This is a genomic window from Helicobacter sp. 11S02596-1 (assembly GCF_002272825.1).
Classification (GTDB): domain Bacteria; phylum Campylobacterota; class Campylobacteria; order Campylobacterales; family Helicobacteraceae; genus Helicobacter_J.
In genome coordinates this window covers 1-57,671 of the sequence record NZ_MLAM01000002.1, presented here as the reverse complement: position 1 = coordinate 57,671, position 57,671 = coordinate 1, and the positions used below count along the sequence as shown (strand labels likewise).

At 42.3% G+C, this 57,671-nt stretch carries 51 protein-coding genes (1 of these 51 running past the window's edge); 32 read left to right on the top strand and 19 right to left on the bottom strand.

Annotation, left to right across the window (positions count from 1 at the left end):
• Positions 1–517 carry the 3' portion of a DUF2972 domain-containing protein gene (locus tag BJI48_RS01655; RefSeq protein WP_095331192.1) on the top strand. Its footprint begins 452 nt before the window's first position, so the window shows 517 of its 969 coding nt (coding positions 453–969); the start codon falls outside the window, past its left edge; the stop codon is at positions 515–517.
• 64 nt (positions 518–581) lie between these two features.
• On the opposite strand, the gene gatB is transcribed toward BJI48_RS01655, so the two are convergent.
• The 6 genes from gatB to moaA all read right to left on the bottom strand — a co-directional run bounded on the left by gatB (position 582) and on the right by moaA (position 9,121).
• Positions 582–2,009, bottom strand: coding sequence for an Asp-tRNA(Asn)/Glu-tRNA(Gln) amidotransferase subunit GatB (gatB, locus tag BJI48_RS01650; RefSeq protein WP_095331190.1), 1,428 nt, complete (start codon positions 2,007–2,009; stop codon positions 582–584).
• Entirely contained in the window at positions 2,006–3,322 is a 1,317-nt protein-coding gene (locus BJI48_RS01645) for a pitrilysin family protein (RefSeq protein ID WP_095331188.1), read from the bottom strand. Before BJI48_RS01645 ends, gatB begins: the two co-directional genes overlap by 4 nt.
• Positions 3,323–4,369, bottom strand: coding sequence for a dehypoxanthine futalosine cyclase (locus tag BJI48_RS01640; RefSeq protein ID WP_095331186.1), 1,047 nt, complete (start codon positions 4,367–4,369; stop codon positions 3,323–3,325). It abuts the gene before it with no gap.
• A gap of 13 nt (positions 4,370–4,382) precedes the next feature.
• Entirely contained in the window at positions 4,383–6,773 is a 2,391-nt protein-coding gene (gene bamA, locus BJI48_RS01635) for an outer membrane protein assembly factor BamA (RefSeq protein WP_257874353.1), read from the bottom strand.
• Positions 6,774–7,004: 231 nt separating this feature from the next.
• Positions 7,005–8,087, bottom strand: coding sequence for an aminofutalosine synthase MqnE (gene mqnE, locus BJI48_RS01625; RefSeq protein WP_095331182.1), 1,083 nt, complete (start codon positions 8,085–8,087; stop codon positions 7,005–7,007).
• 62 nt (positions 8,088–8,149) lie between these two features.
• The gene (gene moaA, locus BJI48_RS01620) at positions 8,150–9,121 is read right to left on the bottom strand and encodes a GTP 3',8-cyclase MoaA (RefSeq protein WP_095331180.1); all 972 of its coding nucleotides are present in this window, start codon (positions 9,119–9,121) and stop codon (positions 8,150–8,152) included.
• Between the two features lie 99 nt (positions 9,122–9,220).
• Between moaA and mobA the strand changes: the two genes are divergently transcribed.
• A complete protein-coding gene (gene mobA / locus BJI48_RS01615) occupies positions 9,221–9,823 on the top strand; it encodes a molybdenum cofactor guanylyltransferase MobA (RefSeq protein WP_095331178.1) in 603 nt (200 codons plus the stop codon).
• Positions 9,816–10,883: a flagellar biosynthesis protein FlhB gene (gene flhB, locus BJI48_RS01610; RefSeq protein ID WP_095331176.1), complete on the top strand. Its 1,068-nt coding sequence runs from the start codon at positions 9,816–9,818 to the stop codon at positions 10,881–10,883. The genes mobA and flhB overlap by 8 nt, the downstream gene beginning before the upstream one ends.
• 32 nt (positions 10,884–10,915) lie before the next feature.
• Here the strand turns inward: flhB and BJI48_RS01605 are convergent, their stop codons facing one another.
• The gene (locus BJI48_RS01605) at positions 10,916–11,845 is read right to left on the bottom strand and encodes an alpha/beta fold hydrolase (protein WP_180763013.1); all 930 of its coding nucleotides are present in this window, start codon (positions 11,843–11,845) and stop codon (positions 10,916–10,918) included.
• Between the two features lie 77 nt (positions 11,846–11,922).
• On the opposite strand from BJI48_RS01605, the gene BJI48_RS01600 reads away from it, so the two are divergent.
• The 3 genes from BJI48_RS01600 to BJI48_RS01590 all read left to right on the top strand — a co-directional run bounded on the left by BJI48_RS01600 (position 11,923) and on the right by BJI48_RS01590 (position 14,893).
• Entirely contained in the window at positions 11,923–12,804 is an 882-nt protein-coding gene (locus BJI48_RS01600; protein ID WP_095331172.1) for a fumarylacetoacetate hydrolase family protein, read from the top strand.
• Positions 12,805–12,945: 141 nt separating this feature from the next.
• On the top strand, positions 12,946–13,092 hold the full coding sequence (locus BJI48_RS01595) for a hypothetical protein (RefSeq protein WP_219350119.1): 147 nt from the start codon (positions 12,946–12,948) through the stop codon (positions 13,090–13,092).
• Positions 13,093–13,153: 61 nt separating this feature from the next.
• Positions 13,154–14,893 (top strand): DUF262 domain-containing protein, encoded by a 1,740-nt coding sequence (locus tag BJI48_RS01590; protein ID WP_095331170.1) that lies wholly within the window; start codon positions 13,154–13,156, stop codon positions 14,891–14,893.
• 336 nt (positions 14,894–15,229) lie between these two features.
• Here the strand turns inward: BJI48_RS01590 and BJI48_RS01585 are convergent, their stop codons facing one another.
• The 3 genes from BJI48_RS01585 to BJI48_RS01575 all read right to left on the bottom strand — a co-directional run bounded on the left by BJI48_RS01585 (position 15,230) and on the right by BJI48_RS01575 (position 20,387).
• Positions 15,230–16,522, bottom strand: a complete 1,293-nt coding sequence (locus BJI48_RS01585; protein ID WP_095331168.1) for an aminotransferase class I/II-fold pyridoxal phosphate-dependent enzyme — start codon at positions 16,520–16,522, stop codon at positions 15,230–15,232.
• Positions 16,523–18,051: 1,529 nt separating this feature from the next.
• Positions 18,052–19,212: a hypothetical protein gene (locus BJI48_RS01580; RefSeq protein WP_095331166.1), complete on the bottom strand. Its 1,161-nt coding sequence runs from the start codon at positions 19,210–19,212 to the stop codon at positions 18,052–18,054.
• A gap of 8 nt (positions 19,213–19,220) precedes the next feature.
• A complete protein-coding gene (locus tag BJI48_RS01575; protein ID WP_095331164.1) occupies positions 19,221–20,387 on the bottom strand; it encodes a class I SAM-dependent methyltransferase in 1,167 nt (388 codons plus the stop codon).
• 165 nt (positions 20,388–20,552) lie between these two features.
• Between BJI48_RS01575 and alaS the strand changes: the two genes are divergently transcribed.
• From alaS to BJI48_RS01555, 4 genes are read left to right on the top strand one after another with little or no spacing between them, the layout of a single operon-like run.
• Positions 20,553–23,135, top strand: a complete 2,583-nt coding sequence (gene alaS, locus BJI48_RS01570) for an alanine--tRNA ligase (RefSeq protein WP_095331162.1) — start codon at positions 20,553–20,555, stop codon at positions 23,133–23,135.
• Positions 23,132–23,683 carry a septum formation inhibitor Maf gene (gene maf / locus BJI48_RS01565; RefSeq protein WP_095331160.1) on the top strand — a complete coding sequence of 184 codons (552 nt, stop codon included), beginning with the start codon at positions 23,132–23,134 and terminating at the stop codon, positions 23,681–23,683. Before alaS ends, maf begins: the two co-directional genes overlap by 4 nt.
• Positions 23,680–23,901 carry a cbb3-type cytochrome oxidase assembly protein CcoS gene (gene ccoS / locus BJI48_RS01560; RefSeq protein WP_095331158.1) on the top strand — a complete coding sequence of 74 codons (222 nt, stop codon included), beginning with the start codon at positions 23,680–23,682 and terminating at the stop codon, positions 23,899–23,901. The genes maf and ccoS overlap by 4 nt, the downstream gene beginning before the upstream one ends.
• Positions 23,885–24,844: an NAD(P)-binding domain-containing protein gene (locus BJI48_RS01555; protein WP_095331156.1), complete on the top strand. Its 960-nt coding sequence runs from the start codon at positions 23,885–23,887 to the stop codon at positions 24,842–24,844. The genes ccoS and BJI48_RS01555 overlap by 17 nt, the downstream gene beginning before the upstream one ends.
• A gap of 357 nt (positions 24,845–25,201) precedes the next feature.
• On the opposite strand, the gene ruvX is transcribed toward BJI48_RS01555, so the two are convergent.
• The 6 genes from ruvX to ilvC are packed head-to-tail and all read right to left on the bottom strand — an operon-like array spanning position 25,202 to position 29,611.
• On the bottom strand, positions 25,202–25,597 hold the full coding sequence (ruvX, locus tag BJI48_RS01550) for a Holliday junction resolvase RuvX (RefSeq protein ID WP_095331521.1): 396 nt from the start codon (positions 25,595–25,597) through the stop codon (positions 25,202–25,204).
• 26 nt (positions 25,598–25,623) lie between these two features.
• The gene (dprA, locus tag BJI48_RS01545) at positions 25,624–26,409 is read right to left on the bottom strand and encodes a DNA-processing protein DprA (protein WP_095331154.1); all 786 of its coding nucleotides are present in this window, start codon (positions 26,407–26,409) and stop codon (positions 25,624–25,626) included.
• Positions 26,399–27,541 carry a divergent polysaccharide deacetylase family protein gene (locus tag BJI48_RS01540; RefSeq protein WP_095331152.1) on the bottom strand — a complete coding sequence of 381 codons (1,143 nt, stop codon included), beginning with the start codon at positions 27,539–27,541 and terminating at the stop codon, positions 26,399–26,401. Before BJI48_RS01540 ends, dprA begins: the two co-directional genes overlap by 11 nt.
• On the bottom strand, positions 27,541–27,774 hold the full coding sequence (minE, locus tag BJI48_RS01535; RefSeq protein WP_095331150.1) for a cell division topological specificity factor MinE: 234 nt from the start codon (positions 27,772–27,774) through the stop codon (positions 27,541–27,543). Before minE ends, BJI48_RS01540 begins: the two co-directional genes overlap by 1 nt.
• Entirely contained in the window at positions 27,771–28,577 is an 807-nt protein-coding gene (gene minD / locus BJI48_RS01530) for a septum site-determining protein MinD (RefSeq protein WP_095331148.1), read from the bottom strand. The genes minE and minD overlap by 4 nt, the downstream gene beginning before the upstream one ends.
• Positions 28,578–28,585: 8 nt before the next feature.
• Entirely contained in the window at positions 28,586–29,611 is a 1,026-nt protein-coding gene (gene ilvC / locus BJI48_RS01525; RefSeq protein ID WP_095331146.1) for a ketol-acid reductoisomerase, read from the bottom strand.
• 459 nt (positions 29,612–30,070) lie between these two features.
• Between ilvC and BJI48_RS01515 the strand changes: the two genes are divergently transcribed.
• The 7 genes from BJI48_RS01515 to flgG all read left to right on the top strand — a co-directional run bounded on the left by BJI48_RS01515 (position 30,071) and on the right by flgG (position 39,442).
• A complete protein-coding gene (locus BJI48_RS01515; RefSeq protein WP_095331142.1) occupies positions 30,071–32,800 on the top strand; it encodes a phosphoenolpyruvate carboxylase in 2,730 nt (909 codons plus the stop codon).
• Between the two features lie 577 nt (positions 32,801–33,377).
• Complete coding sequence (locus BJI48_RS01510) at positions 33,378–33,623, top strand: RNA-binding S4 domain-containing protein (RefSeq protein ID WP_095331140.1); 246 nt, start codon at positions 33,378–33,380, stop codon at positions 33,621–33,623.
• Positions 33,624–33,777: 154 nt separating this feature from the next.
• Positions 33,778–36,561: an isoleucine--tRNA ligase gene (ileS, locus tag BJI48_RS01505; protein ID WP_095331138.1), complete on the top strand. Its 2,784-nt coding sequence runs from the start codon at positions 33,778–33,780 to the stop codon at positions 36,559–36,561.
• Between the two features lie 11 nt (positions 36,562–36,572).
• On the top strand, positions 36,573–36,713 hold the full coding sequence (locus BJI48_RS09390) for a hypothetical protein (RefSeq protein ID WP_180763012.1): 141 nt from the start codon (positions 36,573–36,575) through the stop codon (positions 36,711–36,713).
• 125 nt (positions 36,714–36,838) lie between these two features.
• Positions 36,839–37,828, top strand: coding sequence for an iron ABC transporter permease (locus tag BJI48_RS01500; RefSeq protein ID WP_257874345.1), 990 nt, complete (start codon positions 36,839–36,841; stop codon positions 37,826–37,828).
• Positions 37,825–38,592: an ABC transporter ATP-binding protein gene (locus BJI48_RS01495; RefSeq protein ID WP_180763011.1), complete on the top strand. Its 768-nt coding sequence runs from the start codon at positions 37,825–37,827 to the stop codon at positions 38,590–38,592. Before BJI48_RS01500 ends, BJI48_RS01495 begins: the two co-directional genes overlap by 4 nt.
• A gap of 61 nt (positions 38,593–38,653) precedes the next feature.
• Positions 38,654–39,442 carry a flagellar basal-body rod protein FlgG gene (gene flgG / locus BJI48_RS01490; protein WP_095331134.1) on the top strand — a complete coding sequence of 263 codons (789 nt, stop codon included), beginning with the start codon at positions 38,654–38,656 and terminating at the stop codon, positions 39,440–39,442.
• 576 nt (positions 39,443–40,018) lie between these two features.
• Here flgG and BJI48_RS01485 read toward each other — a convergent pair.
• The 3 genes from BJI48_RS01485 to nusA all read right to left on the bottom strand — a co-directional run bounded on the left by BJI48_RS01485 (position 40,019) and on the right by nusA (position 43,470).
• Positions 40,019–41,569 (bottom strand): TonB-dependent receptor, encoded by a 1,551-nt coding sequence (locus BJI48_RS01485; protein WP_143428752.1) that lies wholly within the window; start codon positions 41,567–41,569, stop codon positions 40,019–40,021.
• Positions 41,484–41,981, bottom strand: a complete 498-nt coding sequence (locus BJI48_RS01480) for a Plug domain-containing protein (RefSeq protein ID WP_095331130.1) — start codon at positions 41,979–41,981, stop codon at positions 41,484–41,486. Before BJI48_RS01480 ends, BJI48_RS01485 begins: the two co-directional genes overlap by 86 nt.
• 349 nt (positions 41,982–42,330) lie before the next feature.
• Positions 42,331–43,470, bottom strand: coding sequence for a transcription termination factor NusA (gene nusA / locus BJI48_RS01475; protein WP_095331128.1), 1,140 nt, complete (start codon positions 43,468–43,470; stop codon positions 42,331–42,333).
• A gap of 239 nt (positions 43,471–43,709) precedes the next feature.
• Between nusA and BJI48_RS01470 the strand changes: the two genes are divergently transcribed.
• From BJI48_RS01470 to BJI48_RS01400, 15 genes are all read left to right on the top strand, one after another.
• Complete coding sequence (locus BJI48_RS01470; protein WP_095331126.1) at positions 43,710–43,952, top strand: HP0268 family nuclease; 243 nt, start codon at positions 43,710–43,712, stop codon at positions 43,950–43,952.
• Positions 43,953–43,963: 11 nt separating this feature from the next.
• Positions 43,964–45,268, top strand: coding sequence for a tRNA (N6-isopentenyl adenosine(37)-C2)-methylthiotransferase MiaB (gene miaB / locus BJI48_RS01465; protein ID WP_095331124.1), 1,305 nt, complete (start codon positions 43,964–43,966; stop codon positions 45,266–45,268).
• Positions 45,265–45,930: a lysophospholipid acyltransferase family protein gene (locus BJI48_RS01460; RefSeq protein WP_095331122.1), complete on the top strand. Its 666-nt coding sequence runs from the start codon at positions 45,265–45,267 to the stop codon at positions 45,928–45,930. Before miaB ends, BJI48_RS01460 begins: the two co-directional genes overlap by 4 nt.
• A gap of 55 nt (positions 45,931–45,985) precedes the next feature.
• On the top strand, positions 45,986–47,011 hold the full coding sequence (locus BJI48_RS01455) for a hypothetical protein (RefSeq protein WP_095331120.1): 1,026 nt from the start codon (positions 45,986–45,988) through the stop codon (positions 47,009–47,011).
• Complete coding sequence (locus tag BJI48_RS01450) at positions 47,008–47,553, top strand: hypothetical protein (RefSeq protein ID WP_095331118.1); 546 nt, start codon at positions 47,008–47,010, stop codon at positions 47,551–47,553. Before BJI48_RS01455 ends, BJI48_RS01450 begins: the two co-directional genes overlap by 4 nt.
• Entirely contained in the window at positions 47,540–48,118 is a 579-nt protein-coding gene (locus tag BJI48_RS01445; RefSeq protein WP_095331116.1) for a hypothetical protein, read from the top strand. Before BJI48_RS01450 ends, BJI48_RS01445 begins: the two co-directional genes overlap by 14 nt.
• Before the next feature lie 205 nt (positions 48,119–48,323).
• Complete coding sequence (locus BJI48_RS01440) at positions 48,324–49,736, top strand: major outer membrane protein (protein WP_095331114.1); 1,413 nt, start codon at positions 48,324–48,326, stop codon at positions 49,734–49,736.
• A gap of 98 nt (positions 49,737–49,834) precedes the next feature.
• A complete protein-coding gene (locus BJI48_RS01435) occupies positions 49,835–51,286 on the top strand; it encodes a hypothetical protein (RefSeq protein WP_095331112.1) in 1,452 nt (483 codons plus the stop codon).
• A gap of 41 nt (positions 51,287–51,327) precedes the next feature.
• On the top strand, positions 51,328–51,723 hold the full coding sequence (locus tag BJI48_RS01430) for a YkgJ family cysteine cluster protein (protein ID WP_095331109.1): 396 nt from the start codon (positions 51,328–51,330) through the stop codon (positions 51,721–51,723).
• The gene (locus BJI48_RS01425; RefSeq protein ID WP_143428751.1) at positions 51,705–52,991 is read left to right on the top strand and encodes an ATP-dependent nuclease subunit B; all 1,287 of its coding nucleotides are present in this window, start codon (positions 51,705–51,707) and stop codon (positions 52,989–52,991) included. The genes BJI48_RS01430 and BJI48_RS01425 overlap by 19 nt, the downstream gene beginning before the upstream one ends.
• Entirely contained in the window at positions 52,988–53,680 is a 693-nt protein-coding gene (locus tag BJI48_RS01420) for an indole-3-glycerol phosphate synthase (protein ID WP_095331106.1), read from the top strand. The genes BJI48_RS01425 and BJI48_RS01420 overlap by 4 nt, the downstream gene beginning before the upstream one ends.
• A 62-nt stretch (positions 53,681–53,742) precedes the next feature.
• Positions 53,743–53,994 carry a YfhL family 4Fe-4S dicluster ferredoxin gene (locus tag BJI48_RS01415; protein ID WP_095331104.1) on the top strand — a complete coding sequence of 84 codons (252 nt, stop codon included), beginning with the start codon at positions 53,743–53,745 and terminating at the stop codon, positions 53,992–53,994.
• A complete protein-coding gene (locus BJI48_RS01410) occupies positions 53,994–55,472 on the top strand; it encodes a Ppx/GppA phosphatase family protein (RefSeq protein WP_095331101.1) in 1,479 nt (492 codons plus the stop codon). The genes BJI48_RS01415 and BJI48_RS01410 overlap by 1 nt, the downstream gene beginning before the upstream one ends.
• A complete protein-coding gene (gene waaC, locus BJI48_RS01405; RefSeq protein ID WP_095331099.1) occupies positions 55,469–56,479 on the top strand; it encodes a lipopolysaccharide heptosyltransferase I in 1,011 nt (336 codons plus the stop codon). Before BJI48_RS01410 ends, waaC begins: the two co-directional genes overlap by 4 nt.
• Positions 56,476–57,396, top strand: a complete 921-nt coding sequence (locus BJI48_RS01400; RefSeq protein ID WP_257874343.1) for a lipid A biosynthesis lauroyl acyltransferase — start codon at positions 56,476–56,478, stop codon at positions 57,394–57,396. The genes waaC and BJI48_RS01400 overlap by 4 nt, the downstream gene beginning before the upstream one ends.
• Positions 57,397–57,671: the final 275 nt, after the last annotated feature.

Genomic DNA, 57,671 nt, shown 5'->3' with positions numbered 1-57,671 from the left:
TAGCCATACCAATATGCCTACAGAAGCCTATGTGCTTATTGCTCCATATGGTAGATTGAAGCGCCTTGAACACGAAGATGATCACGATTTTTTCTTTAGACTGCAAAATAAAGATTTAAGTTCTTGTGTCTTTGTCAAAAGAAAGATATTTTTAGACGATACTATTGTTTTAGAAGAGCTTCAAAATTACCCTTTGCACGTTGCTTGCGTGGGTAAAAATAGAAAAATTTTGTATGAAGAAATAACAAAAAATCCAAAGATTTTCCAAGATATTATCACGAGAGTGAAAAACCACTACCAGATGATGATGCCTATTATCAATCACGCCAAAAATTATACTATCAGCGCAGATTTTCTGATTGATTTTATCCTCAAAGACCCCGAGCTTGCCAAAACGCTCTATGAAAAAATCACGTATCAAGCCAAAACTATCAAAGAGCTTGCGCCACATATTTATGATTTATGGAAATACACACATCAATTTATCAGGCTTTATGAGGACAAATATGGCAAATAGAGACACAAAGGGTGCAAACCAAATGCAAGGCTAAGTTGGATCTATAAATAATGTTTTTTAAGCTTTAGCCTAATTTTTCTTTGAGGAGTTCATTGACTCGGGCGGGATTTGCGCCTTTGGTATTTTTCATCACCTGCCCGACAAAGAAACCAAACAGCTTGTCTTTTCCATTTTTGTATTCACTCACCTTATCTGCATTGGCTTCCAAAACCTCCTCGATAGCTTGCAAAATCGCCCCATCATCATTGACCTGCATAAGCCCCAAAGAAGCTATGAGTAAATCAACATCGCCCCCTTTTTGCTCGATCAAAATATCCAAGATTTCTTTAGCACCTTTCCCGCTAATCTTATCTTCTTGTATGCGTTGCACTAGCGTGCTTAATGTCTGCGGGCTGATACCGCAATTTTGCAGGCTTGCTTCTGCTTTGAGCCTGCCAAGGAGTTCCACGCTTAGCCAGGTAACGCTGAGTTTCGGACTCGCACCCCCAGCAATCATCGCCTCAAAATAAGTCGCCATCTCCAAATCACTTGTCAGCACAACCGCATCGCTTGCTTTGATACCAAGCTCTTCAATATAGCGCTGGCGTTTCTCATCAGGGAGTTCAGCAATCTGTCGCCCCTCTTCTAAAAGCGCACTATCAATAACCACAGGCAAGAGGTCAGGATCGGGGAAATACCGATAATCTGCCGCTTCTTCTTTGCCTCGCATTGAGCGGGTGATACCCCTTTGTGTGTCAAAGAGCCTTGTTTCTTGAACGACCTCTTGGGCGTATTTGTTGTCTTCCCACGCTTGGATCTGGCGCTCCACCTCGTATTCGATGGCTTTTTGGATAAATCGAAAACTATTGAGGTTTTTGATTTCTACCCGTGTATAAAGCGCACTATCGCCTTTTGGTCTAATCGAGACATTCGCATCACATCGGAAACTACCCTCTTGCATATTCGCATCAGAAATGCCGATAAATCGCACGATTGAATGGAGTTTTTTGAGGTAAGCGATGGCTTCATCACTGCTTCGCATATCGGGTTCAGAAACGATTTCAAGTAGCGGGGTGCAGGCACGATTGAGATCGACTTTGGAATAGTCATCTTCGTGGATATTTTTCCCCGCGTCTTCTTCCATATGCGCACGCGTGATCCCGATGGTTTTTGTCTGCCCGCCAACCTCTATATCAAGCGTGCCTTTGCCGACGATAGGGATTTCAAACTGCGAGATTTGATAGGCTTTGGGCAAGTCAGGATAAAAATAGTTTTTTCTTGCAAAGATAGAATTTTGATTGATGGTAGCATTGATGGCTGTGCCAAATTGGATGGCTTTTTTGAGGACTTCTCGATTTAGCACCGGGAGCGCTCCGGGCAAACCCAGACACGTCGGGCATACATTGGTGTTGGGGGATTCTCCAAAACTAGTCGGGCAGGAGCAAAAGATTTTTGTTTGCGTGTTTAGCTGGACGTGCACCTCTAGCCCGATAATGGTCTCAAAACCACTCATTTACCTTTCTCCTCCTTTTTGGTTACGATACTAAAGCTCAAATTTTTGATTTCAGGGTGGGATTTGACATAGCCGTTGAATTCTTTGAGGGTGAGATTTTTGATTTGCTCAAGTTCGATTTTGTCAAAATCCAATGGCAAGCCCAAATAAAAATTATAAAATTTAGCCCCCAAGCGTGCCGAAAGGGTCTCATTGCGGAGTGGCTCAGAGCCTAGTAGAAATTTTTTAGCATTATCAAGCTCGGCTTGCGTAACGCCCTTGTCGATAAAATCTGCCACGACTTTTTTGACCAATTTGATACTTTCGTTTTGGTTTTTGAGCTGGGTTTGGAGATAGCCTGTTGCGTAGCTGGCGATGTTAGCGGTTACGATACGCATATAGGCAGAATATGCCAGCCCTCTTTTTTCTCGGATTTCTTCCATCAAACGTGATCCAAAACCGCTTGATCCGAGTATAAAACCCATCACCTTGGCTTTGTAAGCTTCATCTTTGAGGCTATTGATGGCAAATGGCGCACCAAAATAAATATAGGCTTGCTGGGTATCTTTGAGGATGATTTTTTCTTGCGGTTTAGCATTGGCATTATAATGATGGGTTTTTGCTTTTTGCCCTGTGGGTAGCTTGGATAATATGGGCTTAAGGGTCGCAAGGGTTTTGTCTGTGTCGATGTCCCCGCCCATAACGATAATGAGCCTAGAGAGGGAAAGATTTTCTTTGAGATAGGTTTTGATGTCTTTTAGCTCTATATTTTTGACACTTTGGATCGTCCCTAGTGCTGGGTGTGCTAATGGGGTGTTTTTGAATAATAGACTTGAAAGTGTCGTGCTAGCAATATAATCAAAGTCGGTTTCTTTGTTTAAGAGATTAGATATGGTTTTGGTTTGGATATTTTTTAGGGCGTTTTCGGTGAGATTGGGTGAGCTTAGCAAATCGCCCAACAGGCTAATGGCGTCCTTTTGTTTGTCTTTGAGATAATCAAGCGTAATATTAAGCGTTTCTAGTCCTGAACTCGCACTTAGACCAATGGCTTTTTGCTCGAGCTTTTCAGAAAATTTCGTCGCCCCAAGCTCTTTTGTGCCTTCATTGAGGATGCTTGCCCCCAGGCGAGAAAGCCCAAATTTCTCCCCATCATTCACGCTCCCCCCACCGATGAATACCAGCTGTATCGAACCGATAGGCAAGAGAGAGGATTCTTCATAGATGACAGGGATTTTCACGCCATTGATTTGATAAAACAAAATCGGATCTTTTACTGAATTTGCACTCATATGGACTCCTAAGCATAGCATTAATAGTGTGATTAAATATTTCATTCAATACCTTTTGAGGATTTCATAAGCGGTGTTTCTCTTTGCAGGGTATTCCCCGATGTCTTTGATGAGCTTTATCATCTCATCTTCATTCATCGAATGGCTCGCCCCAGCGGCGGAAACGACATTTTCTTCCATCATCGTGCTACCGAGATCATTTGCCCCAAAGAGCAATGCTAACTGCCCGATGTGCGAGCCTTGTGTTACCCAAGAACTTTGGATATTTTTGACATTATCCAGATACAAACGGCTACAAGCCAAAAGCCTCAAATACCGATTGCTAGAGGCTTTTTTGATGGTAGGGATTTCTTTTTGCAGGGGGGTGTTATCGGGTTGGAAGCTCCATAAGATAAACGCACGAAATCCCCCGGTCTCATCTTGGAGATCACGCACACGTTGCCAATGCTCTACGACGTCCTCATCATTATCCACGCTCCCAAACATCATCGTTGCGGTGCTTTTGATGTCGAGCTTGTGGGCTTCTCTATGGACTTCTATCCATTCATCAGAATCGAGCTTCTTAGGTGCGATAATATCTCGCACCCGATCGCTTAAAATCTCCGCTCCCGCGCCTGGAATCGAGCTAAGCCCGGCATTTTTGAGACGGGTAAGCACCTCGGGGATAGTGAGTTTTGAAAGCTTAGCGATGTAGTTGATCTCAATAGCAGAAAACCCGTGTATGGTAACTTGCGGGTATTTTTGATAGATATGGCTAACCAAATCTTCGTAATAATCGATTTTGAGCTTGGGATGCACACCCCCTTGAAAGAGGATTTGCGTGCCACCGATGGCGATGAGTTCATCGATTTTTTGATCGATTTCTTCAAAGCTCAAAATATAAATACCCTCTTCATTCAAACGCCGTTTGAACGCACAAAATTTACAATCCACCCAGCAAATATTGGTGTAGTTGATATTCCGATCAACGACAAACGTCGTGATTTTGTCGGGATGGAGTTCTTGTTTTTTTTGGTTCGCCATTTCGCCAAGCTCTTTGAGGGAAGCATTTTTCATCAAATCAAGTATTTCATCATTGCTTATGCGTTTCATTTCTCAATCCTATTTAAAACCTCGTGCCCATCGTAAATTCAAAGTTTGATGTATAGTCGCCGGGCTGTTTGTTGAAGACCTTGATAGGGAATACTAGCACAATCGGACCAATGGGAGAAACCCACTCCAGTGCCACGCCCGTAGCCGCTCGCCATTCAAGCCGTTCAATGCCGTGATTAGGCACGCCATAGTTTTTGAAATCCGCCACCCGTTGGCTTTGTCCCTTGTAAGTCAAAAATCCATAATCAAAATAAGCCGATAATCGCATTTTTGCTGCTTCTAAAAGCCCATAGCTTAGCTCAACAGAGTTGGTAAAAAGCCCATCGCCCCCTACCCAAAGTCCAAACTGATCTCTTGGAGAAACCGAACCACTCTGAAAACCGCGAATCGTGGTAACCCCGCCCATATAAAAGGTGCTATTGATAGCCAAAAAGTCTTGGGGATTGTAGCGGAAGATATAGCCCCCTTGGGCTTTGTATCGGGCAATCAAATCAAGCCCGATGAGGCTTTTTAGGTGGTAGTAAGCGGCAAATTTCGCATAAAGCTTGGCATTCCTGACATTCCCGCCTAAGCCGTTGAATTGGGCATAAGCCGAAGCGATAATGCCGTTTTTGGGGAAATAGTAATCATCAGTATTGTCAAAGCTAATACTTGGGGTGATCGAGCTGGCGATGGGGATATGGTAGTCTTTATCCCAAATCCCAGTTACCGGGATTCCGCCCTCTGTGCCTACAATCTGGGTATTGGGTGCATAATACCTTTCATAAAGTGGGGAGGAAAAATTAAATGTCTTGGTGAGATTAATATCATAACCCAGACTCACCCGCAAGGTATTGGTCAAAAGCCTGCCGGCTGTGAAGCCAAAGCCCCCGGATTGCTCGACATATTGGTAATTGACATAATAATTGGCATAGAGATTAGCCGATGTGCTGTAGCGACTATCAAAAATACGGGGATTGCTTAGTGAGATATTGCCTGAAAATTGTTGCCCACTATTGCGGATACCATTATAAGTTTGCCCCGTTCCTGTGGAGATATTCGCATAGATACTCCCGCTTTGCCCTGTGCCAAATAGATTTCTTTCGCTCACTGAGCCATTAAGCATCAAACCCCCATAGCTCCCATACCCAAGCCCAAATTGGAGTTGTCCTGTTCTGCCCTCAGTAACGCTTACAAGCAAATCCATCGAATCGGCACTCACCCGCCTTTCTTCGATTTTGACATTGTCAAAAAACCCTAGCCTGCGGAGGGCATTTTCAGAGTTTGCAACTTTGCTAAGGCTGTATTCATCGCCGGGTGCGAGCAGGATTTCACGGCGGATAATCCGATCGCTCGTGCGGGTGTTGCCCGAGATAATCACATCGTTGATATGGACCTTGTCGCCTACTTGGATATGGTAGATGACCTTGACATTGCCATCAGCTTCGTTTTTGTCAAGGTCGGGTTTGACAACGGCAAACGCATAGCCTTTGTCAGCGATTTGTTGTTTGAGGATTTGGGTGTCTGCACGCAGGTTTTCGATGTTAAAAATTTCATTTTTTTTGACTTTGATGGCTTTTTGGAGTTTTTCGATCGGGACGACTTCATTATCAATGTCGATCTCGACACCTGAGACCTTGTATTGCGTCCCCTCGATGATTTTGTAATAAAGGCTTGCGGTGTAGGTAGAAAAGTTTGCATCCAAAAATGGTGAAGAAATATTGGCATCCAAAAAGCCGTGGCGCATATAGACATCTTGGATTCTTAGGCTATCGTATTCAAGTTCGTTAAGGTGGAGTTTGCCATCATTAAGCCCCCACATCCAGCCCATAAAATCCCGTTGTTTGTTGGCACTTAACGATTCGATGTCTTTTATTTTGAGTTTTTCTCTGCCAGCGTAAGTGGCTTTTTTGATGATGATATTATCCCCACGATTGACATTAAGCGTGATGGCATACGCCCCATCAGAACTCACCGGGGTAATATCAGTCTCTATGACCGTGCCATAATAGCCTTGGTATTCCAAAATCGTTTTGAGGATATCTTTGGCTTTTTCGATTTTTTGCTCATCAAATGTATCGCCTTTTTTGATCCCCATTTGGGTATAAAGCGTTTCTTTTTCTTGCTCGGTCCCATAGCCCTTGATCTCAATGCTGGCTACACGGGGTTTTTCGACAAAGTGAAATGTCAGGACGCCATTATCAAAAGTCGCATACACATCTTTGAAATACCCTTGATTATAGAGGGCTAGAACGGCTTTGTCTATTTTGGCGGGGTCTAGGGGGTCATCAGGCTGGATATCAGCGACTTCGCCAGCTAGCATTGGGGACATATATTGCAACCCATCGTATTTGATAGCGACAATTTTTTCTGCATAAAGGATAGAACACCCCAAAAATAGGAAAAAAATAATGAGTTTTTTGATATGCAACTTCTTGATGCCCCTAGAAATTTTATATTGATAAATTGTATTGATTAAATACTTGGCTACCCGATTATACTTCGATTTGTCTTAAAACAAAATATTTTGTTAAATATTGGGGTGCAAAAGGGTTTGAAAATTTTTATATTCACAATGGGTCGGGTGCTATGGATATAACCAAGATTTTTATTTTTTACCATTCTCATTATTTCGCCATTTTCACCTTTACCATTTTTACCATTCTTGGAGTTCATTATAAAGACTATCTCTTTCGATCGCACGAAATCCCGCATTTTTGATCTGATAGACCATATCATCTTTGCCCATCCCCGATTTGCTTTTCGCACCACCTGCTGATTGGATCGCTTCTGCTTCGATCGTCCCATCCATATCATCGGCACCAAATTCTTGTGCGACAAGGGCGAGATTCATACTTAATGTCGCCCAGTAGGCTTTGATATGCGGGACATTTTGCAAGATGATTCGGGCAATACTGATGGTTTTTAGTATCTCTTGCCCGCTGGGGAAATCCTCTACTTTGAGGTAATTGTTTTGTTTTTGGTAGAGCAAGGGGATAAATGCGTTGAACCCGCCATTTTTGGCTTCGACGATCTGGGGGTCTTGCTGGGCGTTTTTGATTCTTAGCATATGGTCGATGCGGTGTTCGCGGTTTTCGATATGCCCAAAAAGCATTGTGCAATTACTCATTTTCCCCAATGAATGCCAATATTGATGGATTTGTATCCATTTTTGTGAGCTGACTTTGCCATTACAGATATGTTTCCTGATTTTTTCATCAAAAATCTCCGCACCCCCGCCCGGCATAGAATCCACGCCGGCTTTTGCCATATCTTCTAGCACCTTTTGATAACCAATGCCAAATTTTCTATCCAGATAATCCACCTCCGCAGCTGTCATTGCTTTGAGATGGATATCAGGGACATTTTTTTTGATGGTGCTAAAAAGCTCGATATACCACTCATAGCTGTAGTTGGGGTTGTGGGCACTGACGATATGGACTTCTTTTGCGCCCCGTTGATAGGAGCTGATGGTTTGGGCGAGGATTTCATCGATAGTCATTTCGTAGGGATTGGGGTTTTTTCTGCTCGCAGAAAACGCACAAAACTTACACACATCCGCACAGATATTGCTTGGATTGATATGGCGGTTCATATTGAAAAAAACCTTGTTGGTGTATTTTTTCTTTCGGATGGTATCTGCGGCTTTGCCTAGTGTGAAAATGTCGTATTCATAGAGTTTTGAAAGTTCGTGCGCACTTAGATTTTCCCCTGTGATGGCTTTGTCTAAGAGATCCATTCTGATTCCTTATGATATTTTTGTAGGTTTTTGGGATTGTATCACAAATATTTAAGCAAAAATTATCCACCGGTAACATAAAACGCCCGTGCAGAAATTTCTTCTGGCATAACTTCTTGATTCCATTGATTTTTTTCGGGCTTGTTGGTAACGGATTCGTGCAGGACTTTTTTCATTTCTTTGGGGTCGCCCTTTAGCATTGCTTTTTTGGAATCGATAGCGTTTTGATAATACAAACACGGGCAAATCATCCCCTCAGCAGTCAGGCGTATGCGGTTGCAACTTTTGCAAAAATCATCATTATGCGGGGCGATGATACCAAAGGCATAGCCGTCTTGGGTTTGATAGAGTTTGGCAGGTCCAAAATTTTCTTTTTCTACGAGCGTGAAAGTATATTTTTGGGCAATAACATTCAAAATATCGGCTTCTTGAAGCCCTTTGAGTTGTGCTTTGGCGTGGGTGTTTTCCATATATTCGATATAGCGGAGCAAAATGCCCTTGCTTTTGGCAAATTCAAGCATAGCGATGATTTCATCATCATTGATACCTTTGAGCGGGACCATATTGAGCTTGATTTTTAAGCCGACATTTTGTGCCTCCTCTATGCCCTCTAAGATCGCACCCAAAGCGTCCTTTTTGGAGATTTTTAGCACCCGATGGGCTTGGAGAGAATCCAAAGAAATATTGATACGCCCCAGCCCAGAGTCCTTGAGCGAGGCGGCGTATTTTTTGAGCAAAAAGGCATTGGTCGTAAGGGCGATTTGGACTTCTGGGGCGTATTGATGGATAGAAGCGATGAACGCACAGAGGTCCTTTCTAAGCAGGGGTTCGCCCCCAGTGATACGGATTTTTTTGATACCTTCATCAATGGCGACTTTTAGGAATGCCAAAACATTTTCCAAAGGGATATAATTTTCATCTTCAAAAAAATCCATTGGTGTTTCAGGCATACAATATTGGCATCGGAAATTGCATTGCTTAGTAACCGATACACGGATGTAATCAATCGTCCTACCAAAAGTGTCTTGTAGCATATTCCCCCTAAATATAAAAAAATATATAACGCATCATATGAGATTTTAAACGTCGCAATCATACAATAAACTTTTAAATCTGATTTTTTAAGGAATAAAGTGAAATTAACATTGCCGTGTGTCTTGCTTGCTGGGGGGAAAAGTAGCAGAATGGGGAGAAACAAGGCGAATCTGATTTTTGGCGATATGACAGGGGAAAAACTGCTTAAAGAAAGTCTTTTAAGCTACCAATACAAAAAAATGTGCCAGATTTTTGAGCGGGTTTTTATCTCTTGTAAGGCAGGGGCTAATTTTGATCTGGAGGCGGATTTTTTGGTTGAAACAAGCGAGCTATTTTCCCCGCTGGTTGGCATAGAAAATGCCTTTTGTGCCTTAGATGTGCCTAAAATCTTTTTCCTCAGTGTCGATACACCATTCCTCAAGGAAAGCACGATTAGGGCGTTGTGTGCTTTGAGCGGGGATTATGATGTCGTTTGTCCGGAGAATAGCGCCCGGGCACATTATTTGATGGGCGTGTGGGACAAGCGTATGGGAGGCAATATCAAAGAAGCCATCAAAAATGCCCATTATCAAGTCGGCTCAGTGGTGAGGGCGTCGCATTTTTTGTGCGTGGAATTTGAAGATGAAAAAGAATTTTGCAATCTCAACACCCCAGAAGACTATCAAGAGGCATTGGCGTATTTGAGGAGAGATAATGGCTGAAGAACAAGAAAAAACCGAAGCCCCATCGACGCACAAAATCCAGAAAGCCCGAGAAGAGGGCAATGTCGCCAAAAGTCCTGAAATTGTCGGCTTTGTGGGGCTTTTGATTGGATTGGTAAGTATTTTTGTTATTTTTCCTTTTTGGTTGCGCCGTTTTGAAGAGATTTACACACAAGCACTCGGGTGGATGCGTTTGGATTTTACGCCTGAAAATATTTTTAATATCTTTTTGGCATTGCTACGTGATAGTTTTGTGATGATTTTGCCTATTTTTTTGGTGCTTGTGATTGCCGGGCTTATCGGCAATATCGCCCAATTTGGATTTTTGCTAAGCACCAAAGCCGTCCAGCCAAAACTTAGCAAAATCAACCCTATCACCGGGATGAAAAACCTCTTTTCGCTCAAAAAACTCCTTGATGGGGCAATGATTACTTTGAAAGTTTTTGTGGCTTTTGGCGTGGGATTTTTGATATTTGCTAGCTTTTTGGGCGAGCTAGAGCATATCGCGCTTTTTAATGTATTTGACCAAATGGTTTGGTTTCGCAATAAAGCATCGATTTTGATTGGGGCGTTGTTATTTTTGTTTTTTTTGATGGCGATGGCAGATTTTATCATCAAAAAACGCCAATATACCAAATCCCTCAGAATGAGCAAACAAGAAGTAAAAGATGAGTATAAGCAACAAGAGGGAAACCCCGAAGTCCGTGCAAAAATCCGCCAAATGATGTTGAAAAATTCGATGAGTAAAATGATGAGCGCAATCCCGAGTGCCAATGTTGTCGTTACCAACCCCACGCATTATGCGATTGCCCTGCGTTTTGGAGACAATGACCCCGCACCTGTCGTGGTTGCCAAAGGTATCGATCATCTTGCTATCCGTATCAAAGGGATTGCGAGGGAACACGATATTGAAATCGTAGAAAATCCCAAGCTTGCCAGAGAGCTTTATAAAGAAGTCGATATTGATGAGCCTATCCCAAGAGTGCTTTTTGAAGCTGTGGCGATCGTATTTGCCCAAGTGGCAAAAATCCAGCAAGAACGGGGTAAAAAGTTTTTGTAAGCACCCCCCCCATCAAAGCCTGCCAATCCCCGCTAAGCTAGCCTATTTTCTTCCAGCCATTTTAGAGCAAGCCCGAGGTATTCGCCCTTTTTGGGTTCGTTAAAAATTTCGTGGCGTGCGCCATCAAAGATCTCAAGCCTCACATTCTCATAGCCTTGCGATTTCAAATGCCTATAAGCCTTTTGCACCCCCTTGCCAAATTCCCCGCAAATATCTTCTGCCCCGCTCATAAATAGCACGGGCAAGTCGGGATTAGCGGGCTTGTGCGGGTAGGGAGAAAATACCTTTTTCATCCCGCTAAAAAGATTTGCAAAGCTATTGGGCGTGAAGCGAAACTGGCATTTCGGATCTTCTAAATACGCTTTGACAGCCTCTTCATCGCTACACGACCAATAATTTTTCAAAGGATCGCCCTTATCTTTGCGGAGGGATTTAAACTTCGCATTAAAAGAAAGCAAATCGCCAGTTTTGGGACTCATATGCACGCCCAGTTTGTCTAAAATCCTAAAAAGCACCACGCCAAATCCCAAAAGGCGGTTGGGCGAGGGCGTCCCTGATAGGATGAGTGCATCGATTTTGTCTCCACCAAGTTGCAGAAACCTCCTCGCTAAAAGCGATCCCATACTATGCCCCAATAACACGACTTTGTAAGCAGGAAACTCTTCGGCAATGATCGCATTTAAAGCAAACATATCTTCCACAGCTTTTTCAAAGCCATTTTCACCCATTTCTCCTAGGACAATCTTGCCCCGCACGCTTTCGCCGTGTCCCCGGTGGTCGTTGATAAAGACGCTATAGCCAGCTTGTGCCAAACTTTTGGCTAGCCATTCATACCTGCCTTTGTGTTCGACCATCCCGTGGGCGATTTGGATAGCAACGCCGTTGGGGGCGCAGGGCAGGTATTTATCATAAGCGATGTGTCCAAAATCGGTTTTGAATTTGAGATTTTTGATGATTTTCATTTTTTTATCCATATTTTTTGCATTTGATTTGCTACACTTAAGTTGAGAAGAAAACGTATTATAGCAAAGGATTTGCGATGAAAATTTTGACATTCCAACAAACTCCAAATGCCCCGAGTGAAGTCGGGATTTTAGATACTACCGCCCAAAAAGTCATCCCTGTAGAGATAGCGGGCATAACGAGTATGCAAGATTTGATAAAATACTGGGACAAACCCCTCAAGCAGAGGTTAGAAGAACTCATAAGCGCACCCAAAAAAAGCTTTGATTTGTGCGATATTAAAAAACTTGCCCCCATCCCACACCCCGCACAAGAGGTGATTTGTCTAGGGGTGAATTATCTTGATCACGCCAAAGAATCAGCGAAATTCAAAAAAGAAGCCTTTGATGGCAAGCGAGATGAAGCGGTGTATTTTGGCAAACGGGTGAATACAGCCACTCCTGATGGCGGTGTGATCCCCTCGCATAGCCATTTGACCCAAAAGCTCGATTATGAAGTCGAGCTGGGTGTGATTATCGCCAAAGATGCCTACGGCGTGAAAAAATGCGATGCGTTTGATTATGTTTTTGGCTATACCATCATCAATGACATTAGCGCAAGAGATATCCAGCTCAAGCACAAACAATGGTATGTTGGCAAGAGTTTGGAGGGGTCTTTGCCGATGGGCCCGTGGATAGTTACAAAAGATGAATTTCCCTGCCCGCCCACACTAGAGATCTCAAGCTATGTCAATGGCGAACTGCGTCAAAAAAGTTCTACGGATTTGATGATTTTTGACATCGCTTATGTGATCGAAGAGCTAAGCGCGGGGATGGTGCTTAAAGCTGGCAGTATCCTCTCGATGGGGACGCCATCGGGCGTGGGGATGGGGTTTGAGCCACCCAAATTTCTCAAAAGTGGCGATGAGGTGGAATGTCGTATCGAGGGGATCGGGAGTTTGAGAAATACTATTTCGTAGATAAAGTTTTTTGATTATTGAAATTTATTATCACAACCGCTTGCTTGTCAAGTATAATTTCGCAAAAATAAAATTGAGGAATCAAAAAAATGGATACCCAAACCTATAATCAAATCGTAAATTTCATATGGGGGATTGCTGATGATTGCCTCCGTGATGTGTATGTGCGAGGCAAATACCGATAGGACCAAGCAACAAATGCTAGAAGCTGACTTCATTGCCTACCTCGATGGATTTTCGCCTAATATCCAAGAGATATTAGATAAATTCAAGTTTATGAAATATTGATAAAAAGTAATTTTCAGCTAAAATTTTCCTGTTAAAAATAAAAAAGACAAAGGCAAATGATATGAAATCCAATGAAAGTAATTTTCGATTTATAGAGCAAGAAGGCTTCATAGAGATTCCATTTTTCCAAAGAGCCTATGTTTGGAAAAAGGAGCAATGGGAGCAGCTTTTTGATGATTTGCTAGAAAGTTTTAATAATCAAAAAACACATTTTTTAGGATCTATTATATTAAAACAAGTATCCACAGATGCCGGTAGAGGGAGCGTGCGAAGCCTAATCGATGGACAGCAAAGACTTACAACATTTTCTATTTTAGTCAAGTCATTATTTGATAAGCTTGATAGTGATGATAGGTCAGATAACGCAAAAACTATATATCAAACACCAACAAAAGAAAAAAATCCAAAAATCAAACATTCAAGGCTCGATAGGGATGATTTTAGCAAAATTTTGAGGGCAGAAAATTGTAAAACTTTTTTAGATAGAGATGAAAAGCTCAAAAAGGAATTAAAAAATAAGAAACTAATTCAATGCTATTGTTATTTTTCAGAACGAATCAATGAGGTAGCTAATTTTAAAGAATTTTTTAGCTATATATTGGACTCCAAGCTTTGGGTTCTTATAAATTTAGAAAACAATGAAGATGAGCAAAAAATCTTTGACTCCATTAACACTTCTGGGCTAAAACTCACAGCAACTGATATTATCAAAAATGCTATTTTTGATAAAGCTATAAAGCTTGATTCAAAATGGGGAGAATGGCTCTATGAAAAATATTGGGAAGAGATTTTTGAAATAGATAATCAAAAGAGAGATTTTTGGGATGAAGAACTTGCAACAGGTCGTCTAAAAAGGACAAGAAGTGAAATATTTTTGCACGCTTTTGCCATTATTTATAAATTTTTTGATTCTGAAGTTTCTTTAGAACATTTAAGTTCTAGATATAAAGAAAAGATAAAAGATTTCAATAAAGACGCATTAGAGAGCTTTTTGGGAGATATTAAAAAATATGCTATTGTGTATTTTAATTTTCCAAAAATTGATCAAAGCACTCCTCTAAATTTTGAAAACTTCGAAACAAGATTGTTTCATATATTGAAAATCACAGACACAAACACAATAATTCCACTAATTCTAAAACTAAAAACAGATCTTTTGGATAACAAAGAAGAGCTAGAAAAATGCTTTTATATTTTAGAGGTTTTTATTATTCATCGCTGGATTTCAAATAAGCCAACAAAGCCTTACAATAAGATTTTTGGTGCCTTAACGCAAAATGATCTTGGAGGTAATTATTATGCATCTTTAAAGGATGCTCTTAAAGAAGAATTACCAAAAGTAAACGAGATAAAAGATTGCTTGATATCTAAATATTCTTATCTCTCCAATAAGCAAGCAAGCCTTATTCTATTCTGGATAGAGCTTTATAGGAGATTCAAAAATAAATCCAAACAAGACACTATTGAGCTGTCTTATATATATTCGTTGGAACATTTAATGCCTCAAAATTGGAAGAAACATTGGGTAGAAGTAGGGGTAAATGATGAACTTGCAGAATCTTTAATCTATCAAATCGGAAATATGACTTTACTTAAGGGTGCACTAAATAGCACGATCAAAGATGTTGCTTGGGAGGTTAAACTTCATGGCGACAAAAGTGCAAAAAATAACATTGAAAAATGTGCTGATTTGCTGATTACTAGGGAATTATTGAATAAAGAAAAGTGGGACAAATATACCATAGAAGAGCGGAGTGAGAATTTGATAAACGAGTTTTTTGAGATATGGGATATTGACTAGCCGTTGGAAAGCTGGCGAGCGGAATCGATTCGTCTGTAAATGAATGTGGTTTGTGTGAGCAGTGAGGAATGTAAAATTCCAAGTAGGTGTGGGAAAACCACTAAAACCGGGCAGATGGAGAAGTCAAACCTCAAGCAAATACATTCAAACTAACGCTTGGACCGGGTAAAATTTTGTGATAAAAAATCTTTGGTTGCCTGAAATCTGGTCAAAAATTTCGAAATTTAATTTTTTATATGAAAAATCATTGGGTTTTTAAAAATTATACTAGGTAGAGTGGGTGCTGGGCTTGCTTGTAAAGCACCCTGTCTCACGCTAAATGCCCGCACTAGGGCTTTAGCTACCCAGTGCAACAGACAAATCCGCAATCAAATCCTCGACATTTTCCAAGCCCACACTCAAGCGGATCGTATTAGCCAAGATACCGGCTTCTTGGAGTTGTGCCTCGCTTAGCTGGGAATGCGTGGTGCTGGCAGGATGGACGATGAGCGATTTGGTATCCCCGATATTGACAACAATGCTAAAAATTTTGGTGCTATCACAGATTTTTTTGGCATTTTCCAAATCGCCTGTGATTTCAAAGCTGATTAGCCCGCTACAGGAGCCATCTTTGAAATATTTTTTAGCCAGATTATGGTAGCGATTGCACGCTAAGCCGGGATAATTCACCGAGGCGACTTTGGGGTGGCTAACAAGAAATTCTGCGATTTTTTGGGCGTTTTGGCTGTGTTCTTGGATACGGATTTTGAGCGTTTCGAGCCCTTGCAAGACCAGCCAGGCATTAAACGGGCTAAGCGCTGCGCCAATATCACGCAACAAGGCGGTGCGAATCCTGAGATTAAAGATCGGCAAGCTAACATCAGCATAAACAAGCCCGTGATAGCTTGGATCGGGCGTGTTGAATTGGGGGTATCGGGGATTGTTTTTTATCAAATCATTCAGCCCCTCTCGATCGATGATAGCCCCCGATATGGTGCTTCCCTGCCCGCTAGCGTATTTGCTGAGGCTATGGACAACCACGTCCGCACCCCATTTGATGGGATTACAGAGGATTGGCGTTGCCACGGTGTTATCGCAAATCGTGATAATGCCGTGTTTTTTGGCGATTTGCGTGATTTCTTCGATCGGGGCGATGGCGATTTGGGGATTGCTCAAGCTCTCAAAAAACACCGCCTTGGTTTTAGAATCGATCAAAGCTTCGAGCGTTTTTGGTTCATCGATTGCAAAAACCCTCGCTTCTATACCGAAGTTTTTGAGCGTGTGAAGAAAGAGGTTGCTTGAACCCCCATAGATTTTGTCTGCCACGATGATATTATCGCCTGTGCCTGCGAGATTTACGATAGCATAAAAAATCGCCGCACTCCCGCTCGCCGTTACGACACCGCTCGCCCCTCCCTCCAAAGCGGCGAGGCGATTTTCGAGCACATCGTTGGTCGGATTGGTGAGGCGTGAGTAGATATTACCGAGTTCTTGGAGGGCAAAGCGATTGCCTGCTTGCTGTGAGTTCTCAAACGCATACGCTGTGGTTTGGTAAATCGGCACGCTCATTGTTTGCTGGGAATCCCGCTGGTAGCCTGCGTGGATCGCTAATGTTTCTTGGTGTAGTGGTTGGTAGGGTTGGTTAGGCATTTTTTATCCTTTGAAATTTATTTTTGATGAGTCATCGGGGAGAACTTTATCAAATATTTTGTAAATACAATATGTGTTTTATAATAAATCGGATAAAAAATAATGTATATGTTACGATAATAAACAAACACATATCGTGTTTGAAAATTTATGATTTGATGTTTGGCTCGAGATTTATCGATGGGCGGGCGTGAGATAAACAATAGGCGGGTTAAAAACTCCGCCAAACCCTGACCCGACCCGGTGCAACACAGGATTAAAAGGCGTGGTGGGCTTTGGTTTGCTGGCAGATGGGATTTCAAACCTTAGAAATTTTACCCGCCCGCCCCAAGTTGATGAGGCAAACGTAGTGCGACCATAACCCTATCCTTTAGGAGCGAAACGAGGCTTTGCCTTGCGGAGCGGTCTTCAGATTCGCTAAGCGAATCGAGTAAAACTTAATGACAAACCTTAGAAATTTATCTCGAACGCACAGCCTTTGGCTGGGTGTGAGATGATTACTTTAGGAACGAAGCAAGATTTCACATCTTGCGTAGTGGTCTTCAGGTTTGTTTTTAAACAAACCGAGTAAAAAATAAAGTAACATAATAATTTATTTTTATAGGATTTTTAAGGGTATGGGGTATAATTATATTTGTCGGTTACTTGCGATAACCGACAAAACCACTATAAAGGACTTTGTTATGAAGCAACATAACAAAAGCCTAAAAGAATTATACATCAAATTACAACTATTTGGTGTCCAAATTACTTTTAGGATCAAACGGGGGTGAAATTCCCTCTCCTTTTTTGTGGTTTATTTGTTTTCATTTATTTTTTACTCGGTTTGTTTAAAAACAAACCTGAAGACCACTACGCAAGATGTGAAATCTTGCTTCGTTCCTAAAGTAATCATCTCACACCCAGCCAAAGGCTGTGTGTTCGAGATAAGTTTCTAAGGCTTGTCAGTTTGGAATTGCTAGCAAAAAAGCCAGCTACGCTTTTTAATCCCGCATTGCATTGGGGGCGTGCAGTGGGTTTCTGACCCACCCACCCGATGGTTGCAAGGGGGCGCGACACTTCGCAGGTAGAACCCCGCCCCCTGCATAAAGAAAAAAATAAAGAATAAAGCAGGTTGGGTTTGATATTGGTTTGTGAATAGAAACCTTAGAAAGCGGGTTGATATTCCTGCGTTAGCAGGATATAACTCGGGTGGGTCAAAATACTTTAGGAATAGAAAGAGGCTTGCCTCTTGGAATGGTCTTTAGATTCACAACGTGAATCGAGTAAAAAATAGATGAGCCGGTCTTCAGGTTTGCATTAGCAAACCAAAACAGCATAGTGGAAACCTATGAAATTTATCTCCAACGCACAAGCGTAGCTTGGGCGTGAGAGGAGGAGCGTTAAGCCAAAGACAACTGCTTGTCTTGAACAAGCTCCGCACGGCGATGCGTTTATGCTCCGATAGGAGCATAGCATACGACAAAAGCGGGTTTCACTCTGCGGAATGGTCTTCAGATTCGATTTATCGAATCGAGTAATCATACATATCAATCCACAAAATGCGCTAAGTATTTTTTATCCCTCTGGAAATGCCATTTAAAATTCGCCATTAAATGATTGTAATCACTTTTGTAGATGGCACGGAATTTAATCTTATCTTTTAAATCGGTTTTTTGGGCTTTGTAGTAGTCTTGTAGGTTGATGTAGTCCTCATCTTTGACGCCCTCACAAGGGATGTCTTTTTTTACCATCCCAAAATGCAGCCAAAAGCACCCCAGACTACGCACGCAAAATACATCGCCATAAGGGATAGTCTCTACGCCGTGATTGATAAAATAATGATAAAAGGTAGTTGCATTGGGGATAAAAATCGCGGTGTCGATACCGCCGTTGTAGGCACTAAAGCCACTGGAATGCTTGGGATTTAACGGGAGGAAATAATTTTTAATTTCCTCTTGCTCAATCTCTTGTAGTGCCCCCCCCCCAATAGAAATTTCACCTACATTGTTTTTGAAATTTTGCCCTAGATTGATCCCGCAAAGCCCGTAAGCACACCGCCCCGCAACGAGTGTCATATATTTGGCAAAAATCCCCAAAGGCAACACCGCTTCCAAAAAATCACTAAAAGGCCTGTGGAGTCGCCCTAAGATCTTATTTAGCAGGCTACGTTTGGGCTTTACATATTTATCAGCACCCAAAATCGCCTCTCTAAGCGCCTTTAGCTTTTCTGTGAAGTAGATTTGGTCCGCATCGATTTTGACATAATACCTATACGAAATCCGCACCAGCCCATAATTGCTATAATGCGCAAAATTATGCACAGAAAAGCTATCGCCATTTTGCTGGTGAGAATCTTTGTCAAAGCAATGAGAAAATGGGTGGGGCACTACTTCGGGGGTATAATAAAACAGCTTGATTTTGTCGGGGTATTTTTTTGCTTTTGCTTGGCAAATCTCATAGGTCGCATCGATACTGGGCTGGGCGGTGATGATGAGCTCATCAAGGGCGTCAATGCAACTCTCAATCGCCAGCCCAATCGTTCGGGCTTCGTTTTTGACACGCAAATGCCCGCTGAGACCAAGCGGGCGAGGGTTATCGAGATTTTTGATCTCATCGGTCAATATGGCAAATTCTGAATCCTCTTCTGTTGTGAAAAATTTTTTGGAAAAATCGAGCTTGGGGTAGGTCAAATCGGCAGAAACTTTCATTTAACTCCTTAGCGATAGATGTATTCTTTTGTTAGCGGTAGGTCGTTATTGACGCTATTGGTGAGGAGTAATTGGAACAAATCCACGCTCCCTACACGAAAAGCCGATGCGCAACTATTGAGATAAAGCCCCCACATACGGACAAAACGCTCGTCGTATTTTACAGAAATCTCATCGATATGGTGGTTAAAATTTTTGAACCATTCATCAAGCGTCTTGGCATAGTGTATCCGCAAGCTCTCTGCTAACAAAAGATGAAAGTCTGACTCGCTCATAATCGAAACCACCTCCCGCAACGAGGGCAGATACCCGCCTGGAAAGATATATTTGTCTATCCACGCATTGGTCTCACCCTCAAAACAGCACATAATCGAATGGAGCAAAAACATCCCTCCGGGCTTTAACACTTCTTTTACCTTTTTGAAATACAGCGGGATATTGGCTTTGCCAACGTGTTCAAACATCCCCACACTCACGACTTTATCAAACTGGTATTCTTTGGGATCTAAATCTTGGTAATTCAATAATCGAATCTCGACCTTGTCTTCAAGTTTTGCTTGAATAACACGTGCTTTTGCGGCTTTATACTGCTCCTCGCTGATGGTAATGCCTAGCACATCCACGCCATAAGTCTGTGCGGCACGGATAGAGAGCCAGCCCCAACCACAGCCAATATCTAAAAGCTTCTCACCGGGCTTGAGATCGAGTTTTTTGAGCGTGTGATCGAGTTTTTGGATTTGGGCTGTATGGAGGGAATCCTCTGGTGTTTTGAAATACGCACACGAATAGCTCCAGGTCTCATCGAGCCAAATGGAATAAAAATCATTTCCCAAATCATAGTGGCTAGAGATATTGGATTTTTCTTTGGCACTGCTTTGAAACGGCTTGGCATTATCGTGCTTATGCAGATCGGCATAATTGGTGTGCAGATAGAGCACCCTTGCGACCTCATCCATCGAGCCTTCAATATCGATAACCCCGTCCATATAGGCTTCTGCGATCGTAAGGGACATATCTTTTTTTAGATCGCTTAGCTTCAAAGGTCGGTTGATTTTGATAATAAATTTTGGCGGGTTAGAGCCGTTTTGGTAACTATCCCCATCCCAAAATTTCACAGCATAATCCCCGATCTTCCATTTTTTGAGTGCTACTTTTAATAATAACTTTGACAACATCTTTGACACCTTTTTGACAAATTTATGCCGATTATATCACTTTGGTTTTACAATATTTTAAACTTGATTGGAATTATGTTGTTTTATCTGGATTCATAAACACATTTTGGATAGAATTTTGCATAAGATAATCCAAAAATAGCGAACTTACAAACTGGGGAAACGATGAGTAGTGATATCCGAACAAAATTTTTAAATTTTTTTAATTCTAAGGGACACCAGATCTATGAAAGTATGCCTTTAGTCCCTGATGACCCCAGTTTGCTTTTTACCAATGCGGGGATGGTGCAGTTTAAAGATATTTTTACGGGCAAAGTTCCCGCCCCTGCGATCAAAAAAGCCACCTCATCCCAGCTATGTATCCGTGCAGGTGGCAAGCACAATGACCTCGAAAATGTTGGCTATACCGCACGCCACCACACGCTTTTTGAGATGTTGGGAAATTTTTCGTTTGGAGAATATTTCAAAAAAGAAGCGATTGGCTATGCGTGGGAGTTTGTAACGCAAGAGTTGGGATTTCCCAAAAGTGCGCTTTATGTGAGTATCCACGAAAAAGACGATGAGGCCTATGAGATTTGGTGCGAACACATCGACCCTAGTAGGATCAAGCGGATGGGCGATAAGGATAATTTCTGGCAGATGGGAGACACGGGACCTTGCGGGCCTTGTAGCGAAATATTTGTCGATCAGGGGGCAGAGTTTTTTCACTCTGAAGAGGATTATTTTGGCGGGGATGGCGATCGATTTTTAGAGATTTGGAATCTTGTTTTTATGCAGTATGAGCGCCATAGCGATGGCTCGCTTTCGCCCCTGCCGAAGCCAAGTATCGATACAGGGATGGGATTAGAGCGCGTATGTGCGCTCTTAGAGGGCAAAAAAAGCAATTTTGATTCATCGATCTTTATGCCCTTGATAGAGGAAGTCTCTAGGCTTGCAAAAACGCCTTATGTTTATGAAAGCGGGGCGAGTTTTCGCGTGATCGCCGATCACGCTAGGGCGGTGAGTTTTTTGCTCGCCCAAGGGGTGAATTTTGACAAAGAGGGTCGGGGCTATGTGCTAAGAAGAATCCTCAGGCGGGCGATTCGGCACGGGTATTTGCTGGGGCTAAACCAGCCATTTTTATACCATATCGTTGCGAAAGTTTGCGAGCAAATGGGCGGGCATTACCCGTATTTGCTAGAAAAACAGGCTATTTTGATGGCGCAATGCCAGGCGGAAGAGGAGAGATTTTTTCAGACCCTAGAAGCGGGGATGGAGATGTTTAAAAAAGAGCTTACAACACTCCAAAAAGGGGCGTGTTTTAGCGGTGAGGTCGCATTCAAGCTTTATGATACTTATGGTTTCCCGCTAGATTTGACCCAAGATATGCTAAAAGATGAGGGCATTGGCATTGATATAGTGGCATTCCAGTCTTGTATGCAGGAGCAAAAAAGCCGTGCAAAAGCCTCGTGGAAAGGGAGTGGCGATGAGGTCAAAAATGGCGATTTTTTAGAGATTTTGAATGAATTTGGAGAAAATCAATTCAATGGCTACGAATACAGCCAGACTACCAGTCGTGTTATTGCCTTGCTGGATCGTTCGTATAAAAAGGTCGCCAGCCTAGCGGGCGAGGGATTTGTCGTTTTTGATGTGACGCCATTGTATCCCGAATCTGGCGGGCCTATCGGCGATAAGGGGGAGTTGTATCGTGCGGGCAAAAAAGTCGCCGATGTGTTGGATACCAAAAAATATTTTGGACTCAATATTTCTTTGATACGCCCATTTGAAACCATCTCGCCAGGCGAGGTTTTGGATGTCATTGTTGATCCTAATCGCTCTGAAGTCATCAAGCACCATAGTGCTACGCACCTTTTGCACGCTGTTTTGAGGAAAGTGCTAGGCGAGCATATCGCCCAAGCAGGCAGTCTTGTGGAAGCCTCGCGCCTGCGATTTGATTTTTCACACCCTAAAGCACTCAGCCAAGAAGAAATCCAAACCATCGAGGCAGAAGTCAATGCGATGATTTGCAAAAATATCCCTGCTACCACCGAGCATCTGAGTATCCAAGAGGCCAAAGCAAAAGGTGCGATGGCACTTTTTGGCGAAAAATACGGCGAAGTCGTGCGGGTGGTGAGCTTTGCTGGTGAGTCTTGCGAGCTTTGCGGGGGCATTCACGTGCAAAATACGGGCTTTATTGGGAGTTTTTATATCACCAAAGAATCGGGCGTGAGTAGCGGGGTGCGTAGGATTGAAGCGGTATGCGGGAATGCTGCGTATGTGTATGGCAAAAATGCCATCAATACGCTAGGGCAAACAAAAGAACTCCTCAAAAATCAAGATATTTCGCTAGGGATTTCAAAACTCAAAACCCAAATCAAAGAACTCAAAGAAGAGCTTGCAAAAACCCAGCCATCTGATGAACTAAGCCCGAGTGCTTGTATCAATGGTGTTGTTATCATTATCGCTCAAACCCGTAGTGCCAACATCAAAGAAATCATCGATAATGCCAAAAATCAAAACGAAAAAATCGCTATCTTGCTTATCTATCAAGGCGGGCAAGAGGGAGAAAAACTCTCCTTAGCTTGCGGGGTCAAAAATGCACCCATCAATGCAAACGAATGGATCAAAGCGGTGGCAAAAATCCTTGAAGGTGGCGGGGGTGGGCGGAGCGATTTTGCCACGGCTGGGGGCAAAAATCCATCCAAAATCCCCGAAGCTCTCGATTTTGCCAAAGATTTTGCCCAAAAAAAGATTGAGGAGAATATTTGATTATCCTTGCTTCTGCTTCGCTAGCACGTGCAAAATTATTGCGGGATTTTGGCGTGGCATTTATCCAAAAACCGCTTGATTTTGATGAAGATAGTATCCAGACAAAAAACCCAAAAAAATTTGTCTATGAAGCCACAGCGGGCAAACTCAAAGCCGCCCTAGAGACATTTGGAGACAAAAGCCCTGTGCTTGTCGCAGATAGTGTCATCAGTGTGCAAGGCGAACTCCAACGCAAGGCGAAAAATACCAACGAAGCAGTAGCATTTCTCAATAAGCAAAATGCCCAAACCATCGAAATCCTCACGTGTATGATGTATCACGCCCCTAAAATTGATTTTATCGACATCTCAGTAACGGCATATGAACTCTATGCGTTTGAGCCAGAAGACTTGCGTGATTATTTGGATTCAAAAGACTGGATGGGAAAAGCAGGTTGTGTGATGGTTGAGGGCTTTCACAAGCGTTATATCAAATCCCAAGTTGGGCTTACAAGCACTGCTATGGGGCTTTCTGTAGAGAAAATTTTACCTTTTTTAGAGATAATATGAGCACCAGCGTTTTGATTGTGATGTTAGTCGTTTCAATTATGATAGGATTTCTTGGGTTGGTCGCTTTTTTGTGGGGGCTTAGGAGCGGGCAGTTTGATGATGAAAAAAAGATGACACAAGGCGTGCTTTTTGATGGTGTCGATGATCTCAACGAAGCCGCTAGAAAAGAAGAAAAACAAAAACATATCCAAAGGAGCAAAGATGAACAAAACCTATGACGTGGCTATTATCGGGGCAGGCCCGGGCGGGATCGCATCGGCTGTTGAAAGCGTGATTAGCGGTATCAAAGACACTATTTTGTTTGAAAAAGGCGAAGAGCATTCCACTACGATTAGGAAATTTTACAAAGATAACAAGCGCGTCGATAAAGACTACAAAGGGCAAAAAGTCGAACTCAATGGGAATATCTTTTTTGATGATGGCACGAAAGAAAGCACGTTGGAATTGTTTGATGAAATCTTGAAAAATCACAATATTCACGCTTGCTTCAAAACAGAAATCGAATCCATCAAAAAAACGCCCGAGGGCTTTGTCCTCACTACGACGGATAATCAGGTCTATCAAGCCAACTATATCGTCGTCTCTATCGGCAAAATGGGGCAACCAAACAAGCCCGCCTACAAAATCCCTATCACATTGCTAAAAAAAGTCGTTTATAACATCAATGATTGCCAAGAGGGCGAAAAAATCCTCGTCGTTGGCGGGGGAAATTCTGCCGTTGAATATGCGTGTTATTTATGCACCATCACCGATACTACGCTCAACTACAGGCGAAGCGAATTTAGTCGGATCAATGAATCCAACGCCCAAAATCTCGCTGAAGTAATGCAAAATGGGCAGCTCAAGACAAAACTGGGTATTGATATTACCGGGCTTGAAGATGTAGAGGGGAAAATCAAGGTGCTTTTTACTGATGGGAATAGCGAGGTTTTTGATAGGGTGGTGTATGCTATCGGTGGTTTAGCGCCTGTGGATTTTTTGAAAAAATGCGGTATTGATTTGGACGCTAACAATATCCCTATCACGACAGACAAGCTTGAAAGCTCGGTGGGGAATTTGTTTGTAGCGGGTGATATTTTGTTCAAATCCGGCGCTTCCATCGCCACGGCACTCAATCACGGACACGAAATCATCAAAGAAATCAAGAATAGAATCGGCTAGGGTTTTGATTATGTTTTACTCGATTCACTAACGTGAATCTGAAGATCACTCACGGGAGCCTAGCCCCGTTTGCTCCTAAAGTAATCATCTCATATTCAAGCTTGCTTGAATATTCGAGATAGATTTCTAAGGTTTTCATTTTGCTTACTCGATTCGGGTTAAAGCCCGAATCTGAAGATCGCTACCACCGATTGAATCGGTGTTTGCTCCTAAAGAATGGGGTTATAGTCAAGCTAACGCAAGGCTATCAACTTGGGGCGGGCGGGCAAATTTTCTAAGGTATTTAAATCTTATCCCCCAACAAACCAAAGCCCGCTACGCCCTGTCATCTCACTCACTAAGGGAGTGGGCAAGTTTTCAGAGGCTTTCGACATATCGTTGCAAGATTTCACACGCTGCTAATGAATCGAGTTTGCCATCTTTTTGGGCTTGTTTTCTGGATTTTCTCCCCATATGGAGCAAATGCTCGAACGCCTCTGCGCTAGAAAAATCTTCATTGACATAGATGATTTCGCCTCCAAATGCAAGCAAGCCAATAAAATGCGTGATCCGCGCATAAGTGTCGCTACAGGTATTTTTATCAGGGATACCTACGATAAGTTTTTCGGCATTTTTGGAATGCAAAAAACTAGTAACCTCTTGGCTGGCTTGATTGCGATTTTTGCGTAATATCGGCTCAAATGGCAAGATGATACCAGAAATATAGCCAGCCAGCCCGATCCTTTTGAGCCCGACATCACAGCCTATTATCACGCCATTTGCATTGCTCACCATTGCCCTCAAACCACCTTCAAACGACCATTTTCACGGGTAATCTTACCATCAAGCTCATATTCTAAAACCAAATCACCATACATCAGATAGGCTTCTTCAAATGTGGGCAATTTTTCACAAAATTTCAAAAACACATCATCGGTTTTTTCTCGCACGCCAAAAACCATCTCGATAAACGCATCGATGTCATAGATCGGGCTTGCCAGCTTATTTTGGAGCAAAAAATTTGTCCCCGTGCTTTCATCGAGGCGTTGGGGCAAAACAAAAATAGGCTTTTGGTATTTTCTGGCAAATTTGGCACTCTGCATCGAGCCACTATGGAGATTTGCCTCAGGGATCACCACCCAATCGCTCAAGGCGATCACGAGCCGATTGCGCTGGATAAAGGAGTAATCTCTGGGGGCGTATTCCTTTTCATACTCACTCAAAATCAGCCCTTTTTGGGCAATTTGTGAGATGATCGGGGCATTTGATGGTGGGTAGATTTTATCAAGGCTTGCCGGAGATACCATAATCGTATAGGGGAGTGCGGCATTTTGGGCGATGATATCCACGCCCAAAGCCCCGCCACTGATGACAACGCCGTGATTTTGTGCGATCTTTTGGGCGAGGAGGGAAGTGAAATTTTTCGTATAGTGGCTCGGGCGTCTTGTGCCTACGATAGCGATTTTATATTTTGCTTCCAAAAGCTGTGTGTTGCCGGCAAAATACAGCGATTTTGGGGCATCGGGAATGGTGCTTAGCGATGGGGGGAGTTGCCCTAGAGGAGAAAAAACAAAATTACTTTGCATAGGATTTTTTCACCTCATCAAAAATCGTATCAATAGTAACCAATTCGACGCCATCAAAAAGCGATTTCTTTGCGATAGCAAGGGCGTGGAATGTTTCTTTGTGCGGGTGGCAAATCGCAATGGCATAGCCTTTTTTCTTTGCTAGGGCAATGGCAATTTTAATTTGATGGAGGATTTTTTTTGTATTGGCGTGATTATCCAAAAAAACCTCCCTCGAAAGCAAGGGTTTTTGCATTTGAGCGTAGATTTCAGGGGCTTTGGTGTCTGCAGTCGTCCGAGAATCTACAAACGTAATGCCGTATTTTTCCAAGATGTCGATGAAATTTTTCATATCCGGATAGCTCGCGCTAAACTTGCTCCCGGTGTGGTTGTTGATAAAAGCGAGCTTGGGAAAATCGTGCTTGATTTGGGCGATATAGTCCTCAATCTCCTCTGGTGTCTGCCCTGTTTTTATCCATCTATGCGGGCTTTGATAAAAATGCAAGGCTTCTAGTGGCAAATGCACCATATAAAATGCTTCATTGGCTGCCATTTTGGGCGTGAGCTTGTTGTCATCATTGTAGGGGAAAAATGATGGCGTGATCTTTAACCCTAGCTGGTGGAGGGATTTGAGTTGCCAAGGGTAAGCCATATCGTCCATAATAATCGCTAGCTTTGGTTTTTGAGCGTTTTTGGGTGCGGGTTTTTTCGGCAGATTTTTTGGCGGTGTGGGGGTGTTTGCGCTCTCAGGGTGGGGTGTTGGGGCAGAAAGCTTTGAGGTATTAGGATAGCTAGCGGGGTGTTGTGTCTTCTTGGGGGATTTTTGTTGTGATGGTGTTTTTTCTAAGGTATCGAGGATAGAGGGCGGGAGGGAAGCATTTTCCCAATCTTGAAAATCCCCCTCTTCTGGGTGGGACGAGAGATTTTGCAGGGATATTTCTTTGGCATTGATGATAATAACATCGTTTTGACTAGCTTGGGAATGCGTATCTAGCGAACTTTTTGGTGCATTTTTTTGCTCACTTCCTAGCCAGCCTTTCATTGAATTTTCTAGCGAATCCCCTAGCGAACCGCCCAGCCAACCCGATGCAAAAGCCCCAAACATCAAGCAAAAAAACAATAATAATGAAACAAAAACGAGGTTTTTTTTCATTATTTTCCCAGAATAATCTCGACCTCTAATGTATCGATATTTTGGTTGGAGTCGGCTTTGATGTCGATTTTTGAAGCGTGGGTGTATTTTTGCACCACTTCTAAAATCTCTCGTTTCATATCTTCCATATAGGGCAGTTTCACGCTCCTTTCGTGGGCTAGAACTATCTTGAGTCTATCTCGGGCAATCTTAGCACTCCCATCATTGCCAAACCATTTTGTGAGCAAACTCATTGAAACAACCTTTTGAATGCCCCCAAAAAGCCACTTTGGGATTTGAATTCAGGAAAATCGACTGCTTCACCGAGCAAGCGCTTGACGATTCTTTTGTAGGCCTCCCCACTAGGGCTATTGCCATAAATTACAGGCTCGCCTGCATTGGTGGCTGAAACGACTTTGCTATCTTCAGGGATAAGACCGATGAGAGGCAAGGCAAGGATGTTGAGGACATCTTCGTTGGAGAGCATTTCGCCCTTTTGCACCAATTCGGGCTTGAGGCGGTTGATGATGATATGTTTTTGGACTTCTGAGCCATTTTTTGCCCGATCAGATTTGGCATCAATAATCCCAATCACCCGATCCCCATCTCGCACCGAACTCACCTCTGGGGTAACGACTACCAATGCACGATCTGCCCAAAAAATCGCGTGTTCAAACCCGCCTTCAATCCCAGCAGGGGAATCTAGCAAGACATAATCAAAATCTTTTTTCAAGCTTTCAATGAGATTTTTTACTTTTTGTTTGTCTAAGATATTTTTGTCTTTGCTTTGAGAGGCGGGCAGAAAATAAAGGTTTTTTGTTTTTTTGTCATTGATGAGGGCTTGCGAAAGGTTGCATTTGCCCTCCATCACATCAACAACATCATAAACGATACGATTTTCTAGCCCCAATATCATATCGAGATTACGCAGACCAATGTCAAAATCGACTGCCGCAACTTTTTTGCCACTTTGGGCTAAGCCCACAGCGATGTTCGCTGTCGCCGTGCTTTTGCCCACCCCGCCTTTGCCTGAAGTTATCGTGATTACCTCCGCCATTATTTGCCTTAGTTTTTGCTTTTATCTACAAGCTTATCCGCACCGATCCAGGGCATCATCGCACGCAAACGCTCGCCCACTTTTTCGAGGGGGTGTTCGCTCAAGTTTTTTCTCTCTGCATTCATCCGTGCATAGCCCGCTTTTCTTTCCAAGATAAAATCTTTGGCAAATTTGCCATCTTGGATGTCTTTGAGAATCCCTTTCATCGCCTTTTTTGCTTCATTGCCAATTACTTTGGGACCGCTTATCATATCGCCGTATTCAGCGGTGTTTGAGATGGAATAACGCATATCGGCTAAGCCCCCTTGATAGATCAGATCGACAATGAGCTTGAGTTCGTGCAAGCATTCAAAATACGCCATTTCTTCGGGATAACCCGCTTCTGTGAGGGTCTCAAACCCCGCTTTCACCAGCGCACTCACGCCCCCGCACAAAACAGCTTGTTCGCCAAAAAGATCGGTTTCGGTCTCATCTTTGAATGTGGTTTCGATAATCCCGCTCCTGCCCCCGCCAATCGCACTTGCATAGCTCAAAGCGATTTCTTTGGTATCGCCCCGTGAAGTATCTTGCTCCACAGCAATCAAATCAGGAATCCCGCCACCTTTTAGAAATTCGCTCCTTACGGTATGACCGGGAGCTTTGGGGGCGACCATCATCACACCCACGCCTTTTGGGGCTTTTATCTGACCAAAATGGATATTAAACCCGTGTCCAAAAGCGATGATTTTGTCTTCTTTGAGATTGGGGGCGATGTCTCTTTCAAATACATCTGCTTGGAGTTCATCAGGGATAAGTATCATAATCACATCGGCGTATTTGGTCGCTTCGCCCACTTCTAAGACCTTGAATTTTTTCGCTTCTGCTTTTGCCCAACTTTTCCCGCCTTTATAAAGCCCAATAACGACTTCGACCCCGCTGTCTCTGAGGTTTTCTGCGTGAGCGTGCCCTTGAGAGCCAAAACCAATAATCGCAACTTTTTTCTTTTGGATCAATGCCAAATTGCAGTCTTTATCATAATAAACTTTTAAAGCCATCTTACATCCTTTGATTTTTTGAAATAAATTCTACGATTATATGTTAAGGAAACTTAGTAGTTACTTTTAAGACAAGAATTTTGTTTCCATTTTGCAATCAAATGGCTGGTTTATGTGTGCTATAATCGTGCGTGCTTGGCAGAAGATTTGCTCCCCTGCGGAGTGGTCTTCAGATTCGCTAAGCGAATCGAATTCAAATAATAAAACAAAATCGGCGGTCGCACTTCAACGATTGGGTGGGCGGGTCAAAATTTTCCGATTTTTCACAGCACACAAGCAACGACAAAGGCAAGCAGTTTCAGGACTAAAAACCTTAGAAATCTATTTCCAATACCCAAGCAACGCTTGGGTATGAAATGGTAACTTTAGGAGCGAAGCAAGATTTTACATCTTGCGGAGTGGTCTTCAGATTCAGTTTGCAAAAACTGAATCGAGTAAAAATAAATATAAAGGCATTTTATGCAAAACAATCAACAAAATAATCAACAATTCCAAGCTGAGCTGGATTTTATCCACGATGTGATGGTAAAAATGCTTGAAGAATTTAACCCTGAAGTAATGGAGTTTTTTTTGCGCCTCCATCAAGAGCTAATGTTTGAAAAAAAATCCCAAGAAAAAATCAAATCCATCCTAGAAGCGATCAATATTTCTGAGAAAACCTTTGAGGTTATCAAGGCATTTTCTCTTTATAATATCCTTATTAATATCGTTGAAGAACGGCGAAATCTTGCGAGCCAAACGCCTGTGTTTGGGATAAAAAAAGCTTATGATGAACTCATCACAGAGGGGTTTAGCAAACAAGACATCAACAAAATCCTAGCAACAATGCAGTTTTACCCTGTTTTTACCGCCCACCCTACAGAATCAAGAAGACGCACATTCCTTGAAGCCCACCACGAAATCAGCGATGATCTCAATAAAATCTTTGCATTCAAAGATGAAGAAGCAAAACAACATCTCAAATACCGCCTCCATCTCTTGTGGCAAAGCCATCTTGTCAGGAGCGAAAAGCTAGAAGTCCTTTTTGAGCTTGATAATCTTTTATACATCGTGGAAAGTTCGATTTTGCGGAGTTCTCAAAAGGTGCTAGGCTTTATCCAAAATCTCCTCCAAAAGCCTTTGGAAACCTCCCCAATCCAGTTAGGGAGCTGGATAGGCGGGGATAGAGATGGCAATCCTTTTGTAACCAACGAGCTAATGACCCAAGTAATGCGCACCCAGCACGAACTCATCATCAAAATCTATCTGGAAAAAATCAAAAGACTCCAGCGAGAGCTCTCCATCTCCACAGATTTTCTCCCTATCAAAGAAGACTTAGAGCGCTCATTAGAAAGTGAAAAAAACGAACTCGGACAAACCAGTTATAAGCTTTATGGTAGAGAACCCTTTCGAGCCAAGCTCCATTTGATGGAAAAAAAGCTCAAAAATCGTTTGATCGCCATCCATTCGCCCAATCCGATTGATTTTATCTATGAAACGCCCAAAGAACTCCTGAGTGATATTGATTTGCTTATCAACAATCTCGATGCGCTCAGTGCGAAATACCTCAAAGAATTTCGCAATCTCGTTCTTTTAGGCGGGTTTCATCTCTTGCGACTTGATTTTAGAGAACATCGGGATATGCTACTTGATGCCATCAGCGAGGTTTTTTGTTTGCTGGGGATTTCTGATAGTGATTTTGGAAAATTTCGTGAAGAAAAAAAGCTTGAGATTCTTGGCATTGCCCTAGAAAGACCCAAAATCGAGCTAGAAGCCATCATCGATAGGGTTAGCAAGGACACCCAAAACATCTTGGAAGCGTTTTTGCGGATTGGCTGGGCAAAAAAACATATCTCTGAAGAAATCATCCAATCCTTTATCATCTCGATGACTACAGAAGCTAGTGATATGCTCTGTGCGCTTTGGTTTGCCAAACAAAGTAATCTTTGGCAACCTAGCCCCCATCACGCTAGCGATAATCCCGCCATAGCCCAAAAAATCCCTGCGAAGATACGTATCACGCCATTGTTTGAGACCATTGATGATTTAGAGCGTGCCAAAGATATTATCATCACATTGAGCCAAAATAAGCATTATGCCCACTACCTGCGTGATCTCAAGATGACTCAAGAGATTATGATCGGCTATTCAGATTCTAGCAAGGACGGCGGGATTTTTACCAGCAATGTCAGCTTGTATCAAGCGATTTTTGAGCTGATGAAATTAGGCGAGGAGCTTGGCATTGATTTTGTTCTCTTTCACGGCAGGGGCGGGAGTGTGAGCCGTGGGGGTGGTGCGCTAGAATCGGCACTGCTTGCCTCGCCACCAAAAAGCGTGTGCGGGATACTCAAGACCACCGAGCAAGGCGAGGTTATCAGCTCCAAATACCTCAATCCCCAAAACGCAGAGTCCAATCTCTCCAGCACGATGGGGGCGTTGCTGAAAAAATCTACTTACGATAGTTTTTGTTCTGGGGCATTGCCAAATATCAAGACCAGCAAAAACATCTGCCATATCGATACGCTCCAATGGCAAACGATCCGACAAATCTCCCAAGCTTCTTATCGTGCATATCGGGAATTGGTGTATCAAACCGATGGCTTTATGGAGTATTTCAAGCTAGCCACGCCGATTCATTTTATCCAACAACTCAACCTTGGCTCACGCCCTTCCAAACGCAAAGACACCGCCAGAGTAGAGGATTTGCGGGCTATCCCGTGGGTGTTTGCTTGGACACAAAATCGTAGCATTATCCCGGCGTGGTATGGGCTAGGGAGTGGTTTGGAAATCATTGGGAACACAGAGGAACTCCAAGCCTGCTATAAAGAATCAGAATTTTTCAAAACCACGCTTGATAATATCTCTCAAGCCCTCCTCAAAGTCGATATTACCATTGCCCAGCGCTATAATCAATTTGTTAGCGATCCTGCCATTGCTTGCCGTATTTGGGAGATGATAAAAACCGAATACGACAAAACGATGCGACTGATTTTGTTTGTGCGTCAAGAAAAAGAATTGCTAGAAAATGATTCGAAGTTGCGGGATTCTATCTTGCTAAGAAAGCCCTATATCACCGCACTCAATCTCTTGCAAATCGAACTCATCAAAAAATATAATCTTTCCGCTTATGACGACCAAAAAAATAGGCTGATGGAGCAAATCCACAGCACGATTGTCGGTATCGCTCAAGGGATGAGAAACACGGGGTGAAGTATTTTGATGTTTTGCTTGGTTGCAAATTGAGCAAGTATGATGAAAACCTTAAAAATTTTACCCACCTACCCCAAGTTGATAGCCTTGCGTTAGCTTGACTATAACCCTATCCTTTAGGAAATGGAGCGGGGGATTTACTCCCTGTGGAATGGTCTTCAGGTTTGCAACGCAAACCGAGTAAAACCTATAAAACTGGGTTGATGACCAGCGAAGCTGGGAATAACCCAATAACTTTAGGAACGAAACTGACCCACTCGCCCATAAGCTTTGCCCGTTGAAGTGGTCTTCAGATTCATTTTTTTGTTGAAAAAACTGAATCGAGTAGAAAATAGATAAAAACCTTTAAAACTTATCTCCAATACACAAAGCAACGCTTTGGGTATGAGATGATTACTTTAGGAGCGAAGCAAGATTTCATATCTTGCGGAGTGGTCTTCAGATTCATTTTTTTGTTGAAAAAACTGAATCGAGTAAAAAATAGATGAGCCGGTCTTCAGGTTTGTTTTTTCAAAACAAACCGAATAAAAATAAATAAAATATACGTTTTTTATCATTTTTGGGCTATAGTTTTGTTATGAGAGTTGATAAATTCATCAATACCACCAATATTGTCAAAAAGCGCTCCATCGCCCAAGATATGTGCGATAGTGGCGTGGTTTGTGTGAATGGGAGCGTGGCAAAATCGAGCCGGGATGTCAAGGTTGGCGATGTGATTGAGCTAAAATATTTTGATGGGTCTAAGCGATACAAGGTGCTAGAAATCCCCGTTCTTAAAAGCGTGCCAAAATCCCAGAGCCAAAAATACGCTATTGAAATTTGATGGCTAGATTTTAAACCCATTTTGAGCCTTTAGCGTGAAAAGCCCCCAAAAAGCTCCAAAAATCACCGCCCAAAATTCGCACCCAAAGTAAAACAAACTTTTAGAGAGTTTTTTATAAAATATAATTGAATTTTAATTACACAAGGATTCTTTGATGGATTATAAAGATACGCTTATCCTCCCCCAGACGGATTTTCCTATGCGGGGAAACCTCCCGCTAAACGAGCCTGCTAGATTTGCAAAATGGCAAAAAACCAACGCCTATGAGAGGATGAAGCAAGCACGCCAAAACGAGCAAGCAAATGCCAAAACATTCAATCTCCACGATGGTCCTCCCTATGCCAATGGGCATTTGCATATCGGACACGCCCTCAATAAAATCCTCAAAGACATTATCGTGAAATACTATTATTTTCAAGACTATAGCGTTCGCTATACACCCGGCTGGGATTGCCACGGCTTGCCCATCGAACAACAAGTAGAAAAAAAACTCGGCAAAGACAAAAAAGACGCCCTGCCGAAGCAAAAAATCCGCGAGCTTTGCCGGGAACACGCCCGTGAATTTATTGAGATCCAAAAAAATGAATTTTTGCAACTAGGTGTTTTGGGGGATTTTGAAAATCCTTACAAAACGATGGATTTTGCCTTTGAAAGCGATATTTATAAGGTTTTGTGCAAAGTCGCTCAAGCGGGGCTTTTGGCAGAGCGTAGCAAGCCGATTTATTGGAGCTGGGCTTGTGAGACGGCTTTGGCAGATGCGGAAGTCGAATACAAAAACAAAGAATCCGATTCGGTTTATGTGGCATTTGATCTCAAGAGCGAAACTTGCGCCAAGCTAGGGATTGCTAACGCTTCAATTGTCATCTGGACAACGACACCTTGGACCTTGCCGGCAAATTCAGGCATTGCGCTCAAGCCAAATGAAATCTATGTCTTGACAAAAAATGGCTACATCATCGCCAAAGAATGCCATCAAAAGCTTTTTGAAAGTCATATTGTCGATAAGGATATTATCAAGGAATTTAACGCCAACGATCTCGAAAAACTCTATGCCAAAAATCCCCTCAATGGCAGGGACTCTCTGATTATTCTTGGCGATCACGTGAGCTTAGATGATGGGACTGGAGCGGTGCATAATGCCCCCGCACACGGCGAAGATGACTATTATGCGGGGTTGAAATATGATCTGCCTATCATAATGCCTGTCGATGATAAGGGCTGTTTTGATACTACCATCATCAAAGAAAAGCTTTTGCCTGAGGAATTTGTGGGAATGCACGTGTTTGCCGCCCAAGAAAAAATCATCAAACTTCTAGACAAGGCGCTATTAAAACACAGCAAAATCACGCATTCTTACCCGCATTGTTGGCGATCGCACGAGCCGGTGATTTATCGGGCAACGACGCAGTGGTTTATCCTGATGGATAAGCCCTTTAGAGATGGGAAGACCTTGCGCCAAATCGCACTCGAAGCCATAGAAGCGACTATCTTTTATCCCCAAACGGGCAAAAATCGTATCGGCACAATGGTTGCTAATCGCCCGGATTGGTGTATTTCTAGACAGCGGGATTGGGGCGTGCCGATTGCGTTTTTTAGGGATAAGACTACAGGGGAAAGTGTGCTTGATGATGAGGTTTTGGAGCATTTAGCAGGTATTTTTGAAAAAGAAGGCTGTGATGCTTGGTGGGAGAAAAATATTGAGGAGTTGCTTCCTGCTTCTTGGGCGCACAAAGCCAAAGATCTCCAAAAAGGCAAGCATATCTTAGATGTGTGGTTTGATAGCGGTAGCACGTGGCGTGCGGTGCTAAAAACAGATGAAAATCCCTCTAAATACGATGGCGGGGCGTATCCTGCGGATATTTATCTGGAGGGGAGCGACCAGCATAGGGGTTGGTTCCAAAGCTCGTTGCTTCTTAGCTGTATCGTTAATGGCAAAGCCCCTTTCAAGTCTATCGTTACGCACGGCTTTACCGTCGATGAAAATGGCGAAAAGATGAGTAAATCCAAAGGCAATGTTATCAGCCTTGATTTTATCCTCAAAGAATATGGTAGCGATATTTTGAGGCTGTGGGTGGCGATGAATGATTATCAAAGCGATTTGTCTGTATCGATGAATTTTTTCAAACAAATCAGCGAACAATACCGCAAGATACGCAATACGATCCGATTCTTGCTGGCAAATACCAACGACTTGGAAGACTTGGTTGGCTATGGGGATTTAGGGCAAATCGATCGTTGGATTCTCAAAACCGCCGATAAGGTTTTCACAGAAGTAAATAGGCTTTTTGGCGAGTATGATTTTGTCAAGGGCTTGGGCGTTTTGATGGGATTTTTGACCAACGAGCTTAGCGGGATTTATCTGGATTTGTGCAAAGATAGCTTGTATTGTGATGTAAAAAACACCCCTAGTCGCCTCGCCCATCAAAGTGCGATGGCAGTGATTGCCAAAAATTTACTCCATCTTTTAGCACCGATTTTGACTTATAGTATTGATGAAGCCCTGGAGTATGCCCCCAAGCTTATCAGAGGCGAGGCGAATGATGTTTTTGGTTTGGAAAAAATCGATTTCCAAAATTGCTTTGATCTGAGCTTGTGTGTTGATTTTGATGAGCTTATAGAGATTCGGGCAGGATTTGGTGAGGCCATTGATGGGTTGAAAAAAGAAAAAATCATCAAATCTTCTTTGGAGCTTGGCATTGGTGTTAAAGGCGAGGGTTTTGATGGGCTGGCAGAATGGTTGATCGTGAGCGAGGTGGTGGATATTGCAACCCTGCCACAAGAAAAAATCATCGCAAGTTTTGCGACCAAAACGCTGGGCAACCAGAGGGAATTTGTAATTTTTAAAACAACTAAATCCCGATGCCCACGCTGTTGGCGGTATGTTTGCGGGGAAGAAAATCAGCTTTGTGTGCGCTGTGATGAGGTTCTTAAAAGATAGGGGATCGCCAAATGGGATTTGAGATAGCAGATAGCAAGATTTTTGATTTGAGCGAGCCTTTTGGCTATGCAGAAGTTTTTATTACCATAGCGGTGGTTTGTTTGGTGGCATTTGCAGGGTTTTATATTTTGAAAATAAAATCAAAAAAATAGTGTTTTTTGTATCCAGTAGTATTAAAAATCTATTATTATTAATAATTTATCGCTACGATTACCCATAAAAAATGCGAAGCACAGGCGATAGTGCCTCTTGTCGCAGTGGATTGGGTGCATAAAGGGTGTTTCTAAAAAAATTAATCGTTTATTCTTTGGTGGTTTTGCTCGCTGTTTTGGTTTTGTTTATGGGGGCAAGCAGTGTGGGCTGGGGCGATGTGGTTGCAAATATCTATGGGCATATCGCCTATGGCACGCCCCTAAGCAGTGATGGGGTCATCATCTATGAAATCCGTCTCCCAAGGATTATTTTAGCCCTGATTGTAGGGGGGGTGTTGGCTGGTTCGGGCGCGGTAATGCAAGGGATTTTCAAAAACCCTTTGATCGACCCTTATTTGCTAGGCATTTCTTCAGGCGCTGCATTTGGGAGTGCGCTTTCTATCGGCTTGTTTGAGAGTCTTCCTGTGGGGATTTTGGCATTTATCGGGGCGATGGGGGCGTCTTTTTTGGTGATTGTTATTGGGCGATTTGCTGGAAATTCTAGCGTTTCTTTGGTGCTTGCTGGCGTGGTGCTTTCGGCGTTTTTGAGTGCATTAAGCGGGAGTATCAAGTTTTTTGTCGATCCGCAAAAAGCCCAAGCCATTGTGATTTGGCTTTTGGGTAGTCTTTCGCTCTCAAGCTGGGGAAATGTAGGCATCGCTTTGGCAGGCTTTTTGATCGGGTTTATCCCGTTGTTTTTGTTGCGCTGGAAGATCAATATCTTGGGTTTGGGCGATAGCGAGTGCCTATCTTTGGGGATTTCACCATCAAAAATGCGATTTGTCTGTATCGTGTGTATCAGTTTTGCGTGTGCGTTGAGCGTGAGTGTGAGCGGGACGATTGGCTGGGTGGGGCTGGTTGTCCCGCATTTTGCACGGGTGATATTTGGCTCAAATATGCGTGATTTGCTTGGGGGATCTGTGGCTTTGGGGGCTTTGATATTGCTTGGGGCAGATACCATCGCAAGAACCGCCACTGCTTATGATCTCCCAGTGGGGATTATCACAGCGCTTTTGGGTGCGCCGTTTTTTGTCTTTTTGCTTAGCCAATTTGCCAATAGATGGAATCATCAATGAATGTTTTAGAAATTAAGAATTTGAGCTTTGATTATGGCAAAAATAAGATCTTGAAAAACATTTCTTTGGTTTCAAAAAAAGGCACGATCACGGCGGTTCTGGCGCCTAATGGCACGGGGAAAACAACGCTATTCCATAATATTTTGGGCTTACACAAGCCCACTTTTGGCAATGTCTTTGTAAAGCAAAAAAATATTTTGGAGCTTCCTATCCCCCTGCGGGCGGGCTATGTTTCTTATGTGCCTCAAGAATGGGTGAGCCCGTTTAATTACAGCGTGCTTGATGTGATGATGATGGGTTTGACACGCAAAATGGGCTTGTTTGGCTCGCCCCAAGCAAGCGATGAAAAGATAGCCACCGCATTGATGGAAGAAATTGGCGTGCTCCATCTCAAACATCGTGGCATTAATGAGCTTAGCGGGGGGCAACGCCAAATGGTGCTATTGGGGCGGGCTTTGCTCCAAGATTGCCCCTTGCTTTTGCTTGATGAACCCACCTCGCACCTCGATATTAGAAATCAAGCCTTGTTATTTCGCCAGCTAAAATCCCAAGTGAAAAAAAAATCCCTTTCTGTTCTCATCAATATCCACGACCCCAATCTCGTGAGTGCGTATGCTGATGAGGTGTATATGCTAAAAGAGGGCGAAAATTTTTGCAATGGGGGCGTGGGCGAGGTGATGAATGAGAAAAATTTGAGTGCGCTTTATGGCATCGATGTTGAGGTGGGATTCATCAACAAACAGCCTATTATCCGTGCTTTTTGAGTTGGAATTTTTTTTGCTTGTATGATTAGAAATTCTCAAAATTTTCCAAAAGGGATTTTCTATGATGCGTTCATTATATACCGCAACTACAGGGATGTTAGGCCAGCAACTCCAGATCGATACCACATCAAACAATATCGCTAATGTCAATACCACTGGCTACAAAAAACAACGGGCTGAATTTAACGATCTGTTTTATCAAGTCCTCCAATACGCTGGGACAGCCACGAGCGAGACCACGCTTTCGCCCACAGGGATCGAAGTGGGCTTGGGCGTGCGTCCTGGTGCTGTGAATAAGATGTTTTCTCAAGGTAGCCCCAAAGAAACCGAAAACAACCTTGACATCGCTATCACCGGAAAGGGATTTTTTCAAATCCAGCTCCCTGATGGGACGATTGGCTATAGTCGGAGCGGGAATTTTAAGCTTGATGATCAAGGCAATATCGTTACAAGTGAGGGGTATTTGCTATTGCCACAAATCACCGTGCCTCAAGACGCCACGCAAATAAATATCGGCACAGATGGCACGGTGAGCGTCGTGCAAGGCAACGGCGGGCTAAGCAATGTGCTTGGGCAAATCGAAATCGCTAATTTCATCAATCCTGCGGGCTTGCACGGCTTAGGCGATAATCTCTATATCAATACGAATGCTTCGGGAGACCCGATCATCGGCGTGGCGGGTAATGAGGGATTTGGGCAACTCCGGCAGGGATTTTTGGAGCTTAGCAATGTGAAATTGGTCGAAGAAATGACCGATCTTATCACGGGTCAGCGGGCTTATGAGGCAAACTCCAAATCCATCCAAACCGCTGATAGTATGCTCCAAACGGTCAATAATCTCAAGCGATAATGTATTCATTATTTTTACTCGGTTTGGATTTTAAAATCCAAACCTGAAGACCGGCTCATCTATTTTTTACTCGATTCAGTTTTGCAAACTGAATCTAAAGACCAAACCGAGAGGCAAAGCCTGTCTCCATTCCTAAAGGATTCTGACCCACCCACCCGAGTTATAGTCAAGCTACGCTTGCCCTATCAACCCAGTTTCTAAGGTTTGTCGTGTGGAATCACTAGCAAAAAAGCCCGCTACGCCCTGTCATCTGGAATTACTAAGGGGGCGTGCAGTGGGTTTCTGACCCGCCCACCCAAAGAGGTCTTAGGAAGGGGGCGGGCAACTTGCTAAGTAGAACCCGCCCCCTCCTAATAGGCGAAGCCTCATTATTTTGAACTCAATTCACGCCGTGAATCTGAAGACCGCTCCAATAGGCAAAGCTTATGGGCGGGCGGGTCAGTTTCGTTCCTAAAATGATTTGCCCACCCCAAGCTTTCTGGCTACCACAACTCACGCAATTTATTTTTATCGGTTTTGGCTATAGCGGTGAGTAGCTTTTGGTCGGGTAAAACATATCCCAATAAAGACAAATATTTAAAAGCGAAACGATATTTCTGCATAATAACTCCTCTCAGGTGCAGGGAGATAGGTTGTTCCCCGTTTTGTCCCATACGCATAATCAATATAAAGCGCATTGAAAACATTCCTTACTCCCGCACTTAGCGATGCTCCAGAGCGTTTGGCTGTGTAGGTCATCCCGAGATCCGATAAGATATAAGCATCCATTTTGTTATGCTGGTTATCTTCTCTTTGCCCAAAAAAGCTTGTATTAAAAAACACATTCAAGAGATTTTTTTGTGATTTGATAGTGTCATAGCCGATATTGAGAGTGATTTTGTATAGATTGGTGTAGGGAACTTTTTTGTTTTTTTCGCTGGGGTCTTTGTCTTTGATGATGGTCGCATCGACATAGGAGATGGATTCGCCGATATGTAATCTATCAAAAAAATCTTGCATCCCGTTGATTTCTACCCCGATACGGCGGGTATCCCCGACATTGTAATATTCTGCACCTACCATATGATTAGAACTATAAACATAATTAAAGTTAAATTCTCCCACAGCTTGGGTATAAAATAGTGTAGCAGAAAGATAACTCCAGGCAAATTCATCTTTCCAGCCTAGCTCATAGGTGTCATATGTCTGGGGGTGGATAGGACCGACAATCGTTTGTTTGTCAGCATTCGTGGCGACCAAATGTTCCGGCAAGGGGGCAACAAAACCCCGTTCATATTTGGCATAGACATTGCCGGTGGGCGAATATTTGAAATTCGGCGTTACTTCGATGGCATAGCTATGGAAGTCTTTGTCGCCTTTGAATTTGCTAGCACTTTTTTTAAGTTCATAATAGCTATTTTCATAGCGTGCCCCCGCACTCAAATCAAACCAATGCACAAAAGCGTATCGCTCCAAAAAATATATCGAATTTGCCAGCCTTGCAGCCTTATCCTCGCCCAACGCAGAGTTTGAATAGGAGAGGTCATAGCCTAGCATTAGCGTGTTGTTTTGGGTTTGGCGTTTGGATTTGAAGCTAAGTCCAGATTGCAAGGAGACAAATTCCCCGCCATAGGTCTTCGTTCCTGCTAAGCTCAAATACTCATCAGTTTGATCGGAAGATTCAAAAAATCCCAACATATCAAAATCCCAAACCCCCGCTTTGGCTCGGTAGTCTGCCCAATAGGCTTGAAAAGTATCTGTGAATCTGCGAAGACTAGAAGCGCCCCGCCTATCTGTTTGGAGTTCAGCAAGTGATAATTGATCGGGCACAAGGACATTTGTCCTAGCATAGCTGGCATTGAGGTCTAGGGTTTGGTTGGGGGTGAATTGGTAGATGGCTTGGAGACCTTGTGTGGCATTGCGTTGTTTGGAAAATTTTCCATATCCCCCGCCATCAGAAAAGCCGGCATTGGCTTTGAGGAAAAATTTTTCGGTGATTTTTTTACCTAAACTCAAGCTTAGATTGCCCGAAAGGGTGTTTTTAAATTCGTAAGTATTACCTTTAAGTGTGATATGTGCGGAGTCTTTGGGGTTTGATCGGGTGATAATATTGACCACGCCCCCACGTGTGCCATTCCCATAAACCACTGCCCCCCCCCCCAGGAATAATTTCGATAGATTCTACATCTTCGATATTGATCGCATCAAGCGGGCTGGAGCCGTGGCTATTGATGGTATTGATGGGGACGCGATTGATGAGGACTTTGACAAAATAATACGAATATTTGCCTTGAGAGCGCAAATCAATGTCATTTTTCAAAAACCCGTGATTGGCAAATGTTACATAAGGCACGTATCGGAGGGCTTGCTCGATGGATTGGTAGCCTTTGTCTTTGATGGTTTGTTTGTCGATGAGTAAGATATTACGCACCTCATCTTTTAGCGGGGTGTCAAACCCTGTGGCAGTCGTGATGATTTTGTTTAACATCGCTTCTTGCGGGTCTGCTTGTAATATCGCACCCAATGCGATAGGGGCTAATAGTATTTGTGTCCATTTCATATTTTTATCCTTTATATTATGATAGTGATTATTATAATATAAAATCTGCTTTGATAACACTAAAAAATCCCTTTTTGTAAGGTGATTTTTTAGTAGTGATGGGGAGCGGGAATTTGTATGTTTAGGGTTGTATCTCTTGCCAAATTTTTGGGGATTTTAGGAGTTCGATGATTTCGGGGTATTTTCTGCTAAATACGTTAAATGAGCCTAAGAGATGACAAAAATCCTCGTGGGAAAGCCCATAAAGTTTGGCTTTGCCTCCATTGCGATGAACTTTTTTACGATCAGCTTGCTGGATAACCTTTAGTTGGGATGGGCTTTTATTCGCACATCATTGCGATCTAAAAAATCACTGCTTAAAGAGTGATTCTAAGGCGTCAATACCGACTTTTGAGGCTACGGGCGTGTCAGGGTTTTCTTCTTTGTCTTTTTCAGAGACAATCTCGACAAGCTCGATGTCATAGCCGGTAAGCATTGAAGCGAGGCGGATATTGATCCCATTTTTGCCGATGGCTTTGCTTTTTTGGTCGCTCATAATGTTGATGATGGCTTTGGGCGGGGTGTTTTCATCGGGGGCGGGCTGGATTTTGATACTGATGATATTTGCGGGGGCGATGGCTTTGGAGATAAAGATTTCAGGGACTTCGGAGTATTCGATACAATCGATATTTTCTCCGTTGAGCTCTTTACTCACCGCATTGATACGCACGCCACGCACGCCAACGGTAGCGCCGATGGGGTCGATTCGGGGGTTGTTGGAATATAGGGCGATTTTTGCCCGATCGCCAGGGATTCTTGCACTTTTTGCGATGATGACTTCGCCGTCTTTGATTTCAGGGACTTCAAGGGCAAGGAGTTCTTCGAGCATTTTGGGTGTGGTGCGTGAAAGCTCGAGGTGGAGACCATCTTTGGTGATACCTACGTGCTTGAGGATACAAGAAGCGGTTTGCCCTACGGCAAATTTTTCGCCTTTGATACGATTTTTTAGAGGCAGTATGGCACGGATTTCATCAATCTCAATAAATGTATTTTGCATATCATCGACACGGATAACCACGCCGGTGATGATTTTGCCGAGATTGGCTTTGAATTTTTCAAATAATTGGTCTTCAATAGTGCGCTGGATATTAAACTCCAGATCCCTAAAAAGCGTATTGACAGCGCTCCTACTCATATCTTCTAGGCTCAATTCGTATTTGATCTCATCGCCAGGTTTGAGATCAGGATCCATTGTTATTGCTTTGGAAAGGGGGATAAAATTGGTGGGGTCCTCTTGGACTTTTGGGTCGTCTTCTTCGCAAACTCCGATGGTGTGGATAAGCTTAAAATTGCGTTCTTTAAGATCTTCTTCGACGGTGTAATTGATGGTCTCATCGATTTCTTTTTTTGCCATTTTAATGATGGCGTCTTTGACGACTTGGGATACCATTGAGACTTGCAAACCTTTTTCATAGGCGATAAGCTCTATGATATCGAGTATTTTTTCCATCTATGTCCTTTGATTGTCCCGAAATTTGCTTGATTTTAAATTTTATGTAGCAGGGAGTTTTTATTTAAGGGAATGATTATATCAAAAATTTTTATCATTTTGACAAGGCTGTGGTTTGGAGCGGGCTGGTCGGATCTAAAAAGAAATTACCTTTTTAAGATAAAAAAATATTCAAACTTTTTATAAGCCAAATCTGGATAAAATGCCGACCGAAATTATTTGAATAAAAGGGTTTATTGATGGAATTAGTGCTTGCTAAAACAAATCTTGAAGAAAAGGCGCAAAAAATCAGTTTGGAAAAATTGGCTGAAAAACTCCAAGCCGACAACAATCGGGTGTTTTATTTTGATCCTAGCAATAGCCATAAAGACCTGCTAAAAGCGGTGAGTTTCTTTGAAAACAAGGGGCGAAAAGCCTATCTGTCTGAGATTAAAATCAGCCTGGATGAAAAAGACTATATTTATGAGTTGCATATCATTTAAGTAGGTTTTGAATGAAGCTTTATATAGAAACGCTTGGCTGTGCGATGAATATGCGTGATAGCGAGCATATGATTGGCGAACTCAAAAAGCAGGGCTATCGTGCGACTGATGATGTTAAAGAAGCCGATTTGATACTCATTAATACCTGCAGTGTGCGGGAAAAGCCTGAACGCAAGCTTTTTTCTGAGATTGGGCAGTTTGCACGGCTCAAAAAACCCGGTGCTAAAATCGGGATTTGCGGTTGCACGGCTAGCCATATGGGTGAGGAGATCCTCAAAAAAGCCCCGAGCGTGAATTTTGTCCTGGGTGCGAGGAATATCTCAAAAATCTCTGAAATTATCCACAAGGACAAAGCCGTCGAGGTGAGTATCGATTATGATGACAGCACGTATGTGTTTGATACAGCCAGAAATACAGGCGTGAAAGCGTTGCTGAATATCTCGATTGGTTGTGATAAAAAATGTGCTTACTGCATTGTCCCTCATACCCGTGGCAAGGAGATTTCTATCCCATTGGATTTGATAGTATCAGAAGCAAGGAAGCTTGCGAGTAAGGGCGTGAAAGAACTAATGCTTTTAGGGCAAAATGTCAATAACTATGGCGTGCGATTTTCAACGCCCCACCAGCGTATCAATTTTGCTGGGTTATTAAGAGAAATCAGCCAAATCGATGGGATCGAGCGTATCCGCTTTACTTCGCCCCATCCTTTGCATATGGACGATGAGTTTTTAGAAGAATTTGCTAGCAACCCCAAAGTGTGTAAATCGATCCATATGCCCTTGCAGAGTGGCTCGACAAAGATTTTGAAATCAATGCGTCGGGGTTATAGCAAAGAATGGTTTCTCAATCGGGCAAGCAAACTCAAATCCCTCGTGCCTAATGTTGGCATTGGCACGGACATTATCGTGGGGTTTCCCGGTGAGAGTGAAGAAGATTTTGCCGATACGATGGATGTGCTTGAAGAAGTCGGCTTTGATACGCTTTATAGCTTTGTGTATTCCCCTCGCCCACATACAGAGTCCTATGATTGGGGTGAAAACGGCAAGATCCCTCAAGAAGTCGCCTCCGAGCGCCTCGCTAGATTGCAAAATCGCCATAAAGAAATCTTGAAAGAAAAAGCCAAGCAAGAGATTGGGAGCTACCATCGTGTCTTGATAGAAAATACCAAAACCGGCTTGGAGAGCTTTTCTGAGGGGCGGAGTGATAATGGAAAATTAGTCAAGATTCCTGGAGAGATTTTAACAATCGGGGAAATTTTGGACGTGCAAATCAGCGAAAATGACGGCGGGAGCTTGATAGGGCGATGGGTCAGATGAAGCCTTTAAGTTGGAAGCAAAAAATTATCCTAAAGATTTTCCCTTATATCGCTTGGGTGATTTTGAAAATGCTTGCTTGGACGTGCAAGCACCGCTTCCATATATCGCCTGAGCTCATATCTCCTGAATCCATATCTCCTGAAATCGGGCGGGCGAATTTTATTGCGTGTTTTTGGCACGGGGAGTTTTTGATGATGCCCTTTGCCTACCTCAAAATCCGCAAACAGCCCAAGATCTGCGTGATTTCAAGCAGGCATTTTGATGGGGAATTGATGGTGAAGCTTTATGGGTATTTTGGCTTTCATACCATCAGGGGTTCGACAAACAAAGGCGGGGACAAAGGCGGGGCGCGGGTGCTTGCAGAATCTTTTCGGCATTTGCGTGCCGGCTGGGATATGGGTATCACACCCGATGGTCCCAAAGGTCCTTATCATCATATCGCTGATGGGGTGGTGGCGATGGCGCAAAAAACGGGCGTGGGGATTAGCGCGTGGCGGTGTTTCCCAAGCCGTTATTATGAGCTAAATACGTGGGATAAATTTCGTATCCCCAAGCCATTTTCTTGCATTGATTACCATCTCTCAGAGCCATTTTTTATCCCCAAAGATATGGATATAGAAGCAGCAAAAAAACTTGTTTATGAACAGATGGAGCGTTTTTGATGAGAAATCCATTTGTTTTTGGTAAAATGATTTTAAAACAAGTAGCGGGTTTGTGATGGATATTTTTGGTTTTTCTAAATTGATACGACCTTTTTTTTCAAATGTTTTTATCTCTGTGAATCTTGATAGCAAAGTATGCTCGCTAAAGATTATGCGTATCAAAGGCGGGGAGACGTTGGAAAATCTGACCAAAGAATACAAAATGGTCAATCACGAGATGCCTATTGAAGCGGTCAAAGCCATCAAAAGCTATCAAAAAAAATATCCCTTTACGTATTTAAGCACGATGGCTAAAAGCTACAATCAAGGCATTTTCAAAAAAAACGACAAGGAAGATTTTTCAAAATATGGCATCAATCCCAAAGAGTCGAATATTTTGAGCTTTGGGAATTGGAAAATTTATATCAAAAATTCTGCCATTGAAGAAAATCTGGAAAAATTTTCAAAACTCAAAGGCTTGGATTATTTATTTTCGCCTTTTATTGTTATTTATCACAAGATAAAAGACCAAATCGAGCGCAAGACCAGCTTGTATATCCTCCAAGAAAGGGGCAGTATTTCGCTTTTGATTGCTGATTTGGAGGGTATTTATTTTGGCGGGTATTTCATCGTAGAAGGCGAAGCGGATGATATGAGTGAAGCTACCCAATCAGGCCATATTAATGAGGTGTTTGGTGATGGCTTTGCGTTTCCAAACAACAACAATGATGATGACTTCGATGATGCTATCGATGAATTGGAAGATTTGGGGGATTCAGACTTATTTATCGACAAGCTTAATGAAAGCCTTTTGAATGACAATGATGAAGATGAACGCACAAAAGAAAAAGTCGATGATATTGTCAAAGTTTCAGTTATTTTTAATATCGTGCAAAATTCTTTGCGGGAATTTTATTCTAATGAGCTTTATGAAAATAAATTCATCGAAAAGATTGTTATTCTCGATACTTACGGGATGTCTAGGGGCGGGGTGAATTATCTAGAAGAAAATCTGATGATTGAGACATCCAAAATTCCCGTTTCGATCGTTGATGAACTCTGCGCACTCTCAAAAATCGAGTTTGAAAGGGGCAAGCTATGAGACTAAGTTTTTTGAAGCCTCGCCCGAAATATATCGTTACGAAAATCACTAAGATATGGGTTTTTTATATTATCGTTTCTTTGGGGATGATGTTTGGATTTTTGTTGCTTTTGGAATCCCAGATTTTGCTCTCGCATAAAAGGATTGCTGAGTATCAAAGCAAACAAGCTTCCTATCAAAGCAAAATCGTCAAAATGCAAGCCTATCAAAGCCGGATTTTGTCTGAAACGGATTTGTTAAAACAAAGGCAAATCCACAATCTCGTCGTCCGGGATGCGATCAGAAATTTATTTAATATTATTCCTGACCAAATCACGATTGATTATATTGAGATCGGTAATGATTCGTTGTTAATCAAAGGTGCAACGCCCTCTAAAGAGGTTTTTAAATTTTTACTCCAAGACCCTTTGAAAGCTATCTTTGGCAAAAGTTCTGTTAGTTTTTTTGCCTTATCAAATGGTTGGTATAACTTTGTCTCAACGAGCCATTCATCTATATCTATCATCGAAGCCCCGAAGGAAAAGTCAGATGAAAACAAATAATCAAAAAAATTTCTTTTATATTGATGTGGATGCTGACCTTGTTATCCGGAATTTGATTTTTTTTGTGGTCTTTTGTGTTGCGATTGGGATGTTTATGAATTATTTTTTGTGGCCCAAGGTCGAGGCTTACAAACAGCAGTATCTCGAAGAAAAAAAGATCCGAGTGGTTTTTTTGCAGGTGCAAAAGGAGTTTGAGAACAATCGAGAATCGCTCAAAAAAACCAAAAATGCCAATCAAAAATTTTTGGATGTGATGGCTTATGGGTTTGATATGACAAAATTAACAAATAACTTGAACAAGCATTTTAAAGATATTGAAGTTGTGAAGAAATCCACCCAAGAAGACGCACAAAATCAACTCAGAACCGATGTATATTTTGTGCGTGGCACAATGGAAAATACTCAAGAAATGAATGACTTTTTTACCGATCTTCAAAAAGCCCCGATGAGTATCAAGGTTTTATTGCCTGTTGTTATTAAAAAATCTCACAATTCTCCCCAATTGGTTTTAGAATTTTATATTGATGTAGAAAAAAGTAATTACAAGCCCGATGTGGCAATCTAGGACTTAGCCTTTTAATTTGTCAGCATTTATTTATCTTTTAACCGCCATATTTTCCATATTACAAATTGGTAACAAAACAGCAAACAAAATTCAGAAATGTCGAAGCTAAAATTCCCTAGTATTATCACCATAAATGATATGGGAATTGAGTTTTTTTATCATTTATATACAGAAAATATCAAATCATTGTTTGAAAGGATGGGAAATGAGATACAAATTCTTAGGAGTGTTTTTGGTTTTTGCATTAGGGAGCGCAGAGGCAAGTTCTTTGAAAGAAGCGCTTGAAAATAGCTCGTTGAGCGGATTTACTTTTGGGCGTTTTACGACGAATGGTGGCAAAGATGGGGCGGGGAGTCGATTCCAGTTTCGTATCAAAGCCGATGTTACTTCAGGAGAAATCAATGGCTATTCATTGACTGGGGGGATATTTTTCTCACAAGGTTCCGGCACGCCCGATAAAGGCAATAATACCGACAATGATATCGGGGGAAGTCGGGGATTTCGCACCGATATGAGCGGGTCGGATGTTTTTAATATCAACAATCTATTTATCAACAAAAATTTTTCAGGCACAAAGACAAGCCTTAGGGTCGGTCAAATGAACATCGTTACGCCATTTACCGACAAAAGTGTCGATCGCGGGATTGGTGGGGCGATTGAGAACGCCGATATTTCGGGATTGAAACTCTTTCTTGCTGCTTATGATAGCTGGATGACTGATGATATGTATGTTGCCGCACAAGCGAGCAAACTTGCAGGCGATAGTAAAAAAGTCGGTGCGGGTATCGGGAACAATCTCGTTATTGCTGGGATTTCAGGAAAATATACATTAGATGATAATGCCTTGCATAAGCTTGATTTCAAACTCTATGATTTGTGGGCGCATCATTTGATTGATTATATGCTTTTTGGTGAGATGTCCTATCAATATGGGCTAGGTGAGCATACATTTGTCAAGCTACTCGGGCAAGTTGCCGCTACAGGCGTGAATAATGTCGCAGGCTTTCAAAGCAGAAGTGTTTTTTTGAATAAATATTTTACCGATAAAGTTACCCAAGAATCTCTCCCAAATGGTCCTAGACAAGAGCTTGCAACAACAAGAGGGCTTTATAATATCCAAGCGAGTATCGAAGTGCATCGTTTTTATGCGGAATTTGGATTTGCCGGGAGTTTTGGGGAGGGCTATGCGGCGTTGCTTGATAATGTTGGGGGATTTAATACCGCTGGGAAACTTTGGAATGGTTCGCAAGGACACGGCGCCGATGGATTTGGATTTTTGGGTGGGGGAGCTACCAAAAACACCAATATCAACGCCCTTTATCTCCAGATGGACTACAAATGGGATGCGTTTATCTTTAGCTTGGATTCTGCTTGGGTGAGTGGGAAGAATAATTACCCGCTTTTAGCAGCAGGGTCAAATCACCCCGGTTATGACTATCGGGGTTATAGCCCGGGCTATCCTGGTCAAAAAAAGACAATCGATGCATCCTTTTTTGAAATCACCCCAAGCATTGCTTATAAAATAGGGAAAAAATTTACTGCACAAATCTATTATGCCACGATATTTGGGGACATATCTTTGAACCGCACACGGGTGCAACTTACATATAATTTCTGAAATCTTCTTGAATAAATCAAGAAGATTTTGTTAATTTTTTAAGCTTTTGGAGTTATAATAAAAAATGCTTCAAAAAATTAACACTTAGGAGAAAGGCTATGAGGTTTTTAAAACTTGTTGCTTTGATAGGTATATCTACAGGGATTTTAGGGGCTTCTTCATTAAAAAGTATGATTGAAAATGCCAGCTTGGATGGCTGGGTGCGTGGCAAGTATTTTTATAGCGATGGCAGAGATGGCTCGGGTCAGGGCTATCAGATGTTTTTCTTACCCACACTCCACTCGGGTGAAATCAATGGCTATAGCTTATCTGCTGGCGTGTTTGCCGCCTATGGTCCGGGAGTCCCTGATAATGTAACTTCAGATAACTCTATCGGCGGGTCTCGTGCACCAAGGATTGATGGCAGCTCCGCACCGGATGTATTTAATATCAGCAATCTTTATATCAACAAAAATTTTGAGGGCAATGGCTCTAAAACCACCGTGAGGCTCGGGCAGATGAATATCGTATCTGCCCTTAATGCCGGGACTTCCTATGGCGATAGGGGGCTAGGGGCGATGATTAGCAATGAAGATATTCAGGGTATCCGCCTGTATTTTTCTGCTTATGATAGCTGGATGACTGATAATATTATGTTGGCATTCAATCAAGCACTCACCTATGGTATCGGCAATAATCTTGTGATTATGGGTGTGGAGAGCAACAAGGATTTTGGTATCAAGGGGCTTGGGTTCAAGCTCTATTATAGCTGGGCGCAACAACTCTATAATCTGATGATGTTTGGCGATGTGCATTATCAATACAAATTTGACAATGGCGTAACGCTTGGGGCATTAGCACAGGTAGCGGGCACATTGATGAATGATAATGCGAGATTTCATACCAAAGGCAAAACAAATCTCGCTCAATATTTTAGCTTGATCAATGATCCTACTTTGGATTATGGCGGTATGGCAAAAACCCGTGGGATCTATAATCTCCAAATCAATCTCAAAGCCGGAGGGTATTCTAGTAAGCTTGGTTATATCGGGAGCTTTGGGCAAGGCTATGGCACGATGCTTGATAGCAAGGGGGCATTTGATGTCGGTGGCCAGCTCTGGAATGGTATCATTGCTGGGGGGATAATGGGATTTGGCTGGACAGGTGCGGGGGCGGTGAAAAACACCAGTCTAAAAGCTGTTTATTTCACCCATCGGTATAAGCTCAGCGCTCTAAGTAGCTTGAGTGATTCTTGGCTCAATAAGATTGGCTTTGGGCTTGATATTGTCTGGATAGGTGGGAATAACCGATACCCCTATATGAAAAAAGGCTCTGAAAGACTTGCTAAGGGACACAATCGTGGTCCTGTGATCCCAGCTAGAGCAGGGGGGACAGATGGTAAATATGAAAATGGCAAAGGTAACTTAACCGCAGATTCTGAACTGGTTGAAATCTCCCCACAAATTAGCTATGCTTTTACAAAAGATTTCACTGGCTCGGTGGTTTATTCACAAATGCTCGGTGATATGCAGATGGGCAGAACCGTGGTAACACTCAAATATAATTTTTAATCCACCTATGAAAGTGCCCATCAAGAAAGGGCGTATTTTAGATGGTTGCTAGCGATTTTGAATTTGAATTTGATGGGAAAGAATGCCAAGATTGTGGGGGAAAATGTTGCACGGGTGAAAGTGGGTATATTTTTGCTACGATTGATGAATTGATTGGTGTGAGCGAATTTTTGGGGACCCCGTTTGATGAATTGACACAAAAATATGTTAGAAAGGTGGGATATAAATTTTCATTTTTGGAGAAAAAAAGTATCGATGGATGGGCGTGTGTGTTTTTTGATGATGGGATAAAAAAATGCCGCATCTATGATGTCAGACCCAAGCAGTGTCGGGATTTTCCATTTTGGGAAGGGCATAAGAAAAATAAAATTGCCGATGGGGAATTGCAAAGCTTATGCCAATTATGCAAGGGGGTCAAATGCACAAAAATATCCTAAAAGTAGCCTTGAGTGTGATGATATGTATGCCGGCAATGTCTGTTTTTCTCCAAGCAGAGACTTTCCCTGAAGATTATTATTTAATGATCGCTTCAGATGCTTTCAATCGGGGGGATTTTGAGACGGCTAAAGATGATTATTTGGTGCTATATGAAGAGACCAATCAGATTGCCTATGCTAGGCAAGCAGCCGTTTGTGCAGCGAGTATGGGGGATTTTGAAACCGCTTTGAAACTCGCTATTCTCTATCAAGAAACCACCAAAGATACCAATGACTTGCCTACAAACAAGATTATTGCTGATGGTTATATTCGGATGGGGGATATCAAAAAAGCGATTTCTCTTTTGGAAACCATCAAGAAAAAAGAAGATTCTTTGAGTGTGGATAATGTGCTTGGGACGCTCTATTTGAGTCAAAAGGAGTTTGGCAAGGCATTTCTTTTGCTCGATAGATTTTATAATGAAACCCACGATGAAGAGGCGCTTGAAAAAATCATCACGATTTATCTTGCCAAAAACAACAAAACAGCCGCACTCAATCTTCTGAAATCCCATCTGAGAAAATATGGCTGCTCATCCCAGCTGTGCGAAAAAAGTTTCAATACATTTGCGCAATTTAATGACCTCACAGACGCCCAAGAGGTTTTTAAAGAAATCTATGAAAAATCCCCAACCATCGAAAATGCGAGGTATTATATTTGGATTTTGGCATCACAGAAAAAATACAAACAAGCCCAAGAGATCGCCCAAACCTTTCCATTAGATAGACATCTTTTGCTTGATTTGTATGTGGTGCAAAAAGATTTTGCTGGTGCTTCCAAGCAGGCGAGTTTGATATATCAAGAACAAAAAGACCCAAAATATTTGGCTTTGGAGGCTGTTTATTTGTATGAGGCGATGCAAACACCCCAAAAAGACACGATCAAAAAAGTTGTCCAAAAGCTTGAAAATGCACTCAATCAACGCAAAAAAGAGATTTCTAGTATCAAAGAAAATCTCAATCACCAAGACGCATTTTTTTATAATTTTTTGGGGTATATGCTGATTGATTATGATATGAATATCAAAAAAGGGATCGATTATGTCAAGGTGGCTTTAGGGATTGACCCTAGTTCGATTTCTTATGTTGATTCGCTGGCTTGGGGGTATTACAAGCTTGGCAAATGCAAGGAAGCGCAAAAAATTTTTTCAACCATTCCTAAAGACCAGATAGAAATCGAACCTGAGCTTAAAGCCCATTTTGAAGCCATCAATACGTGCGCGCAATGAAGCCGTATTCTCATAAAAGTCTTGAAAATCTCAAGCAAAGCCTCAAAAATAAACAAGAACGTTTAGCTTTTGATTTTTTGGGTAGGAGTTTGGCTTATAATCCCTATATGCCAAGAGCAGAGGCTTTGGATTTTAAACGGGAAGCCAAGCAAAATATCGCAGGGAATATCTTGTTTTGCCCGCCTTTTTCTTATGAAAAACTTTCTTTTTTGCCTGATAATATCAAGGCTATTGCGATTGATTTTACCCCGATGTATGTTAGTGGTGTCCCCACAGCAGAGGCTTTGGATTGTTTGAGTGCATTACGGCGCTATAGTGATAAATATATTATCCATAATGATATGTTTATAGACCCGTATCAGTTGCTTGAATCGGTGGTTTATGGGAGTGATGGGGTGATTTTAGAAGCGGGGCTTTTGGGCAAGGATTTGGCTTCTATGTGTGATTTTGCCTCTCGGCTCGGGCTTGTCGTGATCGTGAAAATCACATCGCCAGAAGAGCTCAAAGCTGCGATTTTTGCCAAAGCCCAGATCCTCTATATCGCCAAAGATTTCTCAAGCCTGCTCGGACTGATTCCCAATTCTAAGATTATTTTTTCTGATGGAAATGTAGGTGATGACAGCGTTGATTTGAAGCAAAAAAATTCCTATGGCGTGGATATGTTTTTGGTTCGTGATGTGATTAAATAAATGTTAAGAATATTTTAGTTAAAAGATGTCTTTTGAAATCCTTAAAATATGATGGAGTGAAGATGTCTTTATTAATCAATGATGAATGCATTGCCTGTGATGCTTGCAGGGAAGATTGTCCTAATGAGGCTATTGAGGAGGGAGATCCCTTTTATGTCATCGACCCTGATAGATGCACAGAATGCGTGGGATACGATGATGAACCCAGTTGCGTTGCCGTTTGTCCTGTGGATGCTATTATTCCTGATCCAGACAATGTCGAAAGTGTGGAAGAACTCAAGTATAAATACGAGCAGCTTCAAGAGGGAGAATAATGGCAAAAATAACTACCGTGATTGACATCGGTTCAAATTCTGCACGGATGGCGATATTTCAGAAGACGAGCCGATTTGGATTTTATCTTTTGTGTGAGATGAAATCCAAAGTCAGGATTTCAGAAGGTAGTTATCAATTTGGCGGTGTTCTCCAAGATGTTGCGATGTCTCGCGCGCTCAAGGCATTGAATGATTTTAAACAAATCTCACAAAAATATGGTAGCAAAAAGCTTTTGTGTGTGGCGACGAGTGCTATTAGAGATGCGCCAAATGCCAAAGATTTTATTGCTTTAGTGAAGCGAAATTGCGGGATACAGATAAAAGTCATTGATGGGCAAAAAGAAGCCTTTTATGGGGGTATCGCCTGTGCGAATCTCTCGCATAAAAAAGATGGGATCACTATTGATATTGGCGGGGGAAGCACCGAATGTGCTTTTATCAAAGATGGCAAGATTGTGGATTTAGTTTCTTTAAATATCGGCACTATCCGCCTAAAAGAGCTTTTTTTTGATAAAAAAGAAGACTTGAGGGCAGCAAAAGAATTTATCAAAAAAGAAATCGAAAAAATCCCCCAAACCTATCGCCATAGCAATGTTTTTGGCATTGGCGGGACAATTCGGGCGATTTCAAAAATGATTATGCGTAATAGCCGATACCCTATTGATGTCTTGCACGGCTATGAGGTGGATGTGAAAAATCATCAGGGCTTCATTGAGAAAATTTATATGACAAAAGAAGACAAGCTTGCTAGTCTTGGCGTAACTGAAGATAGAAAGGACAATATCCGTAGTGGGGCGTTGATATTGTCTGTTTTGCTCGAAATTTTTGGCACACAAACCATCACCACAAGTGGCGTGGGGGTGCGTGAAGGGGTGTTTTTGAGCGATTTGCTTCGCAATCAAAAATATGCTTTTCCCAAAGGGCTTAATCCCTCATTGTGTTCGCTAAACGATCGATTTTTGACTCACAAAAAACACGCTCAAAATGTCAAAAGAGAATGCCTCAAGATTTTTGACGCCCTAAAACAATGCCATCAAATCGATGAAAAATACACGTGGCACTTAGGCATTGCAGGGGAGCTTTCAAGTGTGGGGAGGCGTTTGAGTTTTTATGATTCCCACGAGCATAGCGCTTATTTTTTATTGCATTCTTTAGATTATGGATTTTCCCATCAAGACAAGGCGATCATTTGCCTGCTCGCACAATTTAGCAACAAAAAAATCCCCAAAGACAATTCGATCGCCCATATCAGCGATATTATGCCACCGATTTTGACATTGCAGTGGCTAAGCTTTATTTTGGGTATGGCAGAGGCGATGTGTGTGGTGGATGTGCCAAAAGGTTTGTGCTATGCTTATGAAGCAGGCGTGCTTAAAATCAAAAGCACAAGCGAGCTTTATTTGTCCAAAGAAGCCGTAATGCGTTTGGTAAAACCTCTGGATTTTGAAATAAAGTTTTTTTGGGAGAAAGCTTCTTGAAAGTAGCGATTGTCCGCCTTTCGGCTTTGGGGGATATTATCGTGAGTGCGGTTTTTTTGCCCTATCTCAAAGCCATACGCCCAGATATGGAGATTCATTGGTTTGTTGATGAGGTGTTTGGAGGTATTTTAGAGGATTCGCCCTGCATTGCCAAGCTATGGCAATTGCCACTCAAAAAAATATCCAAATCCAAGAATATTTTTGAAGCTTTTAGGATGGCAAAAAATTTACGAATGCTTGAAAAATACGATGTTGTGATCGATTTACAAGGGCTTATCAAATCTAGCGTGATAGGGAGTATGCTCAAAAAGGACCGATTTATCGGGTTTGATAAACATTCTATCCGTGAAAAAATCGCTTCGGTGTTTTATAATCAAAAGGTTAGCATTCCTTATGAAAATAATATTTTAGAACGCAATATGGCGCTGTTTGAAGGCGTAATTGGCGCAAAGATGGGGCTTGAAAATTGCCTAGAGAACAGAAAGAATGCCTTTGGGTATTCATCAAGTGCAGGCGCTAAAATCAATGATTTATTTTTGGGCGAAAAACGAAAAATTGTTTTGTTTGTTTTGGAAGCTTCCAATGACAATAAATCCTATCCCATCGAGCAATACGCCAAGCTTGCGGGTCTTATCAAGGATTTGAATCTCAAGATTGTTTTGCTGTGGTATGGGTATTTCGATAGGGCGCAAAAACTTAGAGACCAGATCTGTCATTTTGTCGATGTGCTTGTGCTACCTAAGCTTGATCTTGATACGATCAAAGCCTTGATAGCTCGGGTTGATTTGGTAGTCGGTGGCGATACGGGTGTTACGCATTTATCTTGGGCAATGCAACGGGCTTCTATTACGCTTTATGGCAACACGCCGGTGGAGCGATTTGAACTTCGTGGAGAAAAAAACATATCATTAAGCGGGAATCTTAAAGCCAATTATGACAAAAATGACTTTTCAATTCGTGCGATTCCTCCAGAAGACATCAACGAAGCAATGAGGAGGATTTTGTGAAGTTGGTTGCCAAACTCATTGAATGGGGCGTGAATGCTTTTGGATTTTTGTTAGCCAAGATCCCCCATCGGGCGTTTTTGGTATGTGTCGATGGGTTGGCTTTGCTGATGGCTTGGCTTGATAAGAGGCGTTTTCTTGATGGCTTGGCAAATCTCAATTTTGTTTATGGGGAAAGCCTTAGTGAGTGCGAAAAAAAAGAGATAATCAAGCGGTGTTATAGAAATTTTGCTTTTATTTTATTAGAGGGGATTCGTGTTGTGTATATCCCCAAGCAAACCTATCAAAAGAAATTTGAGATTGTAGATGAGCATTATTTGCAAGATTCTCTCAAAGCCAATGGGAGTGCTGTGTTGATGGGGATACATTTTGGGTATTGGGAAGCGATGGCAACGATTTTGCCTGATCGATGTGCGGGGTATCATCTGGCTTCTTTGGGGAGATTGACCGATTATGAGGCTATCAATCGTTTGATTATTAGTCGTAGGGAAGCCTGCGGGGTGAAGCTCATCAATAAAAAAGGGGCTTTTAAGCATTTGTTAAAAATGTATAACAAAGGAAACGCCCTTGCAGGGATACTGGTGGATCAAAATATTTCTCCGGGTGAGGGGGTGTGGGTCGAATTTTTTGGCAAAAAGGCCTCGCATACGACGATTGCTTCTATCCTCTCTAGGAGATTTCAGATTGATATTGTGCCTGTTTTGATAGATTTTAACCAGGATTATTCGAAGTTTCAAATCAAGCTTTATCCGCCAATACGGAGTGATTTCACGAAAGATTCTGATATGGATATACAAGAGACCACACAGAAACAAGCCGATTTGACAGAGGCAATGATTAGAGAAAATCCATCGAGTTGGTTTTGGTTTCACAAGCGGTGGAAAAGCTCTTACCCCGAAATTTACCAGCATTCTTCTTAATCCAGATTAGACTGCAGAAAATCTCTTGCGTTAAACTTTTCAAACAAAAATCTAATCCTTTTTTAACGCCTCTACCCCGCTAAACCCCCATCGAGCTATCTATTTTGATATTCGTGATCCCCCCCCCTTTTTTTTTCTCCAACCCCTCTCCCCTAAGCAAACCTTAAGCTATAAGTTTGTAGTATTTCACTCCCATTCAGGTGAGCCTCATAAAAACTCTCCAGTATTTTGGTGATTCCATATCTTTTACCTCTTTTTTGGATTTTGTGCCAATG

What these genes read in the sequence shown, in the direction of transcription:
- gatB (WP_095331190.1), bottom strand. Translation starts at nt 2,009, where the DNA reads ATGAGTGGTTTTGAGACCATTATCGGGCTAGAGGTGCACGTCCAGCTA.
- BJI48_RS01645 (WP_095331188.1), bottom strand. Translation starts at nt 3,322, where the DNA reads ATGAAATATTTAATCACACTATTAATGCTATGCTTAGGAGTCCATATG.
- BJI48_RS01640 (WP_095331186.1), bottom strand. Translation starts at nt 4,369, where the DNA reads ATGAAACGCATAAGCAATGATGAAATACTTGATTTGATGAAAAATGCT.
- mqnE (WP_095331182.1), bottom strand. Translation starts at nt 8,087, where the DNA reads ATGGATCTCTTAGACAAAGCCATCACAGGGGAAAATCTAAGTGCGCAC.
- moaA (WP_095331180.1), bottom strand. Translation starts at nt 9,121, where the DNA reads ATGCTACAAGACACTTTTGGTAGGACGATTGATTACATCCGTGTATCG.
- flhB (WP_095331176.1), top strand. Translation starts at nt 9,816, where the DNA reads ATGGCTGAAGAACAAGAAAAAACCGAAGCCCCATCGACGCACAAAATC.
- BJI48_RS01605 (WP_180763013.1), bottom strand. Translation starts at nt 11,845, where the DNA reads ATGAAAATCATCAAAAATCTCAAATTCAAAACCGATTTTGGACACATC.
- BJI48_RS01600 (WP_095331172.1), top strand. Translation starts at nt 11,923, where the DNA reads ATGAAAATTTTGACATTCCAACAAACTCCAAATGCCCCGAGTGAAGTC.
- BJI48_RS01595 (WP_219350119.1), top strand. Translation starts at nt 12,946, where the DNA reads ATGATTGCCTCCGTGATGTGTATGTGCGAGGCAAATACCGATAGGACC.
- BJI48_RS01590 (WP_095331170.1), top strand. Translation starts at nt 13,154, where the DNA reads ATGAAATCCAATGAAAGTAATTTTCGATTTATAGAGCAAGAAGGCTTC.
- BJI48_RS01585 (WP_095331168.1), bottom strand. Translation starts at nt 16,522, where the DNA reads ATGCCTAACCAACCCTACCAACCACTACACCAAGAAACATTAGCGATC.
- BJI48_RS01580 (WP_095331166.1), bottom strand. Translation starts at nt 19,212, where the DNA reads ATGAAAGTTTCTGCCGATTTGACCTACCCCAAGCTCGATTTTTCCAAA.
- BJI48_RS01575 (WP_095331164.1), bottom strand. Translation starts at nt 20,387, where the DNA reads ATGTTGTCAAAGTTATTATTAAAAGTAGCACTCAAAAAATGGAAGATC.
- alaS (WP_095331162.1), top strand. Translation starts at nt 20,553, where the DNA reads ATGAGTAGTGATATCCGAACAAAATTTTTAAATTTTTTTAATTCTAAG.
- ccoS (WP_095331158.1), top strand. Translation starts at nt 23,680, where the DNA reads ATGAGCACCAGCGTTTTGATTGTGATGTTAGTCGTTTCAATTATGATA.
- BJI48_RS01555 (WP_095331156.1), top strand. Translation starts at nt 23,885, where the DNA reads ATGAACAAAACCTATGACGTGGCTATTATCGGGGCAGGCCCGGGCGGG.
- dprA (WP_095331154.1), bottom strand. Translation starts at nt 26,409, where the DNA reads ATGCAAAGTAATTTTGTTTTTTCTCCTCTAGGGCAACTCCCCCCATCG.
- BJI48_RS01540 (WP_095331152.1), bottom strand. Translation starts at nt 27,541, where the DNA reads ATGAAAAAAAACCTCGTTTTTGTTTCATTATTATTGTTTTTTTGCTTG.
- minE (WP_095331150.1), bottom strand. Translation starts at nt 27,774, where the DNA reads ATGAGTTTGCTCACAAAATGGTTTGGCAATGATGGGAGTGCTAAGATT.
- minD (WP_095331148.1), bottom strand. Translation starts at nt 28,577, where the DNA reads ATGGCGGAGGTAATCACGATAACTTCAGGCAAAGGCGGGGTGGGCAAA.
- ilvC (WP_095331146.1), bottom strand. Translation starts at nt 29,611, where the DNA reads ATGGCTTTAAAAGTTTATTATGATAAAGACTGCAATTTGGCATTGATC.
- BJI48_RS01515 (WP_095331142.1), top strand. Translation starts at nt 30,071, where the DNA reads ATGCAAAACAATCAACAAAATAATCAACAATTCCAAGCTGAGCTGGAT.
- BJI48_RS01510 (WP_095331140.1), top strand. Translation starts at nt 33,378, where the DNA reads ATGAGAGTTGATAAATTCATCAATACCACCAATATTGTCAAAAAGCGC.
- ileS (WP_095331138.1), top strand. Translation starts at nt 33,778, where the DNA reads ATGGATTATAAAGATACGCTTATCCTCCCCCAGACGGATTTTCCTATG.
- BJI48_RS09390 (WP_180763012.1), top strand. Translation starts at nt 36,573, where the DNA reads ATGGGATTTGAGATAGCAGATAGCAAGATTTTTGATTTGAGCGAGCCT.
- BJI48_RS01495 (WP_180763011.1), top strand. Translation starts at nt 37,825, where the DNA reads ATGAATGTTTTAGAAATTAAGAATTTGAGCTTTGATTATGGCAAAAAT.
- flgG (WP_095331134.1), top strand. Translation starts at nt 38,654, where the DNA reads ATGATGCGTTCATTATATACCGCAACTACAGGGATGTTAGGCCAGCAA.
- BJI48_RS01480 (WP_095331130.1), bottom strand. Translation starts at nt 41,981, where the DNA reads ATGAAATGGACACAAATACTATTAGCCCCTATCGCATTGGGTGCGATA.
- nusA (WP_095331128.1), bottom strand. Translation starts at nt 43,470, where the DNA reads ATGGAAAAAATACTCGATATCATAGAGCTTATCGCCTATGAAAAAGGT.
- BJI48_RS01470 (WP_095331126.1), top strand. Translation starts at nt 43,710, where the DNA reads ATGGAATTAGTGCTTGCTAAAACAAATCTTGAAGAAAAGGCGCAAAAA.
- miaB (WP_095331124.1), top strand. Translation starts at nt 43,964, where the DNA reads ATGAAGCTTTATATAGAAACGCTTGGCTGTGCGATGAATATGCGTGAT.
- BJI48_RS01460 (WP_095331122.1), top strand. Translation starts at nt 45,265, where the DNA reads ATGAAGCCTTTAAGTTGGAAGCAAAAAATTATCCTAAAGATTTTCCCT.
- BJI48_RS01455 (WP_095331120.1), top strand. Translation starts at nt 45,986, where the DNA reads ATGGATATTTTTGGTTTTTCTAAATTGATACGACCTTTTTTTTCAAAT.
- BJI48_RS01450 (WP_095331118.1), top strand. Translation starts at nt 47,008, where the DNA reads ATGAGACTAAGTTTTTTGAAGCCTCGCCCGAAATATATCGTTACGAAA.
- BJI48_RS01445 (WP_095331116.1), top strand. Translation starts at nt 47,540, where the DNA reads ATGAAAACAAATAATCAAAAAAATTTCTTTTATATTGATGTGGATGCT.
- BJI48_RS01440 (WP_095331114.1), top strand. Translation starts at nt 48,324, where the DNA reads ATGAGATACAAATTCTTAGGAGTGTTTTTGGTTTTTGCATTAGGGAGC.
- BJI48_RS01435 (WP_095331112.1), top strand. Translation starts at nt 49,835, where the DNA reads ATGAGGTTTTTAAAACTTGTTGCTTTGATAGGTATATCTACAGGGATT.
- BJI48_RS01430 (WP_095331109.1), top strand. Translation starts at nt 51,328, where the DNA reads ATGGTTGCTAGCGATTTTGAATTTGAATTTGATGGGAAAGAATGCCAA.
- BJI48_RS01425 (WP_143428751.1), top strand. Translation starts at nt 51,705, where the DNA reads ATGCACAAAAATATCCTAAAAGTAGCCTTGAGTGTGATGATATGTATG.
- BJI48_RS01420 (WP_095331106.1), top strand. Translation starts at nt 52,988, where the DNA reads ATGAAGCCGTATTCTCATAAAAGTCTTGAAAATCTCAAGCAAAGCCTC.
- BJI48_RS01415 (WP_095331104.1), top strand. Translation starts at nt 53,743, where the DNA reads ATGTCTTTATTAATCAATGATGAATGCATTGCCTGTGATGCTTGCAGG.
- BJI48_RS01410 (WP_095331101.1), top strand. Translation starts at nt 53,994, where the DNA reads ATGGCAAAAATAACTACCGTGATTGACATCGGTTCAAATTCTGCACGG.